General features: G+C 67.6%; 49 protein-coding genes, 1 tRNA gene and 1 other RNA gene (2 of these 51 only partly in view). 18 read left to right on the top strand and 33 right to left on the bottom strand.

Features of this window, described 5'->3' with window-relative positions:
- The 8 genes from ABD188_RS17015 to pta form a co-directional block, all read right to left on the bottom strand.
- On the bottom strand, positions 1-1,812 hold the 5' portion of the coding sequence (locus tag ABD188_RS17015) for an elongation factor G (protein WP_344065047.1). Its footprint begins 258 nt before the window's first position; the window shows 1,812 of its 2,070 coding nt (coding positions 1-1,812); it begins with the start codon at positions 1,810-1,812; its stop codon lies beyond the left edge, outside the window.
- Between the two features lie 208 nt (positions 1,813-2,020).
- The gene (locus ABD188_RS17020; RefSeq protein ID WP_344065050.1) at positions 2,021-2,953 is read right to left on the bottom strand and encodes a DMT family transporter; all 933 of its coding nucleotides are present in this window, start codon (positions 2,951-2,953) and stop codon (positions 2,021-2,023) included.
- Positions 2,953-3,546, bottom strand: coding sequence for a recombination mediator RecR (recR, locus tag ABD188_RS17025; RefSeq protein WP_344065052.1), 594 nt, complete (start codon positions 3,544-3,546; stop codon positions 2,953-2,955). The genes ABD188_RS17020 and recR overlap by 1 nt, the downstream gene beginning before the upstream one ends.
- A gap of 3 nt (positions 3,547-3,549) precedes the next feature.
- A complete protein-coding gene (locus ABD188_RS17030) occupies positions 3,550-5,658 on the bottom strand; it encodes a DNA polymerase III subunit gamma and tau (RefSeq protein WP_344065055.1) in 2,109 nt (702 codons plus the stop codon).
- Positions 5,659-5,725: 67 nt separating this feature from the next.
- Complete coding sequence (locus ABD188_RS17035) at positions 5,726-8,242, bottom strand: glycoside hydrolase family 65 protein (RefSeq protein ID WP_344065058.1); 2,517 nt, start codon at positions 8,240-8,242, stop codon at positions 5,726-5,728.
- Positions 8,239-9,018, bottom strand: coding sequence for an HAD family hydrolase (locus ABD188_RS17040; protein WP_344065061.1), 780 nt, complete (start codon positions 9,016-9,018; stop codon positions 8,239-8,241). The genes ABD188_RS17035 and ABD188_RS17040 overlap by 4 nt, the downstream gene beginning before the upstream one ends.
- Positions 9,019-9,103: 85 nt before the next feature.
- A complete protein-coding gene (locus ABD188_RS17045) occupies positions 9,104-10,348 on the bottom strand; it encodes an acetate/propionate family kinase (protein ID WP_344065064.1) in 1,245 nt (414 codons plus the stop codon).
- Positions 10,349-10,544: 196 nt separating this feature from the next.
- Complete coding sequence (pta, locus tag ABD188_RS17050; RefSeq protein WP_344065067.1) at positions 10,545-12,689, bottom strand: phosphate acetyltransferase; 2,145 nt, start codon at positions 12,687-12,689, stop codon at positions 10,545-10,547.
- A 35-nt stretch (positions 12,690-12,724) separates the two neighbouring features.
- On the opposite strand from pta, the gene ABD188_RS17055 reads away from it, so the two are divergent.
- Positions 12,725-13,426, top strand: coding sequence for an NUDIX domain-containing protein (locus ABD188_RS17055; protein WP_344065069.1), 702 nt, complete (start codon positions 12,725-12,727; stop codon positions 13,424-13,426).
- A gap of 21 nt (positions 13,427-13,447) precedes the next feature.
- Here ABD188_RS17055 and ffs read toward each other — a convergent pair.
- The 3 genes from ffs to ABD188_RS17070 all read right to left on the bottom strand — a co-directional run bounded on the left by ffs (position 13,448) and on the right by ABD188_RS17070 (position 15,661).
- Positions 13,448-13,544: signal recognition particle sRNA small type (ffs, locus tag ABD188_RS17060), an RNA gene on the bottom strand.
- 36 nt (positions 13,545-13,580) lie between these two features.
- Positions 13,581-15,206, bottom strand: a complete 1,626-nt coding sequence (locus ABD188_RS17065; protein WP_344065072.1) for a DUF5671 domain-containing protein — start codon at positions 15,204-15,206, stop codon at positions 13,581-13,583.
- A complete protein-coding gene (locus tag ABD188_RS17070) occupies positions 15,206-15,661 on the bottom strand; it encodes an LpqB family beta-propeller domain-containing protein (RefSeq protein WP_344065074.1) in 456 nt (151 codons plus the stop codon). Before ABD188_RS17070 ends, ABD188_RS17065 begins: the two co-directional genes overlap by 1 nt.
- A gap of 274 nt (positions 15,662-15,935) precedes the next feature.
- On the opposite strand from ABD188_RS17070, the gene ABD188_RS17075 reads away from it, so the two are divergent.
- From ABD188_RS17075 to ABD188_RS17090, 4 genes are all read left to right on the top strand, one after another.
- On the top strand, positions 15,936-16,904 hold the full coding sequence (locus tag ABD188_RS17075) for an AAA family ATPase (protein ID WP_344067195.1): 969 nt from the start codon (positions 15,936-15,938) through the stop codon (positions 16,902-16,904).
- Positions 16,905-16,911: 7 nt separating this feature from the next.
- On the top strand, positions 16,912-18,159 hold the full coding sequence (locus ABD188_RS17080) for a DUF58 domain-containing protein (protein ID WP_344065076.1): 1,248 nt from the start codon (positions 16,912-16,914) through the stop codon (positions 18,157-18,159).
- Positions 18,146-20,422 (top strand): transglutaminase TgpA family protein, encoded by a 2,277-nt coding sequence (locus tag ABD188_RS17085; protein ID WP_344065079.1) that lies wholly within the window; start codon positions 18,146-18,148, stop codon positions 20,420-20,422. The genes ABD188_RS17080 and ABD188_RS17085 overlap by 14 nt, the downstream gene beginning before the upstream one ends.
- A 64-nt stretch (positions 20,423-20,486) precedes the next feature.
- Positions 20,487-20,571 (top strand) — tRNA-Ser (locus ABD188_RS17090).
- A 297-nt stretch (positions 20,572-20,868) separates the two neighbouring features.
- On the opposite strand, the gene ABD188_RS17095 is transcribed toward ABD188_RS17090, so the two are convergent.
- From ABD188_RS17095 to ABD188_RS17105, 3 genes are all read right to left on the bottom strand, one after another.
- Positions 20,869-21,825 (bottom strand): oxygenase MpaB family protein, encoded by a 957-nt coding sequence (locus ABD188_RS17095; RefSeq protein ID WP_344065081.1) that lies wholly within the window; start codon positions 21,823-21,825, stop codon positions 20,869-20,871.
- 372 nt (positions 21,826-22,197) lie between these two features.
- Complete coding sequence (locus ABD188_RS17100) at positions 22,198-22,737, bottom strand: nitroreductase family deazaflavin-dependent oxidoreductase (RefSeq protein ID WP_344065084.1); 540 nt, start codon at positions 22,735-22,737, stop codon at positions 22,198-22,200.
- Positions 22,738-23,188: 451 nt separating this feature from the next.
- A complete protein-coding gene (locus ABD188_RS17105) occupies positions 23,189-24,046 on the bottom strand; it encodes a hypothetical protein (RefSeq protein ID WP_344065087.1) in 858 nt (285 codons plus the stop codon).
- Positions 24,047-25,053: 1,007 nt separating this feature from the next.
- On the opposite strand from ABD188_RS17105, the gene ABD188_RS17110 reads away from it, so the two are divergent.
- The gene (locus ABD188_RS17110) at positions 25,054-26,265 is read left to right on the top strand and encodes a hypothetical protein (protein ID WP_344065090.1); all 1,212 of its coding nucleotides are present in this window, start codon (positions 25,054-25,056) and stop codon (positions 26,263-26,265) included.
- 319 nt (positions 26,266-26,584) lie between these two features.
- On the top strand, positions 26,585-27,685 hold the full coding sequence (locus tag ABD188_RS17115) for a PASTA domain-containing protein (protein WP_344065093.1): 1,101 nt from the start codon (positions 26,585-26,587) through the stop codon (positions 27,683-27,685).
- Positions 27,686-27,817: 132 nt separating this feature from the next.
- Here ABD188_RS17115 and ABD188_RS17120 read toward each other — a convergent pair whose 3' ends face one another.
- The 5 genes from ABD188_RS17120 to ABD188_RS17140 all read right to left on the bottom strand — a co-directional run bounded on the left by ABD188_RS17120 (position 27,818) and on the right by ABD188_RS17140 (position 31,950).
- Entirely contained in the window at positions 27,818-29,824 is a 2,007-nt protein-coding gene (locus ABD188_RS17120) for an ATP-dependent helicase (protein ID WP_344065096.1), read from the bottom strand.
- A 440-nt stretch (positions 29,825-30,264) separates the two neighbouring features.
- A complete protein-coding gene (locus tag ABD188_RS17125) occupies positions 30,265-30,753 on the bottom strand; it encodes an adenosine-specific kinase (RefSeq protein ID WP_344065098.1) in 489 nt (162 codons plus the stop codon).
- A gap of 211 nt (positions 30,754-30,964) precedes the next feature.
- Positions 30,965-31,297 carry a cupin domain-containing protein gene (locus ABD188_RS17130; RefSeq protein ID WP_344065101.1) on the bottom strand — a complete coding sequence of 111 codons (333 nt, stop codon included), beginning with the start codon at positions 31,295-31,297 and terminating at the stop codon, positions 30,965-30,967.
- A 53-nt stretch (positions 31,298-31,350) separates the two neighbouring features.
- Positions 31,351-31,578: a hypothetical protein gene (locus tag ABD188_RS17135; protein WP_344065103.1), complete on the bottom strand. Its 228-nt coding sequence runs from the start codon at positions 31,576-31,578 to the stop codon at positions 31,351-31,353.
- Between the two features lie 165 nt (positions 31,579-31,743).
- On the bottom strand, positions 31,744-31,950 hold the full coding sequence (locus tag ABD188_RS17140; protein WP_344065105.1) for a dodecin family protein: 207 nt from the start codon (positions 31,948-31,950) through the stop codon (positions 31,744-31,746).
- Positions 31,951-32,086: 136 nt separating this feature from the next.
- On the opposite strand from ABD188_RS17140, the gene ABD188_RS17145 reads away from it, so the two are divergent.
- Positions 32,087-32,257 (top strand): hypothetical protein, encoded by a 171-nt coding sequence (locus tag ABD188_RS17145; RefSeq protein WP_344065108.1) that lies wholly within the window; start codon positions 32,087-32,089, stop codon positions 32,255-32,257.
- A gap of 147 nt (positions 32,258-32,404) precedes the next feature.
- Here ABD188_RS17145 and ABD188_RS17150 read toward each other — a convergent pair whose 3' ends face one another.
- Positions 32,405-33,271, bottom strand: coding sequence for a potassium channel family protein (locus ABD188_RS17150; protein ID WP_344065111.1), 867 nt, complete (start codon positions 33,269-33,271; stop codon positions 32,405-32,407).
- 326 nt (positions 33,272-33,597) lie between these two features.
- Between ABD188_RS17150 and ABD188_RS17155 the strand changes: the two genes are divergently transcribed.
- Complete coding sequence (locus tag ABD188_RS17155) at positions 33,598-34,530, top strand: alpha/beta fold hydrolase (RefSeq protein WP_344065114.1); 933 nt, start codon at positions 33,598-33,600, stop codon at positions 34,528-34,530.
- 32 nt (positions 34,531-34,562) lie between these two features.
- Here ABD188_RS17155 and ABD188_RS17160 read toward each other — a convergent pair whose 3' ends face one another.
- On the bottom strand, positions 34,563-34,946 hold the full coding sequence (locus ABD188_RS17160; RefSeq protein ID WP_344065117.1) for a nuclear transport factor 2 family protein: 384 nt from the start codon (positions 34,944-34,946) through the stop codon (positions 34,563-34,565).
- A 266-nt stretch (positions 34,947-35,212) separates the two neighbouring features.
- Between ABD188_RS17160 and ABD188_RS17165 the strand changes: the two genes are divergently transcribed.
- Positions 35,213-35,995 (top strand): hypothetical protein, encoded by a 783-nt coding sequence (locus ABD188_RS17165; protein WP_344065120.1) that lies wholly within the window; start codon positions 35,213-35,215, stop codon positions 35,993-35,995.
- A 184-nt stretch (positions 35,996-36,179) separates the two neighbouring features.
- Here the strand turns inward: ABD188_RS17165 and ABD188_RS17170 are convergent, their stop codons facing one another.
- The 3 genes from ABD188_RS17170 to ABD188_RS17180 form a co-directional block, all read right to left on the bottom strand.
- Entirely contained in the window at positions 36,180-37,643 is a 1,464-nt protein-coding gene (locus tag ABD188_RS17170) for a glutamate-cysteine ligase family protein (RefSeq protein ID WP_344065123.1), read from the bottom strand.
- Positions 37,644-37,761: 118 nt separating this feature from the next.
- On the bottom strand, positions 37,762-38,844 hold the full coding sequence (locus ABD188_RS17175) for an NAD(P)-binding domain-containing protein (protein WP_344065125.1): 1,083 nt from the start codon (positions 38,842-38,844) through the stop codon (positions 37,762-37,764).
- A 141-nt stretch (positions 38,845-38,985) separates the two neighbouring features.
- Positions 38,986-40,281, bottom strand: coding sequence for a DJ-1/PfpI family protein (locus tag ABD188_RS17180; RefSeq protein WP_344065127.1), 1,296 nt, complete (start codon positions 40,279-40,281; stop codon positions 38,986-38,988).
- A 426-nt stretch (positions 40,282-40,707) separates the two neighbouring features.
- Here ABD188_RS17180 and ABD188_RS17185 point away from each other — a divergent pair, with 426 nt between their 5' ends.
- A complete protein-coding gene (locus ABD188_RS17185; protein WP_344065131.1) occupies positions 40,708-42,033 on the top strand; it encodes an alpha/beta fold hydrolase in 1,326 nt (441 codons plus the stop codon).
- A gap of 40 nt (positions 42,034-42,073) precedes the next feature.
- Here ABD188_RS17185 and ABD188_RS17190 read toward each other — a convergent pair whose 3' ends face one another.
- The gene (locus tag ABD188_RS17190; RefSeq protein WP_344065133.1) at positions 42,074-43,033 is read right to left on the bottom strand and encodes a GlxA family transcriptional regulator; all 960 of its coding nucleotides are present in this window, start codon (positions 43,031-43,033) and stop codon (positions 42,074-42,076) included.
- A 227-nt stretch (positions 43,034-43,260) separates the two neighbouring features.
- Here ABD188_RS17190 and ABD188_RS17195 point away from each other — a divergent pair, with 227 nt between their 5' ends.
- On the top strand, positions 43,261-44,835 hold the full coding sequence (locus ABD188_RS17195) for a molybdopterin-dependent oxidoreductase (protein ID WP_344065136.1): 1,575 nt from the start codon (positions 43,261-43,263) through the stop codon (positions 44,833-44,835).
- 2 nt (positions 44,836-44,837) lie between these two features.
- Here ABD188_RS17195 and ABD188_RS17200 read toward each other — a convergent pair whose 3' ends face one another.
- Positions 44,838-46,604, bottom strand: a complete 1,767-nt coding sequence (locus tag ABD188_RS17200; RefSeq protein WP_344065139.1) for a glycoside hydrolase family 13 protein — start codon at positions 46,602-46,604, stop codon at positions 44,838-44,840.
- Between the two features lie 18 nt (positions 46,605-46,622).
- Positions 46,623-48,137, bottom strand: coding sequence for a hypothetical protein (locus tag ABD188_RS17205; protein WP_344065142.1), 1,515 nt, complete (start codon positions 48,135-48,137; stop codon positions 46,623-46,625).
- A gap of 151 nt (positions 48,138-48,288) precedes the next feature.
- Between ABD188_RS17205 and ABD188_RS17210 the strand changes: the two genes are divergently transcribed.
- Entirely contained in the window at positions 48,289-48,504 is a 216-nt protein-coding gene (locus ABD188_RS17210; RefSeq protein ID WP_344065145.1) for an Rv0909 family putative TA system antitoxin, read from the top strand.
- 51 nt (positions 48,505-48,555) lie between these two features.
- Here the strand turns inward: ABD188_RS17210 and ABD188_RS17215 are convergent, their stop codons facing one another.
- Positions 48,556-49,047 (bottom strand): bifunctional nuclease family protein, encoded by a 492-nt coding sequence (locus ABD188_RS17215; protein WP_344065148.1) that lies wholly within the window; start codon positions 49,045-49,047, stop codon positions 48,556-48,558.
- 109 nt (positions 49,048-49,156) lie between these two features.
- Between ABD188_RS17215 and ABD188_RS17220 the strand changes: the two genes are divergently transcribed.
- Together ABD188_RS17220 and ABD188_RS17225 are read left to right on the top strand one after the other, a co-directional pair.
- Positions 49,157-49,444 carry a DUF6412 domain-containing protein gene (locus tag ABD188_RS17220; protein ID WP_344065151.1) on the top strand — a complete coding sequence of 96 codons (288 nt, stop codon included), beginning with the start codon at positions 49,157-49,159 and terminating at the stop codon, positions 49,442-49,444.
- Positions 49,445-49,549: 105 nt separating this feature from the next.
- Positions 49,550-50,311, top strand: coding sequence for a YidC/Oxa1 family membrane protein insertase (locus ABD188_RS17225; RefSeq protein WP_344065152.1), 762 nt, complete (start codon positions 49,550-49,552; stop codon positions 50,309-50,311).
- On the opposite strand, the gene ABD188_RS17230 is transcribed toward ABD188_RS17225, so the two are convergent.
- On the bottom strand, positions 50,256-50,864 hold the full coding sequence (locus ABD188_RS17230) for a GNAT family N-acetyltransferase (RefSeq protein ID WP_344065154.1): 609 nt from the start codon (positions 50,862-50,864) through the stop codon (positions 50,256-50,258). The genes ABD188_RS17225 and ABD188_RS17230 overlap by 56 nt on opposite strands.
- Positions 50,797-51,318 carry a glycine cleavage system transcriptional repressor gene (locus ABD188_RS17235; protein WP_344065157.1) on the bottom strand — a complete coding sequence of 174 codons (522 nt, stop codon included), beginning with the start codon at positions 51,316-51,318 and terminating at the stop codon, positions 50,797-50,799. The genes ABD188_RS17230 and ABD188_RS17235 overlap by 68 nt, the downstream gene beginning before the upstream one ends.
- An 84-nt stretch (positions 51,319-51,402) precedes the next feature.
- On the opposite strand from ABD188_RS17235, the gene ABD188_RS17240 reads away from it, so the two are divergent.
- Positions 51,403-52,434 carry an LLM class flavin-dependent oxidoreductase gene (locus tag ABD188_RS17240; protein ID WP_344065160.1) on the top strand — a complete coding sequence of 344 codons (1,032 nt, stop codon included), beginning with the start codon at positions 51,403-51,405 and terminating at the stop codon, positions 52,432-52,434.
- A 9-nt stretch (positions 52,435-52,443) separates the two neighbouring features.
- Here the strand turns inward: ABD188_RS17240 and ABD188_RS17245 are convergent, their stop codons facing one another.
- Together ABD188_RS17245 and ABD188_RS17250 are read right to left on the bottom strand one after the other, a co-directional pair.
- The gene (locus tag ABD188_RS17245; protein WP_344065163.1) at positions 52,444-53,646 is read right to left on the bottom strand and encodes an NAD(P)/FAD-dependent oxidoreductase; all 1,203 of its coding nucleotides are present in this window, start codon (positions 53,644-53,646) and stop codon (positions 52,444-52,446) included.
- 124 nt (positions 53,647-53,770) lie between these two features.
- Positions 53,771-54,721, bottom strand: a complete 951-nt coding sequence (locus ABD188_RS17250; RefSeq protein WP_344067198.1) for an aldo/keto reductase — start codon at positions 54,719-54,721, stop codon at positions 53,771-53,773.
- 217 nt (positions 54,722-54,938) lie between these two features.
- On the opposite strand from ABD188_RS17250, the gene ABD188_RS17255 reads away from it, so the two are divergent.
- Positions 54,939-56,237, top strand: coding sequence for an SGNH/GDSL hydrolase family protein (locus tag ABD188_RS17255; RefSeq protein WP_344065166.1), 1,299 nt, complete (start codon positions 54,939-54,941; stop codon positions 56,235-56,237).
- Here ABD188_RS17255 and ABD188_RS17260 read toward each other — a convergent pair.
- Entirely contained in the window at positions 56,200-57,105 is a 906-nt protein-coding gene (locus tag ABD188_RS17260; RefSeq protein WP_344065169.1) for a hypothetical protein, read from the bottom strand. The genes ABD188_RS17255 and ABD188_RS17260 overlap by 38 nt on opposite strands.
- 256 nt (positions 57,106-57,361) lie before the next feature.
- On the opposite strand from ABD188_RS17260, the gene ABD188_RS17265 reads away from it, so the two are divergent.
- A protein-coding gene (locus ABD188_RS17265; protein ID WP_344065172.1) for a hypothetical protein crosses the window boundary here: on the top strand, positions 57,362-57,671 show its 5' portion. Its footprint extends 641 nt past the window's final position; only the first 310 of its 951 coding nucleotides appear in the window; it begins with the start codon at positions 57,362-57,364; its stop codon lies off the right edge, out of view.

Genomic DNA, 57,671 nt, shown 5'->3' on the forward strand with positions numbered 1-57,671 from the left:
CACGACGGTGCCCGCGTCGGCCAGGGCAGCCTTGACGCCGAGCGACGCCGCAGTGCGGAACGCCATCTCTGAGGAGTCCACCGAGTGCGATTTGCCGTCGTAGAGCTCGACCCGCACGTCGACGACCGGGTGCCCCTGGGGCCCGCCTGCCGCGAGCGCATCCCGGGCGCCCTTCTCGACGGCCGGGATGTACGACCGCGGTACCGAGCCGCCCACCACGGCATCGACGAACTCGAATCCGCCGCCGGGCGGCAGCGGGCTCAGCCGCAGCTGCACGACGGCGAACTGGCCGTGGCCGCCGGACTGCTTCTTGAGCTTTCCCTCGGCCTGGGCTGACCCCGCGATCGTCTCGCGATATGCGACGGGCGCGGGTCCTGTGGTCACCTCGACGCCGAGCACGCGCGCCAGCCGCTCGACGGCGACCGCGACGTGGGTCTCGCCGAGGCCGCGAAGGATCGTCGCGCCACCCGCCCGGTCGATGAGAAGGGTCTGGTCCTCGGCGAGCAGCCGCGCGAGCGCGGTCGAGAGCTTGGCGTCGTCGGACTGGGTCGCCGGGGTGAGGCTGACCGCGTAGACGGGCTGGCGGTGCGGCAGCGGCGCCGGCCGTGCGCTGCCGTGCGGCCGCGTCCACAGCACAGATCCCGAGGGCGACCCGGTCAGCTTGGCGACCGCCCCGACCTCGCCGGTGCGCAGCGCGTCCACCGGCACGTGCTGGTCGCCGCGAAGGCGGAAGAGCGCCGGTATCCGCTCCTCCGCGCCCGTCGTCGCGTTGCGCAGGCGGTCGCTCGGACGCAGCGTGCCCGAGAGCACCTTGAGCATCGCGATCTGGCCGACGAATGGATCGGCGACCGTGCGGAACACGTGCACTACCGTCTCGCCGTCGGGTCTCGGGGCGACGCGCACCTCGGTGCCGTCATCCGTCTCGGCGCTGCCGCCGACGATGATCCGTGAGTCGTGATCGCGGGATGTCGGTGACAGCGCGCACAGCAGGTCGACGACGCGGTCGATGCCCGTGCCGGTGAGGCCCGAGCACAGCAGGATGGGCACGGCCTCGCCGGACGCCACTTCGCGGGCGAGGGTGGTTTCGAGCTCGCCCGCGGACGGTTCGTTGCCGTCGAGATACGCCTCGAGCTGCGCATCGTCGTGCGACACGATGTCTTCGGTGACGCTGACGTGCAGGTCGTGCTCCTCGGCCTCAGCCGCCGCCGGCATCGCCTCCTCGCGGTGGTGCCCGGTGTCGTCGTAGACCAGAGCGTGCTCGCCGAGGACATCCGCAATGGCATGGAAGTCCTGTTCCTCGCCGAGGGGCAGCTCGATCGGCCACAGGTGGTCGCCGAACGTGGCACGCAGGTCGCTGACGATGCGGCGGAAGTCCGCTCGGGCGCGATCCTCCTGCGTGACGATCAGGATGCGGGGCACGCCCGCCTGTTCGGCTGCCGCCCATACCCCACGAGTGCCCGCCGTGATGCCGTCGACCGCACTGACCACGACTGCGGCCACGTCCGCAACGGTCAGTGCGGTGTCGACACCCCCGACGAAGTCGGGATGCCCGGGTGTGTCCACGAGCGTGAGGGCGCTCTCGCGCCCGTCGTCGCCCGTCCAGGTCAGGTAGGCGAGCGAGATGCCGAGCGTCGTCTGACGCGAGATCTCTTCGGGATCGTGGTCACCGACCGTCGTTCCCTGCTCGATCGCACCGCGGCGCGGGATGACGCCCGCTCGGAACAGCAATCCCTCTGCGAGGGTGGTCTTGCCGGCACCGGCGCCGCCCACGAGGGCGACCGTCCGGTGCGTAGGACTTGGGGTCGGATCCATCCGGGGGCCTCCCACGCCGATGTGAGTACGTGACCCATCGTGCCGTGAGACCCGCCGTCCCGCCAGAGGATCCTCTGTCTCGATGCCCAGTCCGCGCTCAGACCTCGACCGTTCAAGGGCGGACGCGGCGCCGACCCGGATCGCCCAGACAGCGGACGCTGCTGAAATCCATCCTCGGTTTCGCACCGATCGCGTGCCGACGGATGCGTCAGCCCGGGGCGATCGGCGGAAGATCGGCGACCGGTTCTCGGGCGCGGATCCTGCCGCCGGTGGCGGCGAGCCAGCATCCGAAGATCACCAGTGGGAAGCCGATGAGCAGACCCGGCGTGACTTCTTCGCCGAGCACGATGACACCGAGGATGATCGCAACGACCGGGTTGACGTAGGTGAAGAGGGGTGCGCGCACCGGGCCGACGCGCGCGATCAGAGCGAAGAACACGACGAACGCGACTGCGGTGCACAGCACCGCCAACGCGATCAGCGACACCGTGCTCTGGGCCGTCGGAACCTCTTGCTGGGTGAACAGCGCGATCGGAAGGTAGAACAGGCCGACCGCGAAAAGCGCCATGGTCACCGTGCCGAGAGCCGGTACACCGTCGAGCCGCCGGGCGACGATGAACGGCGCCGTCGCGTAGCAGACCGCGACGAGCAGCACCTCGCCGATCGCGATGAATCCCGCTCCGCCTTCGACGGCGAGTCCCGGCCCCGCCACGATCACGGCCACCCCCGCGAATCCCACCACGAGCCCGATGGCGCGCGAGGGCTTCAGCACCGACCGATCACCGCCGCTGAGGGCGATGACGGCGGCGAAGAGCGGCACGGTCGCCACAAGCAGCCCGGTGAGCCCCGATGGCAGCGTCTGCTCGGCGTGGCCGAGCAGCAGGAAGGGTCCGGCCATCTCGATCGCGCCGAACGCGAGCACCCAGCCGATTTTCGACAGTGCGGGGCGCAGTGCCTTCTGCCGCAGTGCGAACGGCAGCAGGAGCACCGCCCCCAGCAGCGTGCGCCCGGCGACGATGGATGCCGGAGAGTACGAGTCGACGGCCTGTTTGATGAACAGGTAGGGGATGCCCCAGAGCACCGCCATGGCCGCGAAGAGCAGCCATGCGCGCGCGTCGAACCGCTGCATCTGACCGTTCATCAGATCGAGCGGCGACCCTCGAATGCCCGGCCGAGGGTCACTTCGTCGGCATATTCCAGGTCTCCGCCGACGGGAAGCCCCGATGCGAGCCGCGTCACGCTGATCTCGAGCGTGTGGAGCAGACGGCTGAGGTAGGTCGCCGTGGCCTCGCCTTCGAGGTTCGGGTTCGTCGCGAGGATGACCTCCTGCACCGTGCCATCGGCGAGTCGCTGCATGAGCTGGGTGATGCGCAGGTCGTCGGGACCGATGCCCGCGATCGGGCTGATCACTCCCCCGAGCACGTGGTACAGCCCGCGGAACTCCCTCGTGCGCTCGATGGACGAGATGTCCTTCGCGTCTTCCACCACGCAGATGATCGCCGGATTCCGACGCGGGTCGCGGCAGATCGAACAGCGGTCCGACTCCGACACGTTGCCGCACACCTCGCAGAAGCGCACCTTCTCGCGCACCTCGCCGAGCAGCTTCGACAGCCGGGACACGTCGAATGACGGCGACTGAAGGATGTGGAACGTGATGCGCTGCGCCGACTTCGGCCCGATGCCCGGGAGGCGCCCGAACTCGTCGATCAGGTCTTGAACGATTCCGTCGTACATGGGCTAGCTGAACCTCGTCGGCGGCTCGTACGGCTCTTCGCGGATGAACGTCGCACCGAGCACCTGCCGCACGACGGCCTCGCCGTAGCGCTGCACGCCGTCATTGCGGGGTGCCGCGGCGCTCGGCAGTCGTGGCGCCACGACCGGTGGCACCGGAACGTCGGCGACGACATCCGTGTCGATGACCGCCTCGTCCTCGTCGGGCTCGATCGACGACTCGACGTCGGCGGAGGGAAGGACCTCTCCTTCGCGCGCCGGCGCGAGCGTCGCGTTGCGCAGCCGCGCGGCCTCTTCGGGCTCGTCATCGACGGCGAGAGCAGCGGGTGCCCCCGGATCGTCGACGGGATCGCCCGCATCGTTCGGGATCGACGCGACCGCCCACTCGGTCACCGGCGCAGCGGAGGCCGGCGCCGTGGCACGCGCCGGGACGGTCGCCCGCACCGGACGCGTCGGCTCGGGCGCGGCAGGCTGCCCGGTCGGACGCGCGGGACCGGCATCGTGCTTGGCGATGTACTTCACACGGATGCCGAGCACGGCGAGGATCGCCTGACGCAGGTCTTCGCTGGCACCGGCGCCGGCCGACAGCTGCTTGAACTTCGCGACGTCGCTCTGGCTCTGGAACATCAGGGTGAGGACGTCGTCCGTCAGTGCGGCGACCTGGGCCGCCGACGCGATGAGCCACGAGGACCGGCTGATCTGCTCGACCCGCCCCAGGACCTCGGGCCACGCATCCCGCATCTGCTGGACGGTGACGGGTCCGGTCGGCACCACCACAGGAGGGGACGGCTCGTCGACCGGCGGTGCAGGCTCGTCGACCGGGGGCGCGTCGTCGTCGGACGGTGCGGAGTCGTCCGTGATGGGAGCCACCTGCTCGGCGCGGCGGGGCGCGGCGCTCGGCGCAGCTGTCGGCGTGGGCAACGGAGCGGGTGCCGAGACCGTCGGCGCAGCGACCGCGGGTTCGGCGTCGACCGCCCCGAATGCGCTGCCCCGAGCGAGCACGCGCGCCACCATGAGCTCGAGCTGCAGGCGGGGCGAGGTCGCACCGGTCATGTCGTCCAGGGTTCCGATGACGAGATCAGCGGTGTGCGACAGACGCGCCGCACCGAACGCGTCGGCCTGCCGGGTCATGCGGGCGAGGTCATCGGCAGACACTCCGCGCAGTACCGCCGCGGCGGCCTGGCCGGTCGCGGCGACGATGATGAGGTCGCGCAGGCGCTCGAGCAGGTCATCGACGAATCGACGTGGATCCTGTCCGGTCTGCACCACCCGATCGACTGCGGCGAATGCGGCGGCGGGATCCTGCGCTGCGAAGGCATCGATCACTTCGTCGAGCAGCTCGGCGTGGGTGTAGCCGAGCAGCGACACCGCTCGCTCATAGCGCACAGTGACGTCGTCCGCCCCTGCGACGGGCTCAGGTGCCGGCTCCGAACCGGCGATCAGCTGATCGAGGAGCGACAGCGTGTCGCGAGGTGATCCGCCACCGGCTCGCACCACGAGCGGCAGCACTCCGGGTTCGACCGAGACCCCCTCGGTGCGGCAGAGCTGCTCGACGTACTCGAGCATCGCCGCCGGCGGCACCAGCCGGAACGGATAGTGGTGCGTGCGCGAGCGGATCGTCCCGATGACCTTCTCGGGCTCGGTCGTCGCGAAGATGAACTTGACGTGATCGGGCGGCTCCTCGACGAGCTTCAGCAGAGCGTTGAAGCCCTGCGGCGTCACCATGTGCGCCTCGTCGAGGATGAAGATCTTGAACCGGTCGCGGGCAGGTGCGAAGACCGCCCGCTCGCGGAGGTCGCGCGCGTCGTCGACACCGTTGTGCGACGCCGCGTCGATCTCGACGACGTCGAGGGAACCGCTGCCGCCGCGCCCCAGCTCGACGCAGCTGTCGCACTCGCCGCACGGGGTGTCGGTCGGGCCCTGCGCACAGTTCAGGCAGCGCGCGAGGATGCGCGCCGACGTCGTCTTGCCGCAGCCGCGTGGGCCTGAGAACAGGTACGCGTGGCCCACCCGGTCGCTGCGAAGGGCAGTCATGAGCGGCTCGGTGACCTGCGCCTGGCCGATCATCTCGCCGAACGCTTCGGGGCGGTAGCGGCGGTAGAGGGCTGTGGTCACGCCCCCAGCCTACGGCGTGCCCACGACATCCCGCCCGGGCGGGCGAGCCGCCCGGCGACCACTGCGATCATGCGTGAGCGCCCTGCTCGATGTCCGCTTCGGCAGCCACGATCGGGATCGTCGTCGTGACCGTCGGCACGGATGCCGACAGCAGCGTGCCGTCCTCGCGCCGCACGTCCGCGAACTGTCGCAGGGAGGGCTTGCCGGCGATCACCGGACCCTGTCCGTCGAGCGCCACCACCACCTCTTCGCCAGGACCGATCGCGTACGCATCGCCGCGGACGCTGAACACGAGCGGCTCGCCGTCATCCGCCTTCACGCGCAGCTCATACGTGGTCAGCGTGACCAGCAGTCGCGTTCCGTGCCAGTGCAGCGTGTACGACAGCTCGGGCCAGTCGGCCGGCAGCCGGGGGTCGAACGACAGCTCGCCGAAGTGGTCTCGCATGCCGCCGAATCCGCTGACCAAGGCCGTCCACACGCCGCCCGCCGAGGCGACGTGGACGCCGTCAGAGGCGTTGTGATGGAGGTCGGCGAGATCGACGAAGATCGACTTCTGGAAGTACTCCAGAGCCAGATCCTGATAACCCACCTCGGCGGCGAGGATCGCCTGCACGACCGCGGACAGCGTCGAGTCTCCGGTGGTCAGCGGGTCGTAGTACTCGAAGTCGGCGAGCTTCTCCTCGGCCGAGAAGTGGTTGCCCTGCAGGAACAGGGCGAGCACGACATCCGCCTGCTTGAGCACCTGGTAGCGGTAGATCACGAGCGGGTGGAAGTGCAGCAGCAGCGGGCGCTGTTCCGGCGGCGTGTGCTCGAGGTCCCACACCTCGCGCTCCAGGAAGACCTCGTCCTGAGGGTGGATGCCGAGGGCCTCGCTGTAGGGGATCTGCAGCGCCTCGGCGGCTCGATCCCACGCCTCAGCCTCGCCCGGATCGAGGTGCAGACGGTCGACCATCACGCGGTACGCCTCCGGGTCGTCCTGGGCCATGTCGCGGATCGTGTGCGCGGCGAAGCGGAGGTTGAACCGCGCCATCACGTTCGTGAAGAGGTTGTCGTTCACGACCGTCGTGTACTCGTCCGGGCCGGTAACGCCGTGGATGTGGAACGTCTGGTGACTGTCGCCGTTGCTGGAGCGCCAGAAACCGAGCGAATTCCACATCCGCGCCGTCTCGACGGCGATGTCGACGCCCTCGCGGTAGAGGAATTCGACATCCCCGGTCGAGCGTGTGTACTTCGCCAGCGCGAAGCTGACGTCGGCGTTGATGTGGTACTGCGCCGTGCCGGCGGCGTAGTACGCCGATGCCTCTTCGCCGCTGATCGTCCGCCACGGGAACAGTGCGCCCGCCTCGTTGAGCTGGTATGCGCGCTTGCGGGCGGCCGGCAGCATGAGATACCTCATGCGCAATGCGTTCCGAGCCCAGAGCGGCGACGTGTAGGCCAGGAAGGGCAGGACGTAGATCTCGGTGTCCCAGAAGTAGTGCCCGCTGTATCCCGAGCCCGTGACGCCCTTGGCGGGAACACCCTGGCCGTCGGCTCGGGCGGCCGCCTGCGCGAGCTGGAAGAGGCACCAGCGGGCGGCCTGCTGGATGTCGTCGTGTCCCTCGATGCGGACGTCCGAGCGGAGCCAGAACTCGTCGAACCAGGCCCGCTGGCGCGTGTACTGGGCTTCGACGCCCTCGACCTCGACCCGATCCAGCGTGCGCCGGCAGCGGTCGACGAGTTCCCGGGCAGGAACGCCGCGCGAGGAGTGGTAGCTGACGAGCTTGGTCAGCCGAATCGGAACTCCGGCCTTCGCCTGCACGCGGAAGACGTTCTTGGCGATGTCGGGCTCGATCAGGCGGCGAGCCGTGTACTCGTTCTCGGTCTCGATGATGTGGTCGGCGACGACGGCGATCGTCATGCCCGACTCGGTCACGCGGTACGAGATCGCCGAGCGATTGCCGTCCTGCCAGTACTCCTGCGGCTGCAGTACGCGCTCGCTGATCCGCTCCGCCTTGCGAGGGTCGAAGCCCGCCTTCTTCGGGGCGGCAGGTGTCCCGCCGTAGACGTCTTCGCCGTCCTGCCTGTTGATCAGCTGACACCCGATGGTGACCGGAGCATCGGCGTTGAGCACGGTGACCTCGAGCCGGAGGATCGCCAGGTGCTTCTCCTCGAACGAGACGAGACGGTCGTCTTCGACGAGCACCTCCTTGCCCGACGGCGTGAACCATCGGATGCGGCGGTGCAGCACGCCCGAGCGCATGTCGAGCGTCCGCTCGTACTCGCGGACATCGGCGACATCGAGCGACAGCGGCTCGTCGTCGACGTAGACCCGCATGACCTTGGCGTCGGGCGCGTTGATGATCGTCTGGCCGACCTCGGCGAAGCCGTACGCCTGCTCGGCGTGACGGATCGGGAAGGTCTCGTGGAACCCGTTGAGGAACGTGCCGTGCTCGTGGGCGAAGCGACCCTCGGCGTGGTTGCCGCGAAGGCCGAGGTATCCGTTGCCGACCGCGAAGAGCGTCTCGGTGACCCCGACGTCGTCGAGATCGAAGGATGTCTCGATCAGCCGCCACGGGTCGATCGGAAAGCGGTCGCGGTCCATCATGCGGAGTGCTCCTCGGAATCGGAGGCTGACGCGGAGTCGGATGAAGGTCTGACGAGGGCGGCGAGATCATCGACCACGATGTGGGCGCCGGCTTCGAGCAGCACGTCAGGTCCGACACCCCGGTCGACGCCGACAACCAAGCCGAAGCCGCCCGCGGCGGCGGACTGCACTCCGCTCAAGGCGTCTTCGACGGCGACGCTGCGCGCGGGATCGACCCCCAGCATCCGGGCCGCCTCGACGAACACGTCAGGGGCGGGCTTCGATGCCAGATGGTCCCGTTCCGCGATGACTCCGTCCATCACGACGGGAAAGCGGTCGAGGATGCCCGCCACCTGCAGCACCTCTTGCGCGTTCTTCGAGCTCGACACGATCGCGACAGGCGTGCCGGCCGCGGCGAGCTCGTCGAGCAGCGCGATCGAGCCGGGGTAGGCGGTGATCCCCTCGCTGCGCAGCACCTGCTCGAAGTAGACGTTCTTGCGGTTGCCGATGCCGCACACCGTGTCGGCCTCCAGCGGATCCGAAGGATCGCCCCACGGCACTTCGACATCGCGGCTGCGCAGCAGGCTCGCGACACCGTCGTACCGCTTCTTGCCGTCGAGGTAATCGAAGTAGTCGCGCTCGGTATACGCGGGCGTGATGTCCCACTCCGCGAACAGCTCCTCGAACATCCTCTGCCAGGCATGCATGTGCACTTCGGCGGTCGGCGTGATGACGCCATCCAGGTCGAAGAGCACGGCGTCGTACGCGGTCAGATCGGGCAGAGCGTTCGGGGCCACGAAGCCTCCAGCGAGGTGAGAAACGGCGGAGTTCGGCTCTTCGTCGCGCCGTCCTGCCAGCGTAGTGTGCGGCGACCGGTGCGGCCTACGCGCCAACCTGGGCGATGCTCAGGGTCTGACGGGCGATCTCGAGCTCTTCGTCGGTGGGGACGATCAGGACCGTGACGCGCGACGCATCCGTCGAGATGATCCGGATGCCGCGGCCCGGAGCCGTGTTTCGCTCATCGTCGATCTCGACCCCGGCGAACCCGAGGGTCGCGAGCGCCGCGGAACGGACACCGGGCGCGTTCTCGCCGACGCCGGCTGTGAACGAGATGACGTCGACGCCGCCGAGCTGGGCGAGATAGGCGCCGGCGTACGCGCGGAGTCGGTGGATGTAGACCTCGAAGGCAAGCAGCGCCCTCTCTTCGCCTCGTTCGATCGCTGCGCGGATGTCGCGATAGTCGGAGTAGCCCGAGAGTCCGAGCAGTCCACTCCGCTTGTTCAGCAGGTCGTCGAGGTCGTCGATCGACATGCCGACGCGGCGAGCCAGATGGAACAGGGCCGCCGGATCGATGTCACCAGAGCGCGTGCCCATGACGAGTCCCTCGAGCGGAGTGAGGCCCATCGAGGTCTCGACCGAGCGGCCGCGGTCGATCGCGGTGACCGACGCGCCGTTGCCGAGGTGGAACACGATCTGCCTGAGATCCTCGAGGGGGCGTCCGAGGAATGCCGCGGCGGACTCGCTGACGAATTTGTGCGAGGTGCCGTGGAAGCCGTAACGGCGGATGCGGTGGGCAGCCGCGAGCTCCGCATCGATCGCGTAGGTGTAGGCGGACGGGGGCAGGGTCTGGTGGAACGCCGTGTCGAAGACGGCGACGTGCGGAACGTCGGGGAAAGCCTGCTTGGCGGCGACGATCCCCTGGAGGTTCGCCGGGTTGTGGAGCGGCGCGAGCACGGAGAGCTCGTCGATGTTGATCTCGACGAGCGGCGTGATGAGCGTCGGCTCGAAGAACCGGGCACCGCCGTGCACGACGCGGTGGCCGACCGCGACCGGCGGCCGCGCCTCGAGCGAAGGCCCGTTCGCGGCGAACGCCTCGAGCATCACGGCGAACCCCGCCGAGTGGTCGGGGATCGGCAGCTCGCGGGAGTACGTCGCGTCGAGGAAGGCCGCGACTCCGGTATCGCCGCTGGACGAACGGTTCGGCGCGTACACCGTGTGCTTGGACGAGCCGACATCGTCGCCGATGCGCTCAACGAGCCCCGATGCGAGGACGGACTCGGTGTCCATGTCGATGAGCTGGTACTTGAACGACGACGATCCGCTGTTGACGACGAGTACGACGCTCATTGGTCCCACTCCCCCTGTGCATGTCCCACTTTCCCCCGCATCGGAGAGCCGACAGCGGGTGAAATCGGGACATGCTGGTTCGCCGAGCGGCTCCGGTGATCCCGCTCCCCGGCAGCATGTCCCACTTTCCCCCGCATCGGAGAGAGCAAAGCGGGTGAAATCGGGACATGCTGCTGGGCGGTGGGGTTGCGGTGCCTCATGCTGGGGTCTCTCCCTGCGCCTGGATCGCGGTGATCGCGATGGTGTTCACGATGTCGTCCACGAGTGCTCCGCGCGAAAGGTCGTTGATCGGCCTGTTGAGACCCTGCAGCACCGGCCCGATCGCCACGGCTCCCGCCGAGCGCTGCACCGCCTTGTACGTGTTGTTGCCCGTGTTGAGGTCGGGGAATATGAACACGGTCGCCCGACCGGCCACCGACGAACCAGGCATCTTCGCGGCTGCGACCGCGGCATCCGCGGCCGCGTCGTACTGGATGGGTCCCTCGACCAGCAGCTCGGGCGCTCGTTCGCGCACCAGCGCGGTCGCCGACCGCACCTTCTCGACCTCGGCGCCCGACCCCGACTCGCCCGTCGAGTACGAGAGCATCGCAACGCGCGGGTCGATTCCGAACTGGACGGCCGTCGCGGCCGACGAGATCGCGATATCGGCGAGCTGGTCGGATGTCGGGTCGGGGATGACGGCGCAGTCGCCGTAGACCAGCACCCGGTCGGCGAGCTCCATGAGGAACACTGACGACACCACCGACACTCCTGGCTTGGTCTTGATGATCTCGAACGCCGGGCGGATCGTGTGAGCCGTCGTGTGGGCGGCGCCCGACACCATGCCGTCGGCCAAGCCGAGGTGGACCATGAGGGTGCCGAAGTACGAGACATCCGTCACCGTGTCGGCCGCCTGCGAGTGCGTGACCCCCTTGTGCGCCCGGAGGCGCTCATACTCGTCCGCGAAGCGCTGCACGTGCACCGGGTCGAAGGGCGAGAGCACCTCTGCGGCCTGGATGTCGATGCCGAGCTCGATCGCGCGGGCGCGGACCTCGAACGGCTCGCCAAGGATCACGAGGTCGGCGATACCGCGCTTGAGGACGGTCGCCGCCGCCCGAAGCACCCGGTCGTCATCGCCTTCGGGCAAGACGATCCGGCGGCGATTCGAGCGCGCGCGATCCATCAACTCGTACTCGAACATGAGCGGAGTGACGACCGTCGAGCGCGCGAGCCCCAGCAGGCGCGCGAGCTCCTCGGTGTCGACGAAGCGCTCGAAGTTCGCGAGCGCGGTGTCGTAGCGCCGCTGCGAGTCCGCCGCGAGGCGCCCGCGCGTGTTCATGATGCGCACGGTGGTCTCGTAGGTGCCGAGGTCGGTCGCGATGATCGGCAGCGACGACCCGAGCCCGTCGATCAGGCGGTCGATCTCGTCCGGCAGCGGGAACGGTCCGTTCAGCACGATCCCCGCGAGCGAGGGGAAGGTGCCCGATGTGTTGGCGAGCAGCGTAGCCAGCAGCACTTCCGTGCGGTCGGCGGGGATGACGACGATCGCGCTCTCGGTCAGCCGGGGCAGGACGTTGACCATCGACATGCCGGCGACGACGACGCCGAGCACTTCGCGCAGCAGCAGGTCGGGGTCGCCCTTCACGAGCCGGCCCTCGACCGACCGCATCACCCCGCGCACCGACGGCGCGACGAGGAACCGGTCTTCGGGGAGTGCCCACACGGGCACCGAGCGGTCGGCTCCGGCCGAGAGCGGCGAGCCGGAGATGACCCCTTCGAGGGATGCGACGATCTCGGCGAGCTGGTCGGGGTCGGCGCGGTTGGCCACGACGGCGAGCAGGCCCGCGCGACCGTGCGCGAGTTCGGCGAGGGCGAGCGATGCGATCTGACCCATCTCGGCGGGGGTGCGAGGGATGGTGGCGCCGAGCTGCTCGGGCTGGCCCTGGGCCGCGCGTCCGCCGAGCACCAGGAGCACGGGTGCACCGAGGTTGGCGGCGATGCGGGCGTTGTAGGCGAGCTCGGCCGGGCTGCCGACATCCGTGTAGTCACTGCCCAGGATCACGACCGCGTCGCACTGGCCCTCGACCGCCTTGTAGCGCTCCACGATCGTCGCGAGCGCGGCATCCGGATCGTTCCGCACGTCGTCGTACGTGACCCCGATGCACTCGTCGTACGGCAGGTCGACGCCGTCGTGGCCGAGCAGCATCTCGAGCACGTAGTCGGGTTCGACGGTGGAGCGGGCGATGGCGCGGAACACTCCGACGCGCGGGGTTGCGTGGCTCAAGGCGTCCAGGACGCCCAGTGCGACCGTGGATTTGCCCGAGTGACCTTCTGCCGACGTGATGAAGATGCTCTGCGCCACGGGTTCAGCCTATGGGCCTGGGTATGCTCGCGACCATGCCGCCATCGCCACCCACCCCGGGCATCGACGTTCCCGACCACCGCGGGCGCACCGCACTCGACCGGACGGGACGTGATCTCGACCGGAATCCTGACGTGAAGGTGACGGATGTCGAGCTGCTCGCGACCGCGTGGCACGTGCTGCGCAGAACGACGTTCGAGTACACGGATGCCGCGGGCACCACATCCACCCAGCAGCGCGAGACATACGACCGGGGCAACGGCGCGACCGTCCTGCTGTACGACCCCCACCGGCGCACCGTCCTGCTCACGCGGCAGTTCCGCTACCCCGTGTACGTCAACGACCACCCGGACGGAATGCTCGTCGAGACGCCGGCGGGTCTGCTCGACGACGACGACCCCGTGACCGCGATCCGCCGTGAGGCCGCTGAGGAGACCGGGCTCGAGATCGGCGAGGTCGAGCACGTGTACGACGTGTACATGAGCCCCGGATCGGTGACCGAGCGCGTGCACTTCTTCGCCGCGCCGTACGACGGCTCGGTGCGCGAGCACGATCGCGCTGGACTGCTCGACGAGGGCGAAGACATCGAGCTCGTCGAGCTCGGCATCGAGGAGGCCAACGCGTGGATCCGCGATGGTCGCATCCAGGATGCGAAGACCATCATGCTGCTGCAGTGGGCGGTGCTCGACGGACCGTTCTCGACGGGTCGTGCACAGCCGTGGGATGACGGTCGCTGAGCGTTTCGAAGCGCCGGGGCATGAAAAGACTCTCCGCGAACCCGGCAGAGCCCGGTTACCCTTGCTACGTTTCCGTCCTGGGGGAATTGGCCTGGATGCCGCCTCGCGGAGAGCTGAGCCCAGTCTAACCCGGACTCGCGCGTGCTTCGATCCGTCAATCGGCCAGCGGCACGACGCTCGCTCCCCCGCCCGGCTGGGCGATGACGAGCACCCGAGGTGCGGTGACGTCGGTCAGTGACTCGAGCAGTCCGGTCAACCCCTCGTCGTCGAGGCGCGCCTCGGCATCCGCTGCCGCCCAGACGGTGACGGCCGCTCCGGTGGTCTCGCGAATCCGCGCGGGCCCGTCGCCGGGTTCGCCCGCCGTCACCAGGATGACGCGCCCGATCTCGCGTCGCGGCGCCGTAGGGGCGGCCGGAGCGAGTGCGCGATCGTGACGCCACACCGCGAAGTGGTACCCGAAGACGAGGACGGTGGCGCTCAGCAGTCCGAGCGGTGCGCGGATGCGTTCGACCAGGCCGCCGCCTTCGCCGACGTCGAGCGCGAATTCGAACACCCGGAAGCCGATGATGAGCAGCGTCACGAGCGCCACGACCGCGCTTGCCCCGAACACCGCGACGAGATAGACACGGCGAGGCTGGTCTGCCGCATCCGCCGATGTCGGTCGATCGGGACGCCACGCGAGCCACCAGGCGGGTCCGCTCACCACGAGCGCGCTGATTCCGCCGAGCAGCAGGGTGCGCGGATCGTCGTCCACGAGCGTCGGACCCAGCGTCGCCAGCAGGGCGTTGACGATCACACCGAACCCGCTCGCCGCGCCGATGAGGGCGATCGCCGAGATCACGAGTCGCGCCGCCCTGCGCGTCCTCTCCGACCGCGTGGCGAGCTCCTGTGCGTGGTAGATCCACACGATGGCGCCGATGAGCGTCGCAGCAATCGCGACATCCAGCGGGCTGAGCACCTCGCCGATGGGGTCCGAGTCGAACAGCACACGAAGGAGCACGAACAGCGCGGTTCCGATCGAGAACAGCGTCGTCGCCGTCGCCGCGCCGATCACGATGACCAGCAGCACTCCGGCGAAGGCTCCGGATGCGGTGCGCCCATGGTCGCGGAACCAGTGCCACCACCACACCAGCCCTCCGATGAGGCACCACACGATTCCTTGCAGCACCGGGACGTACCAGTCCTGCGATGCCACGAGCTGTGCGCCGACGTCGACGAGCGCCTCGGAGATGAGGGAGGCGACCGCGGCGATCGCTCCTGTTGCGCCGGCGATGAGTCCGTACAGCGCTCCCAGCTCGACGGGCAGCTCGGCGAGGCGGGTGGGAGCAGTCGCGGCGCTCAGGCGCATGTGGCGGTGCCAGAGCCAGACCCCCGCCCAGACGGTGCCCGCCGCGAGCTCGCCCGGCCGCCACTCGCCGTCGATGCCCGCGTTGGCCGCCGACGCGATCGAGACCGTCGCGACGATGAGCGACGTCAGCGACATCGCGGTGAGGTACAGCGCCCAGACGAGCGAGGCCCGCTCCCCCGGATCGGCGAGCCGGCGACGCTGCCACCACCAGAGGACCCCGGCGAGCGGCACGCCGATGAAGGTGAAGGCCAGCGACCGGGCCAGGCCCGAGTCGTCGCCGACGATGACGCTCGGCGCGCCGATCACGCGCTCGATGAGGCCGCTCAGTCCGATCGCCGCGACGACGACGAGCGCGTAGAGGATTGAGAACAGGATGATCCGTCGGATGACGGTGCCCGCTCCGCCGGAGGCGCGTGCGGGGGCCGCCGACATCACTCCCCCAGCTCGTAGCAGACGGCGAGCTGCCACGGCGCGCGGTCGATGAGCCAGGAGTCGCCGGACTTGACCAGATCGAAGGACTCTTCGCTCTCGTACTCGCTGGATCCCAGCGGCCCCGATCCGTAGACCGTGGTGACCAGGACGCCTACGCGCGCGGTGTCGTCGCGCTCGGTGGTCTTCAGCAGCGTCACGCGGTAGTCGTCGGTGCCGATCCCGGACTCCTCGCACGAGTCCGCGATCTCGGGCACGACGTACTCGAGCGCCGCCGCGGTGTCGTCGTCGACGACCGCCTGCGAGTAGCGCTGCACGACGCCTTCCGGCGTATCCGCCGCGTACTGCGTCGGAGCTCCGCGGGTGAACACGGCGACGAGCGCGATCACCACGACCACGCCGACGGCAGCGAGCAGGAAGACGAGCGCCCAACGGGGTCGTCGGGCGTCATCGCTCATGCAGACATCTTGGATTGCCGGTCGTCGAAACCGTCGCCGACACGCGTGATCGCTGATATCGCGCTGACATCGGGCTCCGGGATCGTCAGTGTTCTCCCAGACCCCAACGCTCGCCTGCGTTGTTACGATCGACAGGTGGGGGCGAGGGAGCCCGCACTCGCCCGCTACCCGCCCGAGGGGGCGGTATGAGGAGGTCGCAGTGGTCGATACCGCGATGACGGATGGTCTCGATACGCCCGCTTCGCAGGCACTCGAGGCCGACGCCAGCGGCCCGATGACCGCCGAGAAGTTCGAACGGGTGACCGACGCCATCCTGGCGTCGGTGGGCAGAGTCATCGACGGCAAGCCGGAGGCGGTGCGAAGCGCCCTCGTGACATTCCTCGCAGAGGGGCACCTTCTGATCGAGGACGTTCCGGGGGTCGGCAAGACCATGCTGGCCCGCGCGCTCGCGGCATCCGTCGACGCCACGGTCCGCCGCATCCAGTTCACGCCCGATCTGCTCCCCGGCGACGTGACCGGCGTGAGCGTCTTCAACCCGGTCGATCGCGAGTTCGAGTTCAAGCAGGGCGCGATCTTCGCGAACATCGTGATCGCCGACGAGATCAACCGCTCCTCACCCAAGACCCAGTCGGCGCTCCTCGAGGCGATGGAGGAGGGCCAGGTGACGGTGGACGGTCAGACGCACCCGCTGCCCGAGCCGTTCCTCGTCGTCGCGACGCAGAACCCCCTCGAGATGGAGGGCACCTACGCCCTCCCCGAAGCGCAGCGCGATCGCTTCATGATGCGCATCTCGATGGGCTACCCCGACAATCGCTCCGAAGCGCTGATGCTGCGTCAGCGCGACACCGCCAATCCGCTGGAAGACCTCGTGCCCGTCGTCACATCCGAGCAGGTGACGGAACTCGTCGCGTGGTCGCGCGCCGTGCACGTCGCACCCCCGATCGAGGACTACGCGGTGGCGCTCTCGCACGCGACGCGCACGCACTCCGACCTCCGCCTCGGTGCGAGCCCCCGCGCGACCCTTCAGCTGGTACGCGCGGCGAAGGTGTGGGCGGCTCTCGACGGCCGGGGCTTCGTCATCCCGGACGACATCGCCGCGCTCCTCGCGCCGGTGTTCGCGCACCGGCTGATCCCGACGCGCTCTGCGGGTGGAGCGCGAGCGCGAGGCACGACCGACGCGATCACTTCGATCCTGCACCGCATAGCCGCAAGCGTCCGGGTGCCGATCGCCCCCAGGCAATGAGCCCACGATGAGACGTCTGTGGCCCCTCACCGTTCGTGGCACCGGCGCGCTCATCCTCGGCCTCACATGCTTCGTCGTGGCCGGCGAGACAGGTGTGCACGAACTCGTCTACTTCGGCATCCTGCTGCTCGCGGTGCTCGGCGCGAGCATCGCATCGCTGTACCTGGCGCGCCGGTCGGATGTCGTGACACGGTCGCTGGTCCCGGATGTCGCGACCGTCGGTCAGGAGGCACTCGTCAGCGTGCGGGTCGGCGTGCGAACCGCCGTGCCCACCCCGCCCGGAACATGGCTCGACACGATTCCCAAGGGCCTCTCGGGTAAGGCCGAAGGTGTCTTTCCTGCGCTCGGATCAGGGCTGCGGGGCAGTGACCGCGTCGTCGACCTGTCATATACGGTTCGCGGCATGAAGCGAGGCGTGCACCCCATCGGCCCGCTGATGGTGCGCTCGACAGACCCGTTCGGGCTCGCTCGGCGCAGCAACGTCTTCGGCCAGAAGACCCAGGTGACCGTAGCGCCGGCCACCGTCGACCTGCCACCCCTCACCGATTACGCAGGTGCTGCCGGCGGCACGCTGCACACCACCACGAACCAGCTCGGCCAGGGCGCCGACAACCTCGTCGCCCGGACATACGTGCCCGGCGACTCGATGCGCCGCATCCATTGGCGCGCGACCGCTCACCGCGATTCGCTCATGGTCCGGCAAGAGGAGCAGGAATCGACGCCGGAGGCGAGCGTCGTCATCGATCGGGGCGTCCTGCGCTGGTCCACCGAGGCGATGTTCGCGCCTGGCGCCGATCCGGGATTCGAGACGGCCGTCGTCACGTGCGTTTCGGCGGTCGCGCGACTCGTGCACGACGGTTATGCGGTCGAGGTGCTCGATACCGACGGCACGGTTCTCGCCGAGCGCATCGACGGCAGCGACATGGCAGAGGTCGACATCCTGCTCGCGCAGTTCGCCACGATCACAGCGCGTCGGGACGACAGTCTCGGCCGACTCACGCGGATGTTCGCGGGGGTGACGACCGGTCCAATCGTCCTCATCGTCGGGCGCTTCGACCCGGCGGATGTCGAGCTGATCGCCCCCGTCGCGCACCACAGCAGCCTGCCTATGCTGTTCGCCGTCGCTCCCGTCGGCGATGCGCTTGACCGGGCCGCCGACATCGGCTGGCGGGTCGGAGTCATCGATCCGGACGCGGATCTCGCCGTCGCGTGGGCGGGCGCGGTCGGACGAGGGATGAGCCATGCTTTCGGCTGATACCGTCTCGGCAGACCGCCCCACGCGCCGGGGCGGCGAATTGGCGCTGACTGTCGCCCTGCTCGCCGCGCTCGTGGCGGCGCTGGTGCCGGTGATTCGCGTCGCCAGGCCCGGCGCATGGCTGGCTGGTGCCGTGCTGCTGGCCACCCTCGTGCTCGTCGCGGGATACATCGCGCGCCGGTTCCGTTTGCCCGCCGTCGCCGTGAGCCTCATCGAAGCAGGTGTGTGGGCGGCGTTCATGACCGCCGTGTTCCTGGGCAGCACTGCGCTGCTGTGGGTCATCCCGACTCCTGAGACCGTGCGCGCCGTGCCGTTGCTGTTCGAGCGCGCGATGTCGCAGATCGTGCTCGGTGCCGCACCGCTGGATGAGACGAAGGCTCTGTCGTTCCTGATCGTGGGCTCCATGGGGCTGCTCGCGATCATCGTCGACCACGTCGTGGTGACGGCGCGGATGCCGCTCCTCGCCGCCATCGGCATCGTGTCGGTGTCGCTCATCCCGTCGATCGCGGTGCCCCACGAAGTGGATGTGCCCGCGTTCGTCTACCTCGCCGTCGCGATCCTCGCTCTGCTTCGCGTCGAGACCCGCTCCCGCGAGAAGCCGCTCGAACGCGTCGCGGAACGCTCCGCCGGCGTGCCGGCGACGGCACTCGGCATCGGCGCGGTAGCCATCATCGTGGCGGTCGTCGCCACCCCGCTCCTGCCTGCGCCGGCAGTGCCGGCGGGCGGCTTCGGGCCCGGCAGCGGGATCGACGCAACCCTTCAGCTCGGCGACGATCTGCGCCGGCCCGCCCAGGTCGAGGTACTGCGCGTGCGAACCAGCGCATCCAGCGCTCCGTACCTGCGCGCCACAACCCTCTCGCGGTTCGACGGCGCCGTGTGGGAGCCCGATCGCGTCCGCACCGTGCCGCTGGACTCAGGTCAGGGGCTCGGACCTGTGACGGTGGCGGACGACATCCGGGTCAACGAGTACACCACCACCGTCGAGGTGACGAATCTCGCCTCGCGCTGGGCGCCGGTGTCGTTCCCCGCTGTCGAGGTGACGGGGCTCGACGGCCGCTGGGCCGCCGTTCCCTACAACCGCACGATCGTGTCGCAGTCCGGCTCGACCCAGGGACAGTCGTACGAGATCCTGACCAACCAGCCCCGGCCGACGCTCGAGCAGATTCGCGGCATGGATGCGCGCACGCCCGATCCGCTCGACGAGACGATGAACCTTCCCGACGACATGCCTCCGATCATCGGTGAGCTCGCCGTGGAAGTCACCGCCGACGCGACGAATGACTACGACCGGCTGATAGCCCTGCAGCGGTGGTTCCGCGGTGGTGCCTTCAACTACTCCCTCGATGCGCCCGTCGAGGACGGATTCGACGGCAGCGGCGCCGAGGCCGTCGCACAGTTCCTCGAGCAGCGCGAGGGATACTGCGTGCACTTCGCGTCGGCGTTCGCGCTCATGGCCCGCACACTGAATATGCCGTCGCGCATCGTGGTCGGCTACCTGCCGGGCACGACCAACGGCGACGTGGTCGACGAACAGCCGGTGTACTCGGTGTCGAGTCAGCTGCTTCACGCATGGCCCGAGGTGTACTTCGAGAACCTGGGGTGGGTGCCCTTCGAGCCCACCGCCGGTCTTGGGGTGCCGACCGTGTTCTCACCGGCCGCGTCGGCCCCGGAAGGGGCGACGCCGGGCGCGACCCCCGGCGCGACTCCCCAGCCGACCAGCACCGGACCGCTCGATCCGAACGACCCCAACAACCCGCGCGACGATCAGGCTTCGGGCCCGACGATCGGCAGCGTCAACCCGCTGCCCGGCATCAGCATCGTGCTCGGCATCCTGCTCCTTCTCGCGATGCCCGCCCTCGCTCGCGGCGTCCGAAACCGGCAGTTGGCCGCGGCGGCCCGCGGGGGCGACGCCGCCTCGGCGTGGACGATCGTGCAGGATGCCGCGATCGACCTCGCCATTCCGGTTCCCGCGAGCGAAACACCTCGTGCGTTCGCCTACCGCCTCGTCGACGAGTACGGCGTGCCACCGGACGAGATGAACGGACTCCTGATCGCGATCGAGCGCGCGAGCTATGCACCGACTCGGTCCCGCGACTTCCTCGGATCGGAGGGAGTGACGGATTCCGCGTTCGCCGTGCGGGCGTCGCTCATGAGCGGCGCGCCGCGGGCGCGCCAGATCCTCGCCCTGGTGGCACCTCGCTCGCTCATCGTGCGTCCCGGAAGCGTCTACGCCGCCGGCGCTGCGAAGGTCAGACTGCGGTAGCGAGCACCGTTCAACCCCCGTTCGACTGCAAGGTAGGATGGTCTGCGGCCCTCCGGGGCCCCCAGGAGGATTCGCCTAGTGGCCTATGGCGCACGCTTGGAAAGCGTGTTGAGTGAAAGCTCTCAGGGGTTCGAATCCCCTATCCTCCGCCCCTGTGGTCCCAGTGTTTTCAAGGGCTTCTGACCCAATTCTGAGCCCGTGGCACAGTTCGTTGCACAGTTGGCGTCCGTCACAGGCGTTTTGAGTGCGTTTTGCAGCCGGATGCCGTTGTTTGCAGTGGATCTGCAAAGCATCGTGACGGCCGCTTCAGGGTCGTCAGACGCCCGCGTCCGGACGATCTGTCCGAGTCAGTCGCCGCCTCCGACCGCGGAGCACCGTGCTCGCGGGAGCGGGTGTCGCGAGTTCCCTCACTGCGATGAAGGTCGGGACGTAAAGCGTCAGCGTTTCTAGCGCTGCCGCGATCTGTCGTCCACTGCGGTTGGGGTCGCCGGCTCCCGCTTCGTCACGGGTGCGGCCTTCACCCCGTGCTGCAGTCGATAGTGTCGCTGGCGGGCGAAGTCTTGGGCGCGTGGACCCGATGCGAGGGCCCGGGACGAGATGGCGAGCACGATTCGAGTCGCGGTGACGACGGGAAGGGGGGTTCGTCGTAGACCGAGCAGCTTGCGGTATTGCCGGGGGAGGCTCGCGACGGCAGCGGCGAACAGCACGCGGTAAGCGAGTCGCATCGATCCGGTGAAGGGGACGTCGCGGAGGTACTGCACGACCTCGGTGACGCGCGCGTCGTTCCGGAGCTCACCGCGGTCGAGGTACGCATCCATCCGCGACCTCAGATCGGCCTCGGTCTCGGGCGGACTCGGTACTCGCATCAGTCGACCCGCCTGTGCCCACTCGCGCACGTACGCGTCGGCGCCGCCCGGGATCGGGCCGCCCCAGCGCTGGTGGGCGCCGAGGAACGCCTCCGTAAAGGCAAGGTGGACCCATTCCAGAAGCGACGCGTCCGACGCCGAGTACGTGCGGGGTCCGGTATCCGTCGAGTATGTGCCGGCAACCCTCTGATGAAGGCGACCCACGCGGGCCGTCTCAGCGTGTGCTTGCTGGGTTGACCCGTACGTGACGCAGATGACCCAGCGCACCGTCCCCGTGAGGCGTCCGATAGGGTCCTCCCGATAGCGCGAGAAGTCATGGACGCCTGCCATCGCACCCGGGTGCAGAGCCTGGATGAGGAGAGCCCGTATCCCGGCGACGAACGTCGCCGTGCCGGCGTGAACCGTCCAGACCGCGCCGCCGTCAGCGAAGAAGCCCTCATCGTCACCCTCAGCCAAAGCTCGCACCCATGAGGGCGTGCCATCCGGATCACCCGCAAGCGCCGTAAGCAGTCGCGCGCGTAAAGGAAGTCGGGTCACTGCTCAAGCGTGCCACGGTCCAGTGGGAGCAAGCGCGACAAGCGGTCGGAAACCGGTCGCTCAGCGTTCGTTGTTCTCGACGGCCCAGAGCTCAGGTCTGGAGAGTGCGCGGCTTGATCACGTGCGGTCCGGTCGGGATGCTGTCATCGGCCATTGCGCACTCCTCGCGTGATGCCGCCAGTCTGTCGACCGACTCGGACGTTCGACAAGGTGGTTGCGAGAGTCGGTGCCTCCTGGATCGTCGTCGTGGCGATCGCCCTCATCCCGCAAAACGTTCGCCATCACTCTGGAATTCGCCTTCCCACTGTTCTTCGGGCTCAGGGAGGCTGTCTTCCTTCGCGCGGGAACCGCGGCCGGTGAACCGGGATGCCGTCAGGCGGCGCGCGCGGTAGCCGCAGTCAGCACGATGAGCGGACTGTGCGCGATCATGTCGTCGACATCGTCTCTGCGCCATCGGCGTGCGGCGGCCTCGATGAGCGGCCGCGCTTCGCGGGGATCGGTGATTATCCGCGCCGTGGCAGGAACGTCGGCCTCGATGCCCTTCTTCAAATGCACGATGACGTTGGGGTCTGCGGTGATGTTTCGTATCCAGTCCCTTGTTCGGTCTCGACGCGGCATCCCGGTGATGAACAGCACGCCGTCCTCTTCGTGCAGGAAGATCTCAATGCGGCGCGGTAGCCCGCTACGGCGACCGGTCGTCGTCAAGTCGATGAGCTGACTTCGGTGCAGGGCCGCGCTGACGTCGTTGTTCACACCTGTTGAAGCAATCTCGCTGCTGCAGACATTCCGCGCGATACGTGAGACTTTTCCTGCACAACGCTGATGGCCGAGCCCCGGGCAGCAAGGCCAAGTCTGTCGCCAGCGGGTCGTTGAGCGCTCGATCTGCAAGGTCGATGACTGGGCGTCGTCCATCGACCTCAATGGTCGCTCCGGCGCGGAGCAGGGGCTCCACCTGTTCGATGTACCGGCGAACCTCCGCTTGCTGGTCGACGGAGCCGCCGTAGGGATTGTTCGTGCGTTCGGAGACGCGTCTCATGAGCACCTCGGTGGGAGCGGAGAGCAGGACGATGTGATCGAACGCCTCGTAGAACCTCCCTTGATTCTCGACCGTGCCTGACACGATCACGTGGTCGTGGCTTGCGAGGAGGGCGGCGACTCGCGTTTCGTCCCACAGCCCGCTGGGAAGCGAGGGTACTGAAGCGGGCAACCGAAACCCCGCCAGGGACCGCCCTCAAGCGGGGTGGTTCATCGTGCGGGTTCGAATCGGATGGCCTAATCCGCTGGACGGCGGGCAGCCGGCGACCTGCAGAGGGACCTCGGCTCTGAGGTGCAGGGATCGACTCTGGTCCTCGGGCAGGGGGCCTCATCGGCTCCAGATGGATGAGATTGCGCTGATGAAACTAGGGGTCGCCAGCACCACTGCGATCGCCAACAGGGTGCGTCCGACGACGACCCCGCGACGCGAGGCCCGAATTGCCAGGAACCACGGCAGAAGCTTGGGAAAGACGAACGTCACCAGCAATCCGGGCGCGAGTAGTGCGCCGACCGGAAACAGGAGGACGGCGGGCAGCAGGGGTGGCAACGTCTTTCGGAGGTTGCTTGCTGACATCAGTGGCAGGGCACGACTCAGCCGCCCCGCGATCGCGGCAAGCAGCGCACCTTGGAGAATGGCCAGCGCGGAGAAGAGGAGCACTGAGAGCCAACCTGGGCCGACGATTGCGAAGTCGATGTTGTCGGCACGGAGCGGTTCGATGAATGGGGACACTGTCACTAGCAGCACCACTCCGAACACGGGGCCGGCGGCGCGCCCAGCAGGGAGCCACGGTTCAACGAGAAGGTAGAGCGCGGCCGAAGCGAATGCAGCGGGTAATGCGCCGAACACGAGAAGACTGAACGTCCCCTCCAGGGTGATCGCACCGATCGTCGCACCCGCCTCCGTGATCCGGTATCGCGCGCCGGGCGATGTGAGTGCGAGGATACGCATCGCGAGTCGACCGCCGGCGCCGGTGACCAGCGCGCCTGATGCGGTGCCCATGACGGTGAACAGAGCTGCCCACCAGAGGTAAAGGCGCAAACCGGCGAGGTGGCGACCGATCCGGGAGTCACCCGGACTGGCTCGCGCCATCGGAGCATCAGGTGGAGTCAGCCGCTCGCCGTTCCAGACGACGGCGAGGAAGATTCCCGCAGCGAGAAGGACGCAGCACACCACCGTCAATAGCATCCGGCTACCTCATTGACTCGTTATGTCCTGGCGCGACAATACAGCCGGCATGCACATGAACACCATTGCCCCTGTCCAAGCCCAACCCTGACCCCCCCTGATCTCGCGCGGGGCCTCGATCATCGGTCCCTTGGTGGGCAATGCCCGCTGAAGGTCGGTCGCGGCGGGCGTGGGAGCATGCGATGCGATCCCCAGAGGGCAGTGCACGCCTGGCGTAGGTGCCGTGCGGGTCTGAGCGCTTGGTCGTCCCGGAGGTGCGGGAATCGACGCCGTCGCCGTCCGTGTCGAACTCGTCCGTCCAGGTGACGGTCTGCGGCTCCTTGGCCGAAACCGTCGTCGTCGTAACGGTGTCGATCACCCCGTCGGCATCGTGGTCCTGCTTCACCGTCTGCACGGCCACGCCACCGGCCCGTCATAGAGGTTCGCGACCCAACTGCGGTCGTCATCGAGGCCGTCCCGTCGACATCCGTGGTCTCCGCGGTCACGATGAGCCGACCCGCCGCGCCGCCGGAGCGATTTCCCACCACCGGATGGCTCACAGCGGTGAATTCCGCTTTACGCACGTCGTCAACAGCCGATTTCACGTACGGACAGTCTTCATTCCCCGAATCACCAGACATAGCGCCCTCCGCACGAGCATGGTCAAGAATTCCCATATGGCCAGGTTGGTGCACCCAAATTACTTCGAATGCAATGGCGCATCGAACTCGGGCCTCGTCGGGTGTCGGACCTCCGAGGAAGCGCGGGGCGTGGCTTGGCCACCAGACGTGCGACCACATCGAATAGCACTTGCGGGGTGTCGATACACGGGTGTATTGTCCGGTCTCAACGGCGACAAAAGGGTCGCCGCCGGGGAAAAAGGGTCGTTGGGAACGGCCAGTTCGCGGGTATTCCGCGTACCGAATAGTCGCGCGCGGCGTCTGCTGTTGCGCCGCGGCGGTTCTCAATCGAGCGCGCCTTCGATAAGTGTCAGTAACCGCTGCGCAGGCGGGGCGAAAGGAACGACAATGTCACCGCACATCAAGGCACGACTGACTTGGCGTCAACGGCTCTGCGCGTTCATCGTGGCGGCGTTGGCCTGCCTATTCGTCTCCGCGGCTCCTGCTCATGCGGCGGCGCCCACGAACGACGACTTCGCTGCTGCAACGGAGATCACACAGTTGCCGTCTTCCGAAACGGTGGATGGCAGCGAGGCTTCGGTCGAGCCAGGCGAGGAGACCGTTTGCAGCGGTGGTGTCGCATCTGTCTGGTACCGGTTCGCGCCCGACCACGACATGTCCGTCAAAGCGGAAGCGAACGACAACATCACCTTTCAGACGGTTGCCCTCTCGGTGTACACGGGCACGTCCCTCGACGCGCTGATACTGGTGACATGCGGGACGCAGAGCCCCCTCGGCTACTTCTACCCACAACTGGTTGACTTCGACGCCACGGCGGGTACCACCTACTACATCCGCGCGGCGGACTTCAATGGAGCGCTGGGCACCTTCACCTTCGACGTTCAGGAGCTTATCCGCCCCGCCAACGACGACAGGGCGAACGCGCAACCAGTGGGCAATCTGCCCGCTTCCGTGAGCGCGGATACCACCAACGCCACGATCGAACCCGGCGAGCAGCAACCCTGCGGAGGCATCACCGGATCCGTCTGGTATTCAGTGACCACAGCCACCGCCAGCGACCTGTCGGTGCGGCCGGCCTCGGCCGGTGTCGCGGTCTATGACGTCGACGGCGACCTTATCGGCTGCGGTGGACCGTTCCGTACCGTGGCCGGCGGGACGTACCTGATCCAGGTCGTGAGTTACCCCACTCCGGGGCCTTTCAACTTCGAGGTTCGCGCCTACACCCCGATAACGGGCTCGATCTCTGTCGATTCATCCTCGAAGATAGACCGGTCCGGAAAGGTCACGGTGAGCGGCACGCTGCGTTGCACCGGCGACTTCGCCATCGGATTCAACGTCCAGGTCACACTCCAACAACAAATAGGCAAGCAGCCCGTTGCCCAGGGTTATGGTTTTGCCTCCCCCTACACGCCCGGTCAAATTTGTGACGGACGGTCGAAAGCGTGGACGGCAATTGTTTACGGCAGCCAAACATCGACCGCGTTTTGGACGGGATCGATGACGGCCACCCCGTCTGCAACCATCCTCACTGACCCGTACTACTTCCAGGCCAATCTATCGGGGTCATCGAGTAAGGTTTCCGCCCAGCGCGTGAAATAGAACTCTCGCTATTCCAAGTGACAGCGGATTTATGGACCTTCGACCACAATGCGCACAGTCTCTGCTAACCAGCCCGGAGACCCTCGGCTTACCTCTCAGCGCTGGCGCATCTCCGAGGAGCACGCCGTGGAGTCGGCTGATGCCGGTTCAATCGGCGTGAGGTCGGCACCCGCGGAGGGCGGTCAAGTAACGAACGCAGACTGTACGTGTCCGGCAGCCGCAGTCGGTGGGCGGTCCGTAAGACGGTCCGTCTGCGAGGTGCATCATTCTCGCAAGAGAGGGATTCCCTCTTGGACGGGTGCTACCTGGGGATCGTGCTATGTCTGACGACGATCCGCGGAGTATCGACGAGCCGAGTGCGGGCTCCGACTGCGACGGCGTTCATCCGGCTGGGGCGGGGGGTGAGGGCCGTCTCGGGGAGCCGGGAGGACCTGGCATCGAGGTGGGCCGAGATTCTCCGGATCCCCGCGGAGAGCCTCCAGCCGTTGATGCGACTGCCCCCCGAACGTCACCCGCGGCGGGTGACGTCGCCACGAAAGTGCGATCCAAGAAGGGCTGGATCATTGGGGGTTCGGTCGCCGGCGCGATCGTGCTCGTCGCGGGGATCGCGGTGATCGCGGCAGTCGCGGTCACCGCGAGCTCAGGGTCATCACTGCAAGCTGCATCAAGTCCCTCGAGCAGCGCGCCGGATAGCGATCTGGTGGAGGTTCCCGACCTCGTCGGTATGACGGTCGCCGAGGCGCGCTCGGAATTGGAGGCGATCGGCCTTGACCTGGTTGTCGCCGACGGCACCGACGATCAGGCGATCGTCGCAACACAGGGGCGTTCGGAAGGTCAGCAGGTAGCTGTGGGTGCGGATGTACTCGCCACGGTGGAGTGGACAGCCGAACCCGAGATGGATTCGCTCAGTTTCGCTGACGGTGCTGCACTGGACCCGCTGACGATGGTCGGCTGGAGTTTCTCCCTTGGAGCGGACAACAGTTCCTGGATATCGAGCCCCGACGCTGGAGAGGGCGAGATCATCTTCGTGAACGACGAGGGCACATGCACGGCCGAGTACTGGCAACAGACCTTCGACGCGACAGCGACAGACGATCTGGCCGCCTCCGACGAATATCTTGCTGAAGTCTCGGGCGCGACCGCCGATGAGCTGGCCCAGTACGCGTTCGACGGGCACTTCGCACTCAGCGGCGGCCCCGACGGACCGGCAAGGGAGGGAGAGGTCGCCACCAGAACACTCCTCTGGAGCAACGATGAAGGTTCATTCCTCCTGACCGCACGCGTCTTCCGAAACTTGGACTATGCGACATCCACCATGAGCAACGTGTACACGCTGGAAATCCAGTGCGACAACGGCGTTGACCCCGAGGATGTCGTCGAGTCCCTCGATGACATCGCGACGGTCAGCGTCGACGAGTAAGACCGACCGCGATTGGATGCCGCGCGGCGCAACTGTCCGGCCGCGGGGCGACCCCGAGCCCGGAGGATCGCGGGGCCGCTGCTTCTGGTGCGAGCAAGTCCTCGCTCTTGCAGCGCGACCGGCCGATCCAGTTCAGGCGAATAGTTCGTCGAACGCGTCCATGCGCACGCGTGGCGCCGTGACGGCCCGGCTGGTCACGGGCTGAAGTGTGACGGCGGCGGTGCTGACCGAGTCCATGAGAGCGCGTGCGGGCTCGGTGAGGAATCTGCTGGGTTTGGCCGCGACGTGCTTGGCCATGAACGCTGTGGGATGCGTGGGCAGTTGCGAGGGGACGTACACGTCGAGGGTGTCGCGGGCGCGGGTGAGCGCGACGTAGAAGAGGCGCTCCTCCTCGGCGAGACCGACGGGCGAGGTGAGTGCCATGTCGGAAGGCATTGCACCGTCGTTGGCGCGCAACAGGTGCACGGTTTCCCACTCGAGGCCCTTCGCCGAGTGGATCGTGGACAGGGTCAGCCAGTCCTCGTCGAGATGAGGCTGCTTCGCCCAGTCACCGGCGACGTTCACCGGGTCGATCGCCTGCTCGGCGACGAACGTACGGAGATCAGTTTGTTGAGCGGCGGCCTGTGCGACGCCGTCGACTTCCGTGACGCGACGCTGCCAATCCGGGTAGTGCGCGCGCAACAGCGGATCCACCGCGTTCCGGCAGGCCTCGACCAGCTCCGACACGGCGGTCGTGGCGTCGACGGCGCCGAGCAGCGACAGGGTCGAGGCGAGCCCGGTGCGGGCCTTCGCCGGCGCCGCCGCGACCGCGTCGGCCCTGTGATCGACGCCCCCGTCCGAGAGGATCCTGGCAACGCTGCGTGCACTCGTTTTGCCGATCGCGCGATGCCGGGTGAGCAGCCGGTACCAGGACACCTCGTCTGCCGGATTGAGCACCACTCGGAAGGACGCCAGCAGGTCGCGGACATGCGCGGTCTCCAGGTAGCCGATCCCGCCGAACTTGTGGAACGGGATCCCCCGTACCTTGAGCTCGACCTCCAGCTGCGCGCTGTGGGATCCGGTGCGCATCAGCACCGCCTGCGCATGCAGCGGTGTGCCATCGACGTGCGCGGCGAGGATGCGGTCCGCGATCGTGCGGGCCTCGTCGTCGGCGTTGCGGCAGCTGACCAGCGTCGGCCGGGCGCCCGGCTGCGGACGGTCGGCGGTAAGCCGCAGCCTCAGCTCGCCCGGGCGGACCTGGTTCGCGAGGTCGAGGATCGGCTGCGTGGAACGGAAGTTGCGTTCCAGCCGCACCAGCGTCGCGTCGGGGTACGCGTTGATGACCTCGAGCAGGTGCCCGGCGGACGCCCCCCGGAACGCGTAGATCGCCTGCGCGTCGTCACCGACGACGGTGAGCCCGCGGCCGTCGGGACTGAGCCCGCGCACGATGTCGACCTGCAACTGGTTGACGTCCTGATACTCGTCGACGAGCACCCAGTCCCACCGCGCCCGCAGCCGCGCTCCGACATCGGGGTCAGCGACCAGAGCCCGGCAGGCGATGAGCAGATCATCCAGGTCCAGCAGGCCGCGCTCGCGCTTACGGTCGCGGTAATGGCGCAACAGACCGGCGACCTGGTCGGCCTGCTCGAGCGCCCAGGGAAACTGCTGCTCGATGACGGTGCGGGCCGGGGTCGCGGTGTTGATGGCGCGGGAGGCGATGTCGGCGATGGTGCGTGTCGTGGGAAGCCGTACCTCGGTGCCGTCGAGCCCGTGCTCCGCGCGCAACAGGTCGATCAGGTCGATGACGTCATCGGGATCGATGACCGTCACATCCGCCAACCCCAGATGCTGCGCGTGCTCGGCGACGATGCGATGCGCAACGGCATGGAACGTGCCCCCCGCGATGCGCTGCGCAGCCTGCCCGTCACCGCACATCACCGCAGCCCGAGAGAGCATCGCCGATGCCGCGCGCCGAGTGAACGTCAACAACAAGATCCGTTCAGGCACCACCCCCGCCTCAAGCAGCCGCGCAACCCGTGCAGTGAGCACCCGCGTCTTCCCCGTGCCCGCCCCTGCCGCCACCACAAGCGGCCCATCGCCATGCTCGACCGCCTCAAGCTGTGCCGGATCCAGCCCAGCGAGCGCATCAGAAACTGCCACGAACCTGACGGTAACCACACCTCCCGACACTCAGCATCAGGGCGAGACTGCGAAGATGCGAAAGCGGGTCCGCGTGACGGGGCTCGAGCCGTATACGAGGGGCAGCGGTGTCGCCCCCTGAGGTGCCTCAGCGCACGTTAGCGGGCAACCATCGGACGCTGGCCCCCGGGCCCGGTCAGAGTCTCGGTTCGGTTGTCCGGAGCCGAGGCTCTCGCCATCCGAGCGTCACGAGGCCGAGGACTGCTCCGACAAGCAGCCTGACTGCGTAGTAGACGCCCAGAGGAAAGCCGGTCCATACCGCCACTCAGCCCAGCACGATCACGACCGAGCGCGCGGCCTCCAGGTCGTAGCGCGGGGCGTCATCGGCCAGTCACGGCTCCCAGGTGACGTCCGGCACGACCGCACGCGCTGTCCCTTTACGACCCGCGGTCCGACCCGCGTCAGAGCTTGTAGCCGATCGCGCGCAGCAGGTCCTTGCGGTCCGCGACATCCTGCTCGTTCTCGACACCGACTGGGGGTTCGCCGTCGATCACTCCTGCCACGCCGCGGCCGGCGTCCGTGATGGCGACGAGGATCTGCACCGGATTAGCCGTAGCGCAGTAGACCGAACACACCTCTGGCACCGCTTTGACCTGGTTGAGCACGTTCACGGGGAACCCGTCACGCAACATGATCACGAAGCAGTGCCCGGCACCAACGGCCACCGCCGCCGCGACCGCGAGGTCCACCAGTGAGCCGTCGTTGCCAGTACGTCTGACCAGCCGCGCACCGGAAGCTTCGCAGAACGCGACTCCGAACTTCAGGCTGCCGCCCACCCCGGCGAGCGCCTCGTGCAGATCTTCGACTGTCTTGATGAAATGAGATTGACCGACGATGACGTTCACGTCGTCCGGCTTCTCAAGCGGGACGACCTCGATGTCGACGTTCACGGTGATCCTCCTTCGACGCGGTCAGCATAGACCCGGACCAGTGCCGCCGCGCCGGCGTCGGGTTCGAACATGCGCCTGCACGTGCGCGTCCTTCGCACAAGACGGTTCGGCGAGGAGCGATCGCCGATTCGCCGATGAGACGGTCCGTTAGCGGTCTCCATGAGGACGGTCGCGGCTAGCGGTTCGAGCCCTTGGTCGAGGCACGATCAGATCAGCGGATCTTGACAACCGTGAAAAGCACGACAGAGTCTTCGACCGCGTCCAGCGAATGGAGTCCGGCAGGGACCGTCAGGAGGTCTCCGACTGAGCCGTTCCAGGACACCTCGCCGGCCTTGAGAAGGACCCGTCCGTGGAGAACCTGCAGCGTCGCCTCTCCGGGGTTCGCGTGTTCGGACAGGTTCTCACCGGCTCGCAGGGCTATCACCGTTTGGCGGAGTTGGTGCTCGTGGCCACCGAACACCGTCTTGGAGCTCCTACCGCTGGACGCTTCCATCGCGTGAGCGAGTTCGTGCCGTGCGAGGGCGATCAGTGATGTCTTCTGCATTGTGCTCTGTTCCGTCCTGAGACTGGACCTTGCGGTCTTCCGTCGGACGCGAATCAGTCGGACTCGTCGTTCGCTGCGGTCTCGATCCAGTCGACTGCTTCGTCCGAGAAGAGAAAGCCGTCGGGGCCCGACTCGCCGACCCACCACGCGCTCGAGCTCACGGAGCCGCCGGCGGCCACGATCTTGCTCAGCACGTCCGGCGACACCGCTTCGCCGTTGTGGGCAATCAGCCACGCCTTGGCGTCGGAGTCAAGCTTGGCCCACCACTCGATGATCTCCATGTGGCCACCATGGCACTCGATGGAGCCGACCGTAAGTCGGTCGCTTCTCGGAGGTCTGTTCACCGGCATCCGCCACGCCTGGTGACGTCAGACATGCCCAGACCGCGTCCGTGCACGAACCCCCGGGCGGTCTCGATCGACCGCCCGGGTTGGCTGGAGACCGGCCTACTCAGGCGCGTACTTGAACGAGAGCTGGATCCGGGCCCGGAACAACAGCGTCCCGTCGTCGCCGACCACGACGTCTTGCTTCGTCACCTCGCCGACGCGAAGGTCGTGCAGCGATCCCGCCGCCGTACTGATAGCTTCTCGGGCCGCCTCCTCCCAGGACGAGGCACTCGTGCCGATCACGTCGATCACTCGGTAAACGCTCATCTTGTCTCCTCATTGCTCGTTGCGGACAAATCCATAGTGATCGCGCTCGCGCTCGTATGGAAGGGCTGCACATTCGGCCCGGTTCGCGCACGCGGAGGCGTTGCGACGCAAGGGTGACGCGCGTACGGTAAGCCGCATGTGGACGTTCGTCGTGATCCTGCTCGTCGTGTGGGCAATCCTTGCGGTCGTCGGCTTCGTCTTCGAAGGTCTTCTCTGGCTCGCAATCATCGGCATCATCCTGTTCGTCGGCACCCTCATCGTGGGCTTCATCCGGCAATCGCGGGGCGAGAAGAAGGACACCCCGTGATTCCGGTTGCGCGTGGCGCCGAACAGATGTGCTTGTAGGCACGGACCCTCATCGGACTCGAATCGTGCAACGTGGCATCAGCCATCACCCGGCATCGGTCGCGGCTGGACGCACGGTCACGACACCGAATATCCGCCGCACCGCTGATCAGGAGTGGTCGCGCGCGAACGACTCCATCACGTCGGCGCGTGACTCGCCCTCTGCGCCGAAGTTGTCGCGCAGGCATCCGACCAGGTCCTCGAGCGCGTCGTCGAGGATCGAACCGGCGATGCGAAGGTCGGCGTGCGGTGACTGGGCCGCGGCGTCGGCGAGCGCTGCAACGACCGGCAGCGCGTGCCCGAGAGAGGTGGGCGCTTCGCCCTCACGAAAGTAGTACGACTCCGGACTTTGGCTGAGGTCGACGCGCACGCTCGCGATCTGCTGCGCAACCGTATGCAGCACTGCCGACGGTCCGACGGGATCGAGCGCGCCGAGCTGCTCCGCGTAGTGCGCGCGGCCAAGCAGGGTCAGATAAAGGGCGGTCGAGCGCCTGCGCGCGAGGGTCGGGAAGAGTTGAAGCAGCCATGTCGCTCCGCCTGTCAGCAGCGCGAACCCCGTCAGCGCCTGCAGGGGCGACAGCAGTCGGACGACCGGGTCGGTGGGAACGACCTCGCCGAAGCCGAGCGTTGAGAGCGACACCATCGAGAAGTACAGGGCCTCGAGCACATCGGGGTACCCGGCGGGATCCATTCCGTCGGAGTAGAGGAAGCCCTCAGGCACATGCGGGAGGTAGATGAGTGCCCAGCCGATCGCCTGAATCGCTGCCCACGCGAGGACGACGGTGATCGCGGCGAGCGGGCCGGATGCGGCTCGCGCTCGTCGCCCGAAGCGCGCGGTGAGGCTCCAGATGCCTGCGACGATCCCGCGGGTCAGCCGCCCTCGTGCGTGCGGGTGGACGAGCGTCAGAAAGATCTCCGACAACCCGTATATGACGATTGCCGCGCCCACGATGGTGCAAACGACATCCCAGATCACGAGTTCAAGCTACCTGGATGGTCCGGCATCACATCAGGGACGGACTGCCAGGAACCCACAGCCACGGGTACCCGCCGGGGTCACCCGCCGTCAGCACCTCGAGCTTCCGTCCGTCAGCCGTGGTCACGGTACGTCGTTCGCTGCCCATGCGATCCCTCATTCGTTGGAGGCGAGGCACTCCATCGTCGCGCAAATGCGCGGGCGACCTTCCGTGGCCGGCAGAGCTGCGCTCCACAGTGCGGCCCGAGACCGACGATACTGCGGGGGTGTGGGGGCGACCAGCATGAGGAAGGAGGAGACAACTCGAGTCGTGGGGGATGACAATCGTGGGAGAGACGACAATGCGCGCAACGTACGGCTTCCTGGCAGTGGACCGCGCTCGACTGCGCGTCCGTGTCATCGGTGAAGGCCCGACGATCATCGTTCTGCATGGCGGCCCCGACTTCGACCACTTCTACCTCCTGCCGGAGCTCGACCGCCTGGCCGAGAAGTTCCGGCTCGTGTACTACGACCAGCGAGGGCGGGGGCGGTCGGCCGACGGCGTGCGACCGAAGGACGTGACCCTGATATCAGAGATGGGGGATCTGGACGCCGTCCGGAGCGATCTCGAGCTGGAGACGGTGGCAGTCCTCGGGCACAGTTGGGGAGGTGTTCTCGCGATGGAGTACGCCACCCGGCATCCGGAACGCGTGTCGCACCTGGTTCTGATGAACACCGCCCCGGCCTCCCACCACGACGCCGAGGTCTTCCGGCGTCACCTGCGGAGCATCCGGCCTGCCAGCGAGATCAACGCCATGGATGCCCTCGCCGCGTCCGACACGTTCCGGGCAGGAGCCCTTCACGCCGAGCTCGACTACTACAGGTTGCACTTCCGACCCGCTCTGGTCGCCACGGATCAACTCGACCGAGTGATCCCACGGCTCCGCGCGCATTTCACTCCCGAGCGGGTGCTGCTGGCGCGTGCGATCGAGCAGCGGCTGTACCGGGACACGTGGTCGTCGCCGACGTATGATCTCCTGCCCCGGCTGCATCACCTCGCCGTGCCGACCCTGCTCCTTCACGGCGAGCACGACTTCATCCCGATCCGGTTGGCAGAACACATTGCCGGCGCGATTCCCGACTCTCGATTCGTCGTTCTGCCTGGCTGCGGCCACTTCGCCTACATGGAAGCGCCCGAGCTTGTGCGCGAACAGGTAGGGCGACTGTTCGGCGTCAGCGCGTTTCCCTCCCCCCGGAGAGCCGCTGATGCTGGTCCATGAGTACCCCCGGGTTGCGGCCAGGAGGCACGTCCTCAGTGTGCCGGCGTGGGTGCGCCCCAGCGCTCGTTGAACCAGAAACGGATCTGCCAGCCTTGGTCGGAGTGCGTGAGTGCGCGGACGTTGCGGAATTGAGATGCGACTCCCTGGGGATCTGTGGTCGTCACCATCACGATCACCAGAGCGTTCTTCCCGAGGACCTGGACCGACAGGACCTCGGAAGTGCGGTCTGCGAATGGACTGTGGGGGCTCACCCCCGCGATGAATGTGGTCTTGTCGACGACCTCCCCGTTGGCGCGGCGGAACAGCAGGTCGTCGCTCAGGATTTCGTCGAAACGCGCGACGGCGGTCTCGTCGCCACGCTGCTCCCAGTCGGCGACTGAGATGTTGAGTGATCGCAAGACTTCGTCGTCAGACATCTCGTACTCCTTCGTCGAGCCGGTCTGTGGCCATTCTGCTCTCGTGTCCGTTGCTGGCGCGCGATAGGTTCGGTGGAGTCTCGGGACCGGGCTTTGATGGGGAGGTGATTCGGATGGCGGCGGTGCACCCAGCTGAACCGAGCAATGCTCCTGCCGGGGGCAGCGGTGATCGCTCGCGGTCGAGGATCGTTCTCTGGGCGTTGCTGACGGTTGTGGGTGTCCTGGTCGTGGTTGTCGTGGTGGGCGGTGCCACCACGTTCGCTTGGATGATCGACGACACACGATTCGGCCGGCCGAGCGAGGAGTTCGATGCGGTGGCGGCGCAGATCGAAGACCTCCCCGGCGTCAGCAGCGTCGAGAGTGACCGCTGGGTCGAGGCGCCCTTTGTGGACGCGCCGTCATCGTCGATCGCGGTCACCGTCGACGAAGGGGGCCTTCCGGGCGTCCTCGATGCCGCCTGCTCGACCGACTATCCCGGCAACATCCAGTGGTCGCTTCGCGTGCACACCGCCACGGCAACACTCGTCTCAGTCCACGAGAAGTCGGACGAGCCCGAAGACGGCGGAGGCGGTTCCCCCTGTCCGAGCTTCGGCTTCGACGCAGTGGGTCTCGTCGAGGAGATCGACCGAGTCGTTCCGGGTCTCGCCATTCAGTCGTCGATCTGGGAGGACGGCATGCTCACGCTCGTCGCCCTCGGGGAGGAGTCAGCCGTAAGCGAAGCGAGTCTCGCCAGCCTGTTGCCGCTCGTCGCGCATTCCGGCGAGCTGCTCGCTGGCGCAGGAATGGGCCCGACAGCGCACCTCGAGATCAACGCGTCGACTCTCGGCCTGATCGTGGAGCCGGGCGAAGAGGACGCCTATGTTGCTCTCCTCACGCGCCTCGCCGAGGACCACGATGTCCGCAATTTCTGGGCCGACGGCAGTGGCACCCCGGAAGACGGGATCGAACGAGTGCAGATCGTCGCGCCCGAGGGGCAGCGCACCATGATCGAGCAGCTCGTCCGCGCCTCGGGACTGCACATCGCCGAGTTCCCCATCAAGTTCGTCTAGCCCTGAGCGCGGACGACGACTCGGAGTCATGCCGATGACGACAGGCTCCGCACGACATCGAGCCTGCGTCCGGATGCCGGTTCTCATTCGTGCGATGCACGAGAGACGCGTGAGCACGAGCAATCGACCGCTCGCCGGATCCAGGGGGGAACACGGTGCCAGACGGCGGGCGCATCCGTGCTCGTCAGCCCCAGGTGTGTACGGGCTCGTTCGTGTGCATCGCCTGGCGGTACTCGAGCAGGGTGGCTCGCAGAGCGTCGTAGCGCTCCATGTCGGCTCGACGATGCATCCTGTCCGCGAACCACCCGGCGCCCGTGACTCCGGTGAGGCAGCGCCCTTCGATGATGCCGAGCAGGCGGTCGCGGGCGGATGTCTCGACTCCCCATGCCTCGAGCCCTTGGTGCGCGAGCGGCAGTAGGTGTCGCAGCACGAGCTCGGTGGCGGGCACCTGGCCGACGCCCGGCCAGTAGAGCTGGGAGTCGATGCCGTCGCGGGCGGCGGTGTGGAAATTCTCTTCGGCACTCGTGAACGACAGTTGGGACCAGAGCGGTCGGTCGTTCTCGGCGATCGCGCGCACGAGCCCGAAGTAGAAGGCGGCGTTGGCCACGGTGTCGACGACGGTGGGACCGGCGGCGAGCAGCCGGTTCTCGACGCGCAGGTGCGGCATCCCGCCGGCGACATCGTAGATCGGGCGATTCCACCGATAGATCGTGCCGTTGTGCAGCCGCAGCTCTGCGAGGGCCGGAATGCCGCCGGCGTCGAGCACGGCCATCGGGTCGTCGTCGTGGACGATCGGCAGCAGCGCCGGGAAGTACCGGACATTCTCCTCGAAGAGGTCGAACACCGAGGTGATCCAGCGCTCGCCGAACCACACACGCGGCCGCACGCCCTGTATCTTCAGCTCCTCGCTCCGCGTGTCGGTCGCCTGTTCGAAGAGCGGGATCCGCGTCTCGCGCCACAGCTCCCGGCCCAGCAGGTACGGCGAGTTGGCGGACACCGCGAGTTGCACGCCCGCTATTGCTTGGGAGGCGTTCCAGTACGCCGCGAACGAGTCCGGTGAGGTCTGGACGTGCAGTTGCGTGCTGGTGCACGCAGCCTCGGGAAGGATCGAGTCCGCGGTGGTGACCAGCTGTTCAGGCCCGTCGATGGAGATCGAGATGTCCTCGCCGCGCGCGTTGAGGATCTGCTCGCTCAGAAGCCGGTACCGCGGATTGGCGCTGATGCTGTCGGGTCGTAGGTGCCCCTCAGCGAGGGTGGGAAGGATGCCGATCATCACGAGGTGGGCGCCGATGGCCGACGACCGCGCCTCGGCGTCGTTGAGACTGCGCCGCAAGCCCTGCTCGAACGTGGTGAGACCCCCGTCGCGCAACCGGGCGGGCGGCACATTGATCTCGATGTTGAACTGACCGAGCTCCGTCTGGAATGCAGTGTCAGCGATCGCCTCGAGGGCCTCCGCATTTCGCAAGGCCGGATCACCGGCCTCGTCGACCAGATTCAACTCGACTTCCAGACCCGTCAGCGGGTCGTCCGTGTCGAAGTGCGCTTCGCGCAGCATCCGCGCGAACACGTCGAGGTTGCGCCGGACCTTCTCACGATGACGTGTGCGATCGGCGCGTGTGAACTCCTGTGCCGGGACGTCCTCCCCCATGACGAAACTCTAGCGAGCCCCCCGCTCGATGAGCCATCCGAGCTCGGCGGCTCTTGTGGATGAACGGCTGCGCACCGTCACCGCAGCAAACCAGGCTGCTCGCGGTCCGCTGCGGCTTTCAGGCCGCGAGGGGCTGCCGATCCGCGACGATCGCCCTCACGGCCTCGCGACCGGCACGGTTCGCGCCGACGGTGGACTGCGAAGGCCCGTACCCGATGAGGAAGAGACGCGGCTCGTCGGTCGCACGCGTGTTCGCCACGCGGATCCCGCCCTCCGGTGTGCGCAGATGCAGGGGCGCCAGATGCTCGAGCGCTGGACGGAATCCTGTCGCCCACAGGATGACGTCCGCCTCGACAAGCGAACCGTCAGGCATACGCACGCCGTTCTCCTCGATCGACGCGAACATCGGATGCCGCACCAGCGCTCCTCGCGCCTGCGCGGCGCGAGCCCACGGCGTCCAGTGCATCCCGGTCACCGAGATCACGCTCCCCGGCGGTAGCCCGCGACGCACACGATCCTCGACGCCCGCAATCGCGGCTACTCGGGCGGGAATGTCGAAGGCCTCCTCGGACCACTCCGGCTCGCTCCGCGTCACCCAGAACGTTTCGGCGACGCGCGAGATCTCGTCGAGCAGCTGAACCGCCGATATGCCGGCGCCCACTATGACCACCCGCCTGCCGGCGAACTGTTCCGCCGAGACGTAATCCGCGACGTGCAGTTGACGCCCGCGGAAGCGACTCTGGCCGGGGTAGTGCGGCCAGAACGGACGAGTCCAGGTGCCGGTCGCGTTGATGACGTACCGCGTTGTCCAGACACCGGCATCGGTCTCGACGACGAGTCGATCGTCGTCGCGGCGGACGGCGGTGACACGCACCGGGCGTCGCACGTCGAGGGCGAATTCCTCCTCGTACGAGGCGAAGTACGGTGGCAGCACATCCCGGCTTGCCGCTTGCGCATCGGCCGGCGGCACCGCGAACCCCGGCAGCTCGTGGATGCCGTTGACCGTTGCCATCTTCAGCGAGGCCCATCGGTGCTGCCACGCTCCTCCGGGCCCGGCATTCGCGTCGAGCACGACGTACGTCTGATCTGTTTCGGTCGCGCGTCCGCTCGAAACGAACCCGCGTCGCGCGAGGTGGTACGCGGCCGACAGACCAGCCTGACCCGCACCGATCACGACGACGTCGACACGCGCAGGATACACATCGACACAGAACGCCTATCGCCGCGGCCGGATTCCCGGGCCGCACCCTGCGCCCTCATCGCAGGACCGTGCGGCTGGTCGTGGCGCCGCGAGCGCCACCGGAACGGGGATCGCCTCGGCACTCAGCGGGGTCGTCACCCGTTACGGTCGCCGGCGCACCGCCGTCCGGCGCACAGCCCAGGGGATGCCGCCGAACGCGGCTGCGAGCAGCACGGCGGTGGCGAGGAGGGCGGGAGCGCGCCAGCTGTCCGGGGCGGGCGCATCGCTGAGAGTCGTGCGGTCGAGCGGGTACTCGAGCATCTTGCCGACGGACACGGCGATCTCCCGACTGGTGGTGCGCGCGAGCTGCTCGATCGCCGCATCGAACCCGCCGAACCCCGCGCGTCCGACGAGGCTGCCCGCGACGAGGGTCGCGGTGTCGGTGTCCTCGCCCGTCCGGCCGGTGCGGATCGTCAGGCCGTGGCGAGTGTGAACGGTTCCGGTGGCGGAGACGGCGTTCGTCGAGACCGCTTGCGAGTAGGTGTAGACCTCGAACAGTGCGGCGGCGTCGATCTCCCCCACGCCCTCGGGCAGTTCGACGGTGATCGTCGGGCGGGACCAGGGAAAGGCGGTGTTGAGGAGGACTCCCGCATCCTCGGTGCCGAACGACTGCGCCGGCATGCGCGTTGGTCCGTCGAGGGACCATCCCGGGTATGCGACCTCTGAGCCGACGCGCGTCGCCTCCGCCGGTCCGGCCATGTCGGCGATCACCTTGAGCGTTCCCGGGATGCCGGAGGTGACTCCACCGGTGGTGGTGATTCGCCCGTCCTGCACATAGCGCTCGCCGCGGACCCACGTCACCGCCGGGCGGGATTCCTCGAGGGCACCGATTCGCGACCAGTGCGAGGTCGCGGTGCTCCCGTCGAGGATGCCGGATGCGGCCAGCAGACGGGATCCTGCGCAGATGCCGAGCACCCGGGCGCCGGCGGCGTAGCGAGTGGCGATGAACTCACGGGCCGCTTGCTCTTCCGGGCCGTCGGGCAGGTTGACCGCGGGCACGACGATCAGATCCGGCGCGGGCGCGGCCCCGGACTCGACGTCTGCGAACGTGTGGTCGGGCGCGATGGCCATGCCACCGTCCAGGGCCGCGGGCTGAGTCGCCGCCGCGACCGTGTAGACGGTGAAGGCGGGCGAGCTGGTGAGCACTTCGTAGGGAGCCAGGGCGTCGGCGGCGTCGGTTCCCGACTGCCCGAGCACCACCGCGACGACGAGAGGCCGCAACTCGGCCGGCGCAGCCACGTGCTGTGCCGTAATCGGAACCGGTTCGGACGGTGAGATGGCGGCGGATGACGGCTGGCCGGACTGGACAATGCCGGCGACCACGATCGCTGCGAATGAGACAACCGCGATGACCGCCGACAGGGCGATCATTCCGATCCGGCGGAAGATGCGTGCCATGAGATTCTCCAAGTGGGTGGTGAGAGGACGGAATGCGACTCGACGAGACGGTGCGGAGTCGGTTCGCTTCGCCGACGGGCGACGCCGTCTGCGATCGTCCGCGCGATTCGCTCGTTGCTCTTGCAGCGCCCGAACGCGATCACGATCGCCGTGACGGCGGCGGTCGTGAACAGCCACAGCCACCGCATGTCGGCACTGCGTTGGGGTCGCACCTGGTCTCGATTCATCGTCAATTGGCGGGGGCATATTTCACGGTATGGACGGATACGAGCCGCACCTAGGACACGAAGTTGACGATCTCGGCCACGTGTCCGAGATCGTCAACTTCGTGTCCTAGGTGGGCCGGTCAACGGCTTCTAGCGTGAGTGCATCCGCACAAACATGCCGCGCTCCTCACGCCGCGGTATCCAAGGATCGGAGCCCGTTGTGACCACCACGTCGAATCTCATCGCCACCCTGACGACAGAGGATCGGGGGCAGAACGACCCGCTGGGCCGCGCTCCAGCACGCACGGCACGGATCGGATTCGTCCTGCTCGGTTCGCTCGCCGCCGGACTCGCCGCTGCCGTTCTCCTCGTCGTCGCCCCGTTCGGGCCGGCGACCCAGAGCGCCGTCACAGGTTCGGTGCTGTGCGGGTTCGCGCTCGGCTGGGCGATGCTGGCCATCCTTTCGGCCCGGCTCACCGACCAGCCCCAGCGATGGGCATTCGCGCCGGCACTGCTGATGGGTCTGAGCGGTGTTCTCCTCGTACTGTTCGGCTCCGCTGTGCAGCCGGTGCTCAACTGGATCTGGCCGCCTGTGATGCTGGCGCTGTCGATCTGGATCATCGTGCGCGCACGCCGAGCCCTGCGCGGCTCGCGGAATCGCTGGGGGCTCTACGCAGTCAGTGTCCTGCTCGCCGGCGCCTCGATCGGCGGCGGCTACCAGGCCATCGGTGAGGCTGCGGATGCGCAGGCGAACCCCATGCCGGGACAGCTGATCGATGTCGGCGATCACAGCCTGCACCTGTACTGCACGGGGTCCGGCAGCCCTACCGTCGTCATGGAAGCGGGCGGGGGCGCGATGTCGTCCGACCTCGGGCGGATCTCCGCAGCGGTGGCCGGCGACACTCGGGTGTGCGTCTACGACCGGGCAGGACGCGGGTGGAGCGAGTCCGCACAGACCTCCCCCCACGGAATCCAGATCGCGGCCGACCTTCACACCCTGCTTCAGCGCGCACAGGTTCCCGGACCGTATGTGCTCGCGGGCCACTCGTTCGGTGGGCTCTACGTGCAGACCTTCGCCGCTCTCTACCCGAGTGAGGTCTCCGGCATGGTGCTCATCGACTCGACCGCACCCAACGCAGCGGTGCCGGACTACGCGGTCCACCCGTACGTCATGGACCGCGTCTTCGCGTTGGCGTCGGCCTCTGCCCAGCTCGGACTCGGCCACCTGTTCGGCGCCACAGCTCGCGATCTTCGCAGCACCATCGACGAGTATGCCGACGCCGGCGACGCCGTGAAGCAAGCGGCATCCCTCGAGGACTTCGGCGGCAAGCCGCTGTTCGTCCTGACGGCACGCCTGGGGAACGATCCCGCGTGGTTCGTCGCCCAGGATCAGATGGCCGCCTTGTCGACCGACAGCGTCCACCGGGTTATCGAGGATGCAAGCCACGACGGGCTGGTGTCCGATCCCGACGGCGCCGCTGCCACCACTCAGGCGATTCTCGACGTGGTCGCATCCGTTCGCAGCGGCGAGTCCCTGGGCACGTGATCCCGGATGTGGCTGCCCGTTGCCACTCGCGCGATCGGCGTCACACGGGCCCGAAGTGGTGCCGGTGGTCGCCGGGCGTCGTGTTGAGGCGTCGCCGGAAGGCGCGGTTCATCGTCTCCGGAGTGCCGAAACCGCACGCCCGCGCGATCTCCTCCATCCCCAGGAGTGTGGTCTCGAGAAGGCGGCACGCCGCCTCCATCCGCACCGCCTCCACATGTTCCGCAGGTGTGATTCCGACCTCCGACTTGAACACGCGGCTGAACTGCCGATCGGACAAATGGGTGCGCACGGCCATCGCCGGAATCGACAGGTCAGCTGTGAGGTTGTCGGGGATCCAGTCGAGCAAGTCGCGGATGGGCTCGTCATTCGCCGACTGGGCGGCAAGCACTGCGGAGAACTGCGCCTGTCCGCCAGAGCGGCGAAGGTAGACGACGAGGCGGCGGGCGACGGTCGCGGCCGCCTTTCGTCCGTAGTCGTCGGCGACCAGCGCGAGCGCAAGGTCGATTCCTGCCGTCACGCCGGCCGAGGTCCAGATGTTGCCATCCTGCACATAGATGGCGTCAGGCTCGACCGAGATCCCCGGGTAGTTACGTTCGAGATCCGCGCACTCCGCCCAGTGGGTGGTTGCGCGCCGACCGTCGAGAAGTCCCGCAGCGGCGAGAAGGAACGCGCCCGAGCAGACGGACGTGACTCGACGCGATTGGGCTGCGAGCCGTTGGATGTTGTCGATCAGCTTGATGTCTGCGGCCGCTTGATCCATGTCTCTTCCGCCGGAGACCACGAGTGTGTCGATCGGCCCGATCACCTGCTCGATCGGTTCTGTTCCGAACGCGAGTCCGCTCGTCGAGAGGACCGACCCGCCGTCCGTGCTGACCAACTCCGTTGCGTACCGGGGTATTCGCAGGAAGCGTGACGCGGTGGAGAAGACCTCGAGCGGGCCGGTGATGTCGAGGATCTGGGCGGAGGGGAATCCGACGATCACGATGCGCGGTTCGCTCACGGTTCTTCCTCGGTGGCCGAGATCGTCAGGAGAGTCCTCGGTCGGTCAGCGAAGGAATCCTAGCGTGAAGTCACCTCCCAGACACGGCCGGTCGGGGCGCCTCTCCACCGACGACGACAAGGAGTCCGTGACCACAACGTCTCGCCGCAGCCTCGCCGCGTCCGATCCGTTGGCGCGTCGACTCCGAAGTAACTCACGTACACCGACTCGGCCGTAAGGAGATCCACGTGAGCGAACGTACGGGCGGGTTGAGGTTCCTCGTGTGGAGCGCTCTCGCGGGCGTGATCAGCGGAGCCGTGTTCCTCGCGACGGCCGAGCTTGCAGCCCTCCTGGTCGCACGGAGTGCGAGTCCGATCCTCGCGGTCGGATCGTTCGTCATCGACATCGTTCCGCAGCCCTTCAAGGAGTTCGCGATCGCCACCTTCGGCGAGTACGACAAGATCGCACTCCTGGCCGGGCTCGGACTCGCGGTGGTGATCGCTTCCGCAATCGCCGGCGTGCTGGAGTTCGTGCGACCACCGCTCGGCGTCGTCGCGCTCGGGATCGCCGGTGCCCTGTCGATCGGCGCGATCGTCACGCGGGCCAGCGTGACGCCGCTCTCGTTCCTGCCCCCCGTGCTGGGCACGGTGGCGGGATCCGTCGTGCTCGTCCTGCTGTGCCGACGTCTCAGGGGTTGGCGCGCGTCGACGGGTGGTCGAGAACGAGCAGGCACCACGTCACCCGCTTCGAACGGCATGGACCGCCGCCGCTTCTTCGCCCTGGCGGGGATCGCAGGCGCGTCCGCGATCATCGTCGGCGTGACGGCGCGAGCGGTCAGCGTGGCGACGTCATCCGTGGATGCGATCCGCCGCGCCCTGCGCCTGCCGGCACCCCGCACGACGGTGACCGTGCCCGACGGCGCCGAGCTCGACATCCCGGGCCTCAGCTCGCTGTTCACAGCCAACGAGGACTTCTACCGCGTCGACACCGCGCTCACGGTGCCTGCCATCGATCCCGCGTCGTGGCGGCTCGTGATCGACGGCATGGTCGACAAGCGCGTCGAGCTCAGCTTCGACGACTTGCTCGCCATGGGGCTGGACGAGTACGCGATCACCCTCACGTGCGTCTCGAACGAGGTCGGGGGCGAGCTCGTCGGCAACGCGATGTGGTCGGGAGTGCCGATCCGCGACATCCTGGAACTGGCCGGTCCGCAGGCGGGCGCCGACATGGTGCTGTCTCGCAGCATCGACGGCTACACCGCGAGCACGCCGCTGTCTGCACTGACGGATGACGGGCTGGATGCGATCCTCGCTGTCTCGATGAACGGCGAGCCCCTCCCCCTCGAACACGGCTTCCCGGTGCGCATGGTCGTGCCCGGACTGTACGGCTACGTCTCGGCGACCAAGTGGCTCACCGAGCTCAAGGTCACGACATTCGCACAGGATGAGGCGTACTGGACTCCCCGCGGGTACAGCGCTGAGGCTCCGATCAAGTTCTCGTCACGCGTGGACACGCCGAAGCTCGGCAAGCCGGTCAGCGCGGGCCGCATCCCGATCGCGGGTGTCGCGTGGGCGCAGTCCGTGGGGATCGAGCGGGTGGAGGTGAAGATCGACGACGGCGAGTGGGTGCCCGCGACGCTCTCCACCCCGATCAACAGCGACACGTGGGTGCAGTGGTTCATGGAGTGGGATGCCACGCCCGGCACCCACTACGTGGGCGTTCGCGCCGTCAACAAGAACGGCGACCTGCAGATCGAGGAGCGCTCACCCATCGCGCCGAACGGGTCGTCCGGCTGGCAGCGCTCGCTGATCTCCGTGACGTGACCCTAGGCGCCCGTGACCCGGTAGACCACGGCTTCCCAGGGGCGCAGACTCACCGTGTCGGAGTCTGATGAAGGCGCGTCGGGATAGTTCCCGATGACGAGCGCATCGGAGGTCGCCGTGAACGACACGGGAACCGTGCGAGGATCGCCGGTGAAGTTGGCGAAGACGGCAAGCGAGCGGCCGTCGAGGCTGCGGGTGAACGCGTACACATGCGGGTCATCCGCGAGGATCAACTCGAAGTCGCCGTGCCGCACCACATCGTCGTCGTGACGGAGCGCGATGAGCCGACGGTAATGGTGGAAGACGGATGCCGCATCCCGCCGTTCTGCGTCGGCGTTCACCGTCTCGTGGTTGGGGTTGATCGAGAGCCACGGCTTGCCCGTGGTGAATCCGGCGCCGGGTGTGGCATCCCACTGCACCGGGGTTCTGGCGTTGTCCCGACTGCCGAATGTCAGTCCATCCAGGATCTGCTCGTCGGTGAGGTGACCGAGCCGGCCCGCTTCGTCGGCGAAGCGCAGCGATTCGATATCGCGATAGTCGGCGAGTGCGGCGAAATGGGCGTTCGTCATGCCGAGCTCTTCGCCCTGGTAGACGTAGGGGGTTCCGCGATGGAGGTGCAGCACGGTGGCGAGCATTGTCGCGGACTCGCGCCGATACAACCCGTCGTCACCGAAGCGCGAAACGATGCGCGGCTGATCGTGGTTCTCCCAGTACAGCGCGTTCCATCCCGCCGCCTGAAGACCCGTCTGCCATCGACTGAGGGTGGCCTTCAGATCGAGCAGGTCGAGCGGACGCCGGTCGAAGCGACCGCCCGGTCCATGGTCGAGCCCCATGTGCTCGAACGTGAAGATCATGTCCAGTTCATGCCGGGCGGGGTCGGTGAACAGCTTGCCGTCGTGGACGGTGGCGCCCGGCGTCTCGCCGACCAGCAGCAGGGTGTCGCGGCGTCCATCGAACACCTCGCGGTGCATCTCCTGGAGGAACTCGTGCAGGCGCGGACCGTTCACGCTGTGCGGGAACAGGTCGCCGTACCGTCCATCCGCGACCGGTCCGTCTTCGAGGGAGCCGTCTGCCGCCACCACCTTGGAGATCAGGTTGATGACGTCCATACGGAATCCGTCGATCCCGCGGTCGATCCACCACCGCATCATCGCGTAGACCGCCTCGCGGACCTCCGGGTTCTCCCAGTTGAGGTCGGGCTGCTTACGGCTGAACAGGTGCAGGTAGTACTGGTCCGTCGCCTCGTCGTACTCCCACGTCGGACCGGAGAAGAACGACCCCCAGTTCGTCGGCTCAGCTCCCGGAGCTCCGCCATCGAACCCGGGTCGTGCGGAGCGCCACCAGTACCAGTCGCGCTTCGGGTTGTCCTTCGACCCGCGCGACTCGACGAACCACGGATGCTCGTCGCTCGTGTGATTGACGACGAGATCCATGACCACGCGCATGCCGCGTGCGTGCAGGGCGGCCACGACCTCGTCGAGGTCCGCCAGCGACCCGAAGATCGGGTCGACATCCTGATAGTCGCTGATGTCGTAGCCGTTGTCGTCTTGCGGGCTGCGGTACACCGGGGAGAACCAGACGACGTCCACGCCGAGTTCGACGAGGTGATCGATCCGCTGGAGCACGCCGCGAAGGTCGCCGATGCCGTCGCCGTCGGAGTCCTGGAAAGAGCGCGGATAGATCTGGTAGACGACCGCGCTGGTCCACCACGGCGCGGCAGGACGCGGGTCGGCGGACGAGGAGTCGTTCGTGCTGTCTCGCGAGTTCACGCGATCGACGCTACCGGCTCAGGCAGGAGCCGGGTTCTCGTCGATGCGACCGATGAGCTCGTGGAGGTCGTCGAAGCCGTCGATCATCGCCAGCACCGCGCCTCGATAGGTGCTGACCGCAGCGCGCAGTCCGTCGCTGCCCGCGGCATCCAAGGCATCGGCGAGCCTCGTCACGAGGTCCCGACGGGTGACCCCGTCGATCTCGTGCGGGATCTGATGCTCGGGGCGGCGCGCGTTCTCGGCGAAATGGGCGAGCCACGCCGGACCCTTGCCTTTGTGCCAGGCGACGGTGACCGGGCGATGGTAGTTGACCAGGCCGACCGCTTCTTCGCGGTGCGCTTCGAATGCGGCGTACAGCTGAGCGCTGCCTGGACTGCCCTGCGCCCGCTGCCGAAGCTGCATGCTGCGATCCTCTTCGCCCGCCGCAGTCGCCGCACGGCCTTTCGCGATCTGTCCGGCCGGCGAGACCGGAGGATTCGCCGTGCTGATCGGCGTGGCTTTGAGCCTGTCCATCACCGGATGGATGTGGGAGGCGAACCCCTTGTGGGCTTCCGCCCCCTTTCCCCTGCCGAACACGAGCCCCACCAGCATGTTCTGGGCATTCATGAGTGCGGAGCCGGAGTCGCCTTCAGCGACGAACTGATTGATCCCGTCGCAGTCGGGCTGAGTGGGATCGATCTCGATGACCCGCTCGGCGGTGGTCAGTACGGCGGCGATGTCGACGATCCTGCCGACAGTCTTGCCGGTCCTGCGACCCACCTTGAACACCGCGTAGTCCCCCGCGTCCAGATCGGCCTGAGCGACTCGGGCGACGCCCTCGATCCTGTTGTTGCCACCGATGTCGAGCTGTCTGATCTCGTCCTTGTACGACACCCCGCAGTTGGACTTGCACCAACTGGAGACCGAGATGTTGAGCAGCGCAGTGGATGCATCGACGTAGTAGTTCTGAGCGGCCTCACCCGGGTAGGCGAAGGAGTGGTTGCCCTCGACCCCGGCGTCGTGGATCTCGGCGACCCCGCGTCTGGACTCAGGGCTGAGATCCAGCACGACGGCGCCTGCCTGCTCGATGTACCTGGGCTGATAGATCGCGTTGCCCTCGGATGCGCCGTTGGCCATCAGAACGTGGCGATTGGAGACGAGGACCACATTCTTCGGCCCCGCGACGCCGTTGAGCGTCGCGAAGAACCCGAGCGTGCCCGAGCCGTACATGTTGGCGGCGCCCTGCCTGAAGTTCGTGACGCTGATGCCGCCGATGAGCGGATGGTGCTGCGTCATGTCTTCGCAGTGCAGTGGCTCGAACTCGCGGACCACCAGCACGTCGACCGGCACGCCCTCGAACTCGCGCGGCAGCACCTCGCCGGCCGGCACCTCCGCCTCGGGCTTCTTCTCGCGGACATAGACGCGAAACGCACGTGCCTCGGTGGTGAGGCCACCGACTTCCTTGAGTCCGTATCCGACGCCCACCACGCCGGGGATGCTCCCGAGCTGTGCCTCGGCGCGGGCATGCAACTCCGCCAGCTGCTCTTGATCCATGGTCAACGCTCCTCAGGATCCGGACTCCGCGGTCCACCAAGATGGCTCGATTCGAGGGTAGACCCGGCTCGCCGAGCCCAACAGGGGTGTCGGGCATGGACACTGATCCCTACGATGGACGGACCAGCTGGCCACACGGATGGAGTGCACGATGGGCATCGACGACCTCGTCAACAAGGGCAAGGATTTCCTCGACCAGAACAAGGACAAGATCGACGAAGCGATCCACAGCGAGCAGGCGGAGGGCATCAGCGACAGCGCGCTGGACGCTGGTGCGGAATTCGTGAAGAAGCTCGCGCCGGATGAGCACGACGACAAGGTCGACGGAGTCCGCGACACCATCGACAAGAGCATCGGCAACGAATAACCGCAGCGGGTCCGGGCGCTGAGTCCGGGTGCTGAGTCGCAGAACCTGCCCTCAGCCTTCGAAGTCCTCGGGGCTCGCCTCGTCGAGGAACCGCTTGAACTCATCCATCCGCTCGGCGGCATCGGTCTCGGTGAGCACGTCCGGCACGCCGGCATCCTCCATCACCGCCGACGCGACCCAGATGCCGGCCCCGACGCGAGACGCGAGGGCCACGGCATCCGATGGGCGCGCATCGATGACGCGCTCGCCGAGCGGTGTCGACAGCGTGATCTCCGCGTAGAACGTGCCTTCCTCGATACGGCTGACCTCGATGCGCACCACCGAGGCGCCGAGGGTCTCGAGGATCTCGCGCATGAGATCATGCGCGAGCGGTCGAGGCACGGGCGCCTGCTCGACCGCGACGAGGATCGACGTGGCCTCGAGCTGACCGATCCAGATCGGCAGCACCATGCCCTCGCCGGGGATCTCATCGATGGGCTTCAAGAGAATGACGTGCTGACCCGACGCGTCGAGCGCGACACCCGCCACACGGACTTGAACCATCGGCCTCTCCCTCCGGATCGCGCGTGCTCCTGCCATCGTAGGCACGCAGCACGCGGCGGGACAGGCACCGGTGTAGCGTGAGTGCCCCGGAGTGGGAAAGGAGCTGGACGTGTTCGATTCGCTGACCTCCGCGCTGCAGCTTCTGCTCGCGACACTCGGCCTCATCGCGACATCCGACCCCGGCTCGATCGGCGCCCTCGGCGTCACGCTCGCCCTCGTGTCGGCCGCCGTTCTGCTGACCTCGCTGCTGACGCTGACTCTTCCGGATGCCGGGCGCTCTTCACCCGCGCATCCCGCGCGTGCGATGGACATCTCCTCCCCGCTCTCGCAGAGCGACCCGGATGCGTCTGGTCATCCGCGCCCTCGGGCACCCGGCCTCGCGGCCTCGGTCGCGTAAGTCCGAAGCCTCGGACGCCGCACGCCCCACGGGCGTGAGCGGCGTGCTCGCGGCATCCCTTCGCGGCCGATCAGCCCCTGATCGCTCCGAAGAACGGATACCACTGTGGACCTGTACGCCTTCCCTCCTATCGCCGCCATCCTCGACCTCGCCTACACGGGCCTCATGAGCCTTGTCTCGCTGCTGCAACCACTCGTCGGGGTGTCCGCCGCAGCCGCGGCGGTCGTCCTCGTCAGTCTGATCGTCCGCGCCGCGCTCATTCCGGCGGGCATCGCCCAGGCACGGGCAGAACAGACCCGGGCGCGCCTCGCCCCGAAGCTGCGCGAGCTGCAGAAGCGCCATCGCAAAGACCCCGAGCGCCTGCAGCGCGAGACGATGCAGCTGTATCGCGACGAGAACGCCTCGCCGTTCGCCGGCTGCCTGCCGATCCTCGTCCAGGCGCCGATCGTGGGCGTGCTGTACGCGGTCTTCCTCCACGCGCTGATCGACGGCCACCCGAACGAGCTCCTCACCGGAACGCTGCTCAGTGTGCCGCTCGGCTCGAGTCTTGCGGGCGCACTCGCAGCCGCGTCCCCGGACGCCGGGACGCTGCTCGTGTTCGGCGCGCTCGTGCTGCTCATCGCGACCGTCGGCGAGGCGACGCGGCGACTGTTCCGCCCCACCACGGCATCCGAGGATTCGGCGCTGCGGCGTGCGCCCGTCGGGCTGCTCGGCCTGCTGCAGTTCGCAACCGCGGTCGTCGCGATCTTCGTTCCGCTCGCCGCGGGCCTCTACCTGCTCGTCAGCGTCGCGTGGACGCTCGGGCAGCGCATCATCCTGCGCCGCGTGTACCCGCCGCCGGCGGTTCCGGATGCTGCTCCGCGGTGATGTCGTCGCGGATCAGTTCGTAGCGGCGGCACGACACGGTCACGGTGCCACCGTCGATGGGCGCTTCGTAGTCGAGGTGGCCCGCGTCGCGCCATCCTTCGCGCTCATAGAAATGACGCGCCCGGGCGTTGCCGGTGACGACTGCGAGCCAGGGGTGCCCGTTGCCCGATTCGATCAATCGGCGCGCTCCGAAGCTGAGCAGGGCCCCCGCGACGCCTGTGCCTCGAGCCGAGGCATCCACCATCAGCTGATCGACCTCGTCGTGTGTGAGGGTGACGAATCCGACGATGAGACCGTCGATCTCCGCGACGGATGTGCGGTCGAGCATCGCCGAGGTGCGGGTGCGGAAAGACGCCGAGCCCCGGTGCACCAGCAGCTCATCCGGGATGTTGCCGACGTGGCCATCACGCCATGCCGCCTCCCAGACCTCCGCGATGCGCGGCGCGTCGTCGGCTGTCGCGGGCGGATCCGCATCGTCTGAGCGCTCACTCGAGCAGCGCGACGTCGACCTGCAGTTCGGCGGCGAGCTGCTCGAGCGCTGACGTGAGGCCATCGATGTCGACGGAAGACGGCACGCTCGCCGCGATCGTCGCCTCGAACAGTCGCCCGCCGGCCATCGCGGCATCGCGGGTCGCGGTCGTCATCCGCTCGATGCTCACGCCGTGTCGGCTCAGGGTGGACGACACCTCGTGGACGATGCCCGGGTGATCGTTGCCGAGCACCTGGAAGGCGAACTGTCGGGCAGGTGCGGCATCGATGGCATCGGTGGTGGTGACGCCGGCCGGCACGGCCACGGTCACGAGACCCTCGACCGCCGACAGCGCGTCGCGTAGAGCGTCGGCGCGGTCGGGCGCGACCGTGACCTCGATGATCCCCGCGAACGCTCCGGCGAGTTCGGCGAGCTGGCTGTTCTCCCAGTTGCCGCCGTGCCCGCCGATGACCTCGGCCACGGCGGCCACGAGGCCCGCTCGATCATCTCCTACCACGGTGAGCACGAGGGTTGTCATACCCTCAGCGTACCCAGCGCGGTTCGACCCCGACCGGATTTCATTCACCGGAATGGATGCCGGACGGCTACGGTTGCTCTCGTCATGCAGCGCTTCGGAACCCTCTCGTTCGGACACTACGGCCCCCTCGGCGGTGGCCGGCAGCTCACGGCTGCGGACTCGATGCTGGAGGCGATCGATCTCGCCCAGGGCATGGACGACCTCGGCGTCGACGGCACGTACTTCCGGGTGCATCACTTCGCCCGCCAGCAGTCCTCGCCCATGCCGTTGCTCGCTGCGATCGCAGCGCGCACCGAGCGGATCGAGGTCGGCACCGGCGTCATCGACATGCGCTATGAGAACCCGCTGTATCTCGCGGAAGAGGCGGCATCCGTCGACCTCATCAGCGGCGGACGGCTGGCACTCGGTGTGAGCCGCGGGTCACCCGAGACGGTCGTGCGCGGCTACGAGACGTTCGGGTACACCGGATCGCAGGATCCGCGCGGCGCCGACATCGCCCGGGAGCACTTCGACCTCTTCCTGAAGGCGGTCGAGGGCGAAGGGCTCGCCGCCCGCGACGGTGCATCCGCGTTCGGCGCCGGCGCCACCGGGATGCAGCGCATCGAGCCGCACTCCCCCGGGCTGCGGTCCCGCATCTGGTGGGGCGCCGGCAATCGCGACTCCGCGGAGTGGGCAGGTCGCGTCGGCGTGAATCTGATGTCGTCCACGCTGCTCACCGAAGACCGCGGCCTGCCGTTCGACGAGCTGCAGGCGCAGCAGATCGACGCGTTCCGTGCCGCGTGGCGCGAAGCCGGGCACGCGGGCGACCCGCGAGTGTCGGTCAGCCGCTCGATCTTTCCGCTCGTCACCGCCGAAGATCACATGTACTTCGGAGGCCGGCAGGACGGTGACCAGATCGGGGTCATCGACGGCATGCGATCGACGTTCGGCAAGACCTACGCGGCAGCGCCTGACGTGCTCGTCGAGCAGCTGCTGGATGACGCCGCCATCCGCTTGGCAGACACGCTCATGCTGACGATCCCCAGCCAGCTCGGCGTGGAGTTCAACCTGCGGGTGATCGAGTCGTTCGCGACGCTCGTCGCGCCCAGCCTCGGGTGGGTGGGCACGCGAGGCTGAGCCCTCGGGCTACGCACGACCGGTCAGAATCAGGTTCCAGTACACCCAGGGCAGGACGTGCCGGTCGAAGATCCACGACACCGGGCTCTCACGGTACATGGTCTTCCAGAACGGGATCGTGGGCTTGAGGTCGCCGCGGTCGTCGAACTCGGCCCATACGACCGTCGAGCGTGACACGGTGAAGGGGCACACCGCATAGCCGTCGTAGCGCGATGACGGCTGGTCGCCGCGCAGGACCGCGACCAGGTTCTTGGCGACCACGAGTGTCTGCTTGCGCAGCGCGCCGCCGCATTTCGAGTTCGTCGTCGCCGCGGCATCCCCGAGCGTCCACACGTTCGGGAAACGCGGGTGCCGAAGTGTCTCGGGGTCGACCTCGACGTAGCCGCCATCGTCGCCGGGCGACGGCAGGGCAGACCGCTTGACCCAGTCCGGCGCGGATTGCGGCGGAACGGCATTCAGCACGTCGTAGCGAAGCCGCTCGGTGCCCTCGGGTCCGCCGATGACGACCTCTCCGGCTAACGAATCCACTTCGAGCAGCTCGCTGCGCGGCCGCAGCTCGATTCCATACTTCGCGATGTTCCGGTCGAGCTCACGGTCGATCGCGGGCAGCCCGAACACGGTCCCGGTAGGTACCACCATGATCACCCGGATGTCGTCGAGCACCCCCGTCGCGCGCCAGTAGTCGCATGCCTGGTACATCGGCTTCTGCGCCGCACCCTCGCACGAGCCCGGGCCGGAAGGCTGCGTGAACACGACCGTCCCGCTTCTCACATCTCGCAGCAGCGGCGAAGCCTTCGCGGCCAGGGCGTACTCGTAATGGGATGCCGCACTCGGCGTCTTCAGCGCCTCGGCGAGTCCGGGCACACTTTCCCAGTCGTGCTGGACGCCAGGGCAGACGATCACGTGCCCATATGACACGATCGCACCGCTCTCGAGCGCCACGGTGTTCGTGTCGGGATCGATCGAAGCCACGGCATCCTGGATCCACTTCACGCCTTTGGGAGTCACATCGCGCTGCGGCCTGACGGTCATACCGGCACGTGCAGTGCCGCCGGCGACGTGGGAGAACAGCGGCTTGTACAGGTGCTGCTCGCGGGGCTCGACGAGCGCGATGCCCTCGACTCCCATGCGGCGCAGCCGCGCGGCTACGGAGACACCGCCGTTGCCGCCGCCGATGACGAGCACTTGATGATGAGCGGATGTCTCGGGCATGGCGAACCGTCCTTGTCAGAGGTGGGTTCGGCAAACGTACGTCGCGGCCACCGGGACTGGAGGGGCTTGCGGAGGATGCCTGGCGGCAGTAGGCGTGTCGGTGCTCGTCTTACGGACAGGTCGGTCAGACGGCGGCGGGGCTCCATTGCGAAACCCGGTTCAGTTCGCCCAGCTCGTCCCCGGTCAGCTCGATCCGGGCACCCTGGAGGAGGTCGGCAACCTGGTCGACACGCGACGCACTCGCTATCGGTGCGACGACAGCGCGCTGCTGGCGCAGCCACGCGAGCGCTGTCGCGGTGATCGACGCGTCATGAGACCTTCCGATCCCCTCCAGCGCATCGATGATCTCCAGACCCTGGGATGTCGCATACTTCGATGCTCCACCGGCGCGCGGTGACGAGTGACCGGCGGCGTCGATCGAACGATACTTGCCGGTGAGGAATCCGCTCGCGAGTGCGTAGTACGGGATGAGACTCAGCCCGAACTCCTCCGCGACGGGCACGATCTCCTGCTCCGCGTCACGATGGACGAGGTTGTAGTGGGGCTGGATGGCGACCGGCAGATCGCTGCCGGCCGCCTGGGCGAGACCGACCCAGTCCCGGATGCGCGCCGCGCTGTAGTTCGACACGGCGATGTACCGTACGAGTCCATCGGTCACGAGGTCGCCGAATGCCGCGACAGTCTCGTCGAGGGAAACACTCGCATCATCGAAATGCGCGTAGTACAGATCGAGCGTCTCGACGCCGAGGCGCTCGAGCGACGCCTCCGCGGCGGCCCGGACGTTCTTCGCCGACAGGCCCTTGAACTCGGGGTGCTGGCTGACTTTCGTCGCGATGACAACACCCTCCGGGCGGCGGGAGGCGAGCCACTCGCCGATGATCCGCTCGCTGTCGCCCCCTGAATTGCCGGGCACCCACGCACTGTAGGAGTCGGCCGTGTCGACGAAGTCGCCGCCGCCGGCGTGGAATGCGTCGAGGATGGCAAACGACGCGTCGCGGTCGGCTGTCCAACCGAAGACGTTGCCGCCGAGGGCCAGGGGGAGGACGTCGAGTGAGCTGTTTCCGATACGGGTCATTCCACCGGCAACAGCCAGCACGCGGAGATATTCCGCAGAGCCAGACGCATCGCGCAGAGTAGACGGTAGAACAGGACGTCGATGCCAGAGGAGTCCGACAAGACAGACGAGATTCTTAGTCGGATCCCACCGCAGAACCGGTTCACCAGTTCGGTACGGTAAGGGGACCCAGGGTCCCAGCGTCGCGATGCTTCGCCACCACGAAGGATGGACGCCAATGACCGGTAATCGTCGTGCCCTGCCCTATCTCGTAGCCGTCGCTCTCACGCTCGGCCTCGTGGCTCCACCCAGCGTCGCGACCGCAGCGACCACGAGTGCGAGCGCCGCTCCCGCGCTGATCGCCCCGAAGGTGATGGCCGCACTCGGTGACTCGGTCTCACGTGCGAGCGTTGCGGACGGGACGAGTGGCGACAATCTTCTCAACAGCTGGTCCTCGGGAACGTCCGCGTCCGTCGTGTCCCACCGGGCGCGCATCATCGCAGCCACGGGGTCGAACCCCACCGCCTACAACCTCGCGCAAGGCGGGACGGAGACATCCGATCTGATCGACCAGGCGGCAGCTGCCGTCGCGCGCAAGGCCGACTACGTGACGGTGCTGTCCGGAGGCAACAACATCTGTCACTCGGAGACCCTCGCCGATCTGCCGACGGTCAAGCAAGTTCGCGCGGACTTCGACAAGACTTTGGCCATCCTCAATGACGGACTGCCATCCGCCGCGATCTTCGTCGCATCGATCCCCAGCCTGATGCGCCTGTACGAGACGGCCAGTGACAATCCGCTTGCACGTCTCACCTGGGCGGTCGTGGGCGCATGTCCGATCATGCTCGCCGACCCGACAGACCGGTCCGCGGCGGCCCAGTCGCGTCGAGCAGCGGTCGAGGACCGAGTCGAGGACCTGAACGCGGCGATCGGCGCCGCATGTGCTGCGGCCGAGAACTGCACGGGCGACGACGACGCCGTTCACGACTTGGACATCACGATGGCCGACATCTCGACGCGGGATTACTTCCACCCCTCGGTCTCGGGCCAGGCGATGATCGCCGCGGCGACGTGGGCGAAGGTCATCGCGAAGAACGCTCTCGCGGCTCCGGCGCCGGCCCCGGCCCCGGCCCCGGAAGCGGATCCGGTCATCAATCGGGTCGACAACACATCCCCGTACATCGACTGGACCGGCACCTGGGCAACCGCTTCCAACCCGGCCGACCTCGGTGGAAGCGTCAGCTTCATCAAATCGATGTCGTCGAGCTATTCACTGCAATTCACCGGCATCGGGATCAGCATCGAGTCGCGAACAACCCCGTCGGCGGGCATCAGCGAAGTGCGAATCGACGGTCAACTCGTCGGCCGGGTCGACGGCTACTCCGAGACGAGGGCCTACCGGCAGCTGGTCTTCGTGAGCGCACGACTGGCAGACGGGGTGCACACGATCACGGTCACCCCGACTATGGAACGGGCGGTGCCATCGACCGGGTACAACCTCATCCTCGATGCACTTCTCGTGGAGAAGTCGGGCTGACCCGCGGCCGCGGCTTCGCGATCCCGAGGGCTTCGGGATCCACCGCATCCCAGAACTGGATCGATTGCAGGACCCAGAACGCGAGGAACAGGACCAGCGCGAGGACCTCGCCGATGAACACCCCGTAGACGTGCCCGAACCTGAGACTCCCGAATACGGGGAGCGCGACGACATCGAGCGCGAGGGCGATCGCGATCGTCCCGTACGCGATCGTCAGCCATCGCGTCGGCTTGCGCGAGCGAGTCGGGAAGAAGCCGTTGATGACGGCAACGGCGGCGATGATACCGAAGAAGCAGATGGCGACGACGTAGTGCGCCCACTGCAGGAATGCCGCTCGCCATAACCACCAGCCAAGGCCCACGACGACCAGCACAGCGACCCCGATCGCGAGGGAGAGCGTTCCACCGGCCCGCTCCACTTCGCCGGTGAGGATCAGCACAGCGGTGAGGATCAGGATCATGAATCCGATGATCAGATAGGTCTGAATGCCCACGTCGACGTCGGCGGCGTACCCGGCTGGAACACAGGCGCCGTAACAGGATGCCTCGATCCCTGCGATCGAGCCGGGCGAGATCACCGTCGGCACGATCGCGATCAGCGGCGCGAGCAGGGCGGCGACATCCAGAAGCGCGCGCTCCGCACCTCGTCCGGACAGAGCGAAGAAGCAGACCGAGGCTGCGATCAGTGCACCGACGAACAGAGACCGCGCCGGCGTGTAGTAGTAGTGGCTGATCGAGGGGAGGACGCCGACGAGCGGGATCGTGACGGCGATCGCGACCAAGATGACGACGACGGTCGAAGCGATGGCGATCCTCAGATATCGGTAGCTCCGCTGCAGCGACGTCGTTCGAGCCCGGTCCAACGTCATAGGGGCCACCCTTGCCGACCTTCGGAGCGCCGTCAAACCGCCGATGGCACGAACTCCCGGAGCAGGAGGTGCACCTTGACGGGATCACGCGCCTGCGGGAGATGAGATCAGGCTGACGTATGAGCGGGTGCGTGGCTGAGCGTGGTGGAGGTTCGCGTCGCCGATCCAGCGCTGGGCACCGGCGTGAGTATGCTGGCCCGACGCGACGGCGTCGCGACTCTCGATCCCCTAGGAGTCGATGCTGAATGAGCATCCGGTGAGTGATACCCGCAGACCCGGCGTGGTGGCCCCCGCCGTGGTGACCGAGACCCTGCCGCTGTGGGCGTGCGGCCTTCTCGGTGTGGCGGCGGCACTGGTGGGCTTGCTGCCCTGGCTGGCGACGGGGATGCGGCTGCCGATCCAGAACCTCTGGGCAGTCGAGACCTCGCCGGAGGCGATGCCGTTCGTGCTGCTGCCGTTCAGCCAGTACTCGCTGAGCCACGTGTTCGGACTGATCGTGACAGGATCGGCCGCCGCGGGGATCGTCGCTCGTGCCGCGAGGCCCCGATTGCCGCGGGGCGGGTTCG

The sequence above is a fragment of the Microbacterium pumilum genome (assembly GCF_039530225.1).
GTDB lineage: Bacteria > Actinomycetota > Actinomycetes > Actinomycetales > Microbacteriaceae > Microbacterium > Microbacterium pumilum.

What these genes read in the sequence shown, in the direction of transcription:
- ABD188_RS17205 (WP_344065142.1), bottom strand. Translation starts at nt 48,137, where the DNA reads ATGGATCAAGAGCAGCTGGCGGAGTTGCATGCCCGCGCCGAGGCACAG.
- ABD188_RS17215 (WP_344065148.1), bottom strand. Translation starts at nt 49,047, where the DNA reads ATGGTTCAAGTCCGTGTGGCGGGTGTCGCGCTCGACGCGTCGGGTCAG.
- ABD188_RS17055 (WP_344065069.1), top strand. Translation starts at nt 12,725, where the DNA reads ATGCCGCCATCGCCACCCACCCCGGGCATCGACGTTCCCGACCACCGC.
- ABD188_RS17145 (WP_344065108.1), top strand. Translation starts at nt 32,087, where the DNA reads ATGTGGACGTTCGTCGTGATCCTGCTCGTCGTGTGGGCAATCCTTGCG.
- ABD188_RS17165 (WP_344065120.1), top strand. Translation starts at nt 35,213, where the DNA reads ATGATCGACGACACACGATTCGGCCGGCCGAGCGAGGAGTTCGATGCG.
- ABD188_RS17100 (WP_344065084.1), bottom strand. Translation starts at nt 22,737, where the DNA reads ATGGACGACGCCCAGTCATCGACCTTGCAGATCGAGCGCTCAACGACC.
- ABD188_RS17085 (WP_344065079.1), top strand. Translation starts at nt 18,146, where the DNA reads ATGCTTTCGGCTGATACCGTCTCGGCAGACCGCCCCACGCGCCGGGGC.
- ABD188_RS17020 (WP_344065050.1), bottom strand. Translation starts at nt 2,953, where the DNA reads ATGAACGGTCAGATGCAGCGGTTCGACGCGCGCGCATGGCTGCTCTTC.
- ABD188_RS17160 (WP_344065117.1), bottom strand. Translation starts at nt 34,946, where the DNA reads ATGTCTGACGACGAAGTCTTGCGATCACTCAACATCTCAGTCGCCGAC.
- ABD188_RS17250 (WP_344067198.1), bottom strand. Translation starts at nt 54,721, where the DNA reads ATGACCCGTATCGGAAACAGCTCACTCGACGTCCTCCCCCTGGCCCTC.
- ABD188_RS17140 (WP_344065105.1), bottom strand. Translation starts at nt 31,950, where the DNA reads ATGAGCGTTTACCGAGTGATCGACGTGATCGGCACGAGTGCCTCGTCC.
- ABD188_RS17130 (WP_344065101.1), bottom strand. Translation starts at nt 31,297, where the DNA reads ATGCAGAAGACATCACTGATCGCCCTCGCACGGCACGAACTCGCTCAC.
- ABD188_RS17080 (WP_344065076.1), top strand. Translation starts at nt 16,912, where the DNA reads ATGAGACGTCTGTGGCCCCTCACCGTTCGTGGCACCGGCGCGCTCATC.
- ABD188_RS17245 (WP_344065163.1), bottom strand. Translation starts at nt 53,646, where the DNA reads ATGCCCGAGACATCCGCTCATCATCAAGTGCTCGTCATCGGCGGCGGC.
- ABD188_RS17235 (WP_344065157.1), bottom strand. Translation starts at nt 51,318, where the DNA reads ATGACAACCCTCGTGCTCACCGTGGTAGGAGATGATCGAGCGGGCCTC.
- ABD188_RS17230 (WP_344065154.1), bottom strand. Translation starts at nt 50,864, where the DNA reads ATGGCCTCACGTCAGCGCTCGAGCAGCTCGCCGCCGAACTGCAGGTCG.
- ABD188_RS17240 (WP_344065160.1), top strand. Translation starts at nt 51,403, where the DNA reads ATGCAGCGCTTCGGAACCCTCTCGTTCGGACACTACGGCCCCCTCGGC.
- ABD188_RS17065 (WP_344065072.1), bottom strand. Translation starts at nt 15,206, where the DNA reads ATGTCGGCGGCCCCCGCACGCGCCTCCGGCGGAGCGGGCACCGTCATC.
- ABD188_RS17180 (WP_344065127.1), bottom strand. Translation starts at nt 40,281, where the DNA reads ATGGCACGCATCTTCCGCCGGATCGGAATGATCGCCCTGTCGGCGGTC.
- ABD188_RS17045 (WP_344065064.1), bottom strand. Translation starts at nt 10,348, where the DNA reads ATGAGCGTCGTACTCGTCGTCAACAGCGGATCGTCGTCGTTCAAGTAC.
- recR (WP_344065052.1), bottom strand. Translation starts at nt 3,546, where the DNA reads ATGTACGACGGAATCGTTCAAGACCTGATCGACGAGTTCGGGCGCCTC.
- ABD188_RS17070 (WP_344065074.1), bottom strand. Translation starts at nt 15,661, where the DNA reads ATGAGCGATGACGCCCGACGACCCCGTTGGGCGCTCGTCTTCCTGCTC.
- ABD188_RS17260 (WP_344065169.1), bottom strand. Translation starts at nt 57,105, where the DNA reads ATGACGTTGGACCGGGCTCGAACGACGTCGCTGCAGCGGAGCTACCGA.
- ABD188_RS17035 (WP_344065058.1), bottom strand. Translation starts at nt 8,242, where the DNA reads ATGATGGACCGCGACCGCTTTCCGATCGACCCGTGGCGGCTGATCGAG.
- ABD188_RS17075 (WP_344067195.1), top strand. Translation starts at nt 15,936, where the DNA reads ATGACCGCCGAGAAGTTCGAACGGGTGACCGACGCCATCCTGGCGTCG.
- ABD188_RS17110 (WP_344065090.1), top strand. Translation starts at nt 25,054, where the DNA reads ATGTCACCGCACATCAAGGCACGACTGACTTGGCGTCAACGGCTCTGC.
- ABD188_RS17210 (WP_344065145.1), top strand. Translation starts at nt 48,289, where the DNA reads ATGGGCATCGACGACCTCGTCAACAAGGGCAAGGATTTCCTCGACCAG.
- ABD188_RS17105 (WP_344065087.1), bottom strand. Translation starts at nt 24,046, where the DNA reads ATGCTATTGACGGTGGTGTGCTGCGTCCTTCTCGCTGCGGGAATCTTC.
- ABD188_RS17170 (WP_344065123.1), bottom strand. Translation starts at nt 37,643, where the DNA reads ATGGGGGAGGACGTCCCGGCACAGGAGTTCACACGCGCCGATCGCACA.
- ABD188_RS17255 (WP_344065166.1), top strand. Translation starts at nt 54,939, where the DNA reads ATGACCGGTAATCGTCGTGCCCTGCCCTATCTCGTAGCCGTCGCTCTC.
- ABD188_RS17135 (WP_344065103.1), bottom strand. Translation starts at nt 31,578, where the DNA reads ATGGAGATCATCGAGTGGTGGGCCAAGCTTGACTCCGACGCCAAGGCG.
- ABD188_RS17115 (WP_344065093.1), top strand. Translation starts at nt 26,585, where the DNA reads ATGTCTGACGACGATCCGCGGAGTATCGACGAGCCGAGTGCGGGCTCC.